We start from the raw sequence: 57,671 nt of genomic DNA, 5'->3' as shown, positions 1-57,671 counted from the left end.
TCGGGTGATGGTCCGATCCTGAGTGATGCGGCAAGTCGTACGACAGGCGCGAGGCCCTCGCCGCCGGTAGCATGGGCTGCCTGCGATGCAATCGCGAGAGAAAGCCAGGCACGAGCACCAGATCGCGCGAGCTCATGCCCATCGCTCGGTACGCGATCCTCGCCATCACTTCTCGAATGTCGGATCTTGGCCGGGCGCATCGTCTCATTCCGGAAGCACTGAGGACCTCGATCGTTTTACACGATATCAAGGGCCGATCATATCGGAGTGTCGAACCGCAATGGTGTCGCGCCTGGCGCGTGCCCTAGTGGGCGCCCGGTCCGGTCGCCGCATGCAGGGGCCTCAAGACTGCAAGACATCGGCTTCGACCTCTAAGCTGACGTAAGGTCAGAAAGTCAATGACTCGAGTGCACCGCTCCAATAAACTGGTCATTGATGGTCGGCAGGGAGTTAGCCACGCAACCCTAAAAATCCAACCCAGCGCGGTGCGAAGAATGATACTCAGGGAGGGCATCAATGAGTTCATACGATTCCGACAAGGTTGCCAAACTTCATCGGGAATTGCACAGCCATCTTCCGCCTGAACCGGCGCTTCGCCTGAGAGCACTGGAGACGGTTCTGGTCGAGAAAGGCTTTCTGGCGGCCGACGCCGTGGACAAGTGGCTCGACGACTACTCGGAAAACGTAGGTCCGATGAATGGAGCCAAGGTCATCGCGCGGGCGTGGACTGATCCCAAGTTCGCCGAACGCCTGGCGAAACATGCGGCTGAGGCGTTTTCGGAAATCGTCCCAAGCGTCAGGAAGGATTACCCCCTTGTCGCAGTGTTCAACACGCCGGAGATCCACAACGTTGTCGTCTGTACCTTGTGTTCCTGCTATCCAGTTGGAATCTTGGGAATGTCTCCATCTTGGTACAAGTCGACCGAGTACCGGGCGCGAGTGGTCCGCGATCCGCGTGGCGTTCTCGCCGAATTCGGAACCGACCTGCCGGACAAGGTTCAGGTCACGGTGTGGGACTCGACTTCAGACCGGCGGTACATGGTGGTCCCGGAGCGCCCAGAAGGGACGGACGGCTGGACCGAAGAGGACCTCGCCGACCTCGTGACGCGCAATGCAATGATCGGGACGATGAGGGATCTGTCGCCAAAGCAGGAGGAGGGGTGATGGATACGGTTCACGACCTCGGCGGCAGACAAGGGTTCAGACCGATCCCGAACGTCGCAGAAGATGACTCGCCTCTGTTTTCCGATGAATGGAAGGCGCGCACATGGGCGATCGCCATGATGTCGATGAAAAAGTTGACGACGGATCGCACGGGCTGGACGCTCGATTGGTATCGCCACGTCTTGGAAAGGCTTCCCCCGGACGCCTACCTCGGCCTCGACTATTTCGAGAAGTGGATTCTGGCCATGATGGTCACGTCTGTGGATGAAGGCGTCGCGGGCGTTCAGGAGTTCTTCGATGGCATGGCCTCAAGTCGAACCTTCGAATACGAGTCGCCCAGGCCTGCGGTCGAGGTCCCGCCCACAGAGGCAAGGTTCAAGGCTGGCGACAAGATTGTGGCACGGCGCGACGTCGCCACAATGCACACGCGGCTGGCTGGGTATGTCCGCGGCCGGCCCGGGGTTGTCGACAGCGTGAACGGACCACAGCCTTTGCCCGACGAGAAAGCTGTCGGCACGATACGGCGCGAGCAGACATACGTCGTGCGGTTTCGCATGTCGGATCTTTGGCCTGAAGCCGGCGACAGCGCAGACAGCCTGCAGATCGACATGTGGGACAGCTATCTTGAGCCGGCCTGAGATTGCCCGTCGCGCACGGCGCCATCGCGATGGCGAACCTGTCTTCTCCGAGCAATGGCACGCTCAGGTCATTGCGCTGGTCGACCTGCTCATCGCCGACGGAAAGATCGAAGCCGAGGATTGGTCTCAGACCCTGGGCGCCGAGCTCGATCTACGGGCGGCCGATACTGCCATTGACCCCGACGCGATCTATTACGGGGCCTTTCTCAGCGCTCTGGAGCAGATATTGGACAAGAGCCAGTTCGCACCACGGGCCGAGGTGGACAGACGCCAACAGGATTGGCGAAACGCCTACCTGAATACACCGCATGGCAAGCCAGTGGCCCTGGGTCCGCAAGCAGATTCAATTTGACTGTAGGCAGCGGTGCGTGTTGCTGCCCACCCTTTGCAACGCGGCCACCCAATCGCCTATCGCTACCGGCCCGGCACCTGAGCGATCCCGTTGCAATCGACCGTGCGGTCTGAACGCACGGTGTAGCTGGCGTGGATCACCTGACCCATGTTCATGGAGATTTCACGCACCAGCTTTCGACGAACTGCAGTCGCGAACATAGCGGCCTCGGTGACGCCGATTGTAAATGCGTCTGGCCCGCCAATGACACAGCGCTCGAAATAGGATTGGAGGTTGGAACGGTCGTACATCGCAAACCCGTCGGCCTCGCCAATGCGGGGCATTGCGATAGGCAGCCCGTTGGTCGTCACGCCTTCCGCAAGAAGAACCTGCCGGATGGGGTCAAGGAGTGCTCCGGCATTGTTGGGTCCGTCGCCGGATACGTCAATAACCCTGCGCGGGCTGCGCAAGCCACTCTTCGCGAACTGATCATTCGCGGCCGACAATGCGCCGGAAATCGACGTTCCGCGGCCTTCAGTCAGCGGCAGCGCCGCAAGCCTGTCTGCCAAAGTCAGAACATCGTCGAGGCTTTCGACAATTGTCCACGGCACAATGACTGTTTGCTGACGTGGGCCGGCCCACTCCAGATAAAGCACTGCGATCCTGCCCCGCTCTCCCGACTTGATTGCCCTGGCGATGTCCGTGTGGCGGAAAGCATCGACGTAGCCGTCGCGTTGCACTCTTTGCTCAACCTTGCTCATCGAGGGCGAGACGTCCACGGCAAGGATCAATTGCAGATCGACTTCGGTCAGGTCGTCTGCGCGACGGTCGGTCGAGTGAGCCTGTGACGCCATCGCGAAGAACAGACTGAGCAGGCAGAGGCCCGTGAGCCGTGGCACCGGTCTTGCTCCGGCAGATCGAGCAATCCGCACCAAGTAGTCCATGGCGAGCCTCCCGCTGACAATGCAATTGTCGGTCCGAGGCGTCTCTTTGGTCACGAACGGCTTCCGATCATTTGCCGAAATCTGCGCTCCCCGCCGGTCTGGATGGCGATGACTCTTCGCAGCGCGAACCGTGCTAAGATCGAAGAATTGGACTGCGGCTTCGTGCGTGAGGGAACCGGCTTGAATAGCTCGCCGCCCACGACGTTCGTACTCAACGGCATTACCGCCGATCTGAGCAGCGAGACCTTGCGCGACAAGTCCAACAGGACAATCGCACTTCGCCACCAGACCTTCGCGGTGCTTCGTCACCTTCTGGAGAACGCTGATCGCGTCATCACCAAGGACGACCTGATGAAGGCAGTCTGGAACGGCATAGCCGTGACCGACGACAGCCTGGTGCAATGCATTCACGAGATCCGTGCGGCGCTCAACGACAATCGGCAGGCCGTCGTGCAGACGGTTCCGAGGCGCGGATACAGGCTGGTCCTTCCCTCAAATGCCGCACCGAGAATGGCCACCATCCTGGCCGCCGAAGTGGCCGCCGGGGGCCGGCTGACAGGCATGGATGAGCCGATCTCCGCTGCAACTTTCCGGGCATACAAGCAGATCATCGATCGGCTGCTGGTTCAACATGCAGGCGGTGTGTTCTGGAGCGCCGAAGAGAGCGTGGTCGCGGAGTTTGCCGGCCCTGTCGAGGCGATGCGGTGTGCGGGCGAGATCCAGCATGAGGTCGATAGGCGGAACCGCGAAGTTCCCGAGGCAAAGCGCCTGCGCTTCCGCATCGGCGTTCACCTGGGTTATGTCGTCGCCGAGGGCGACCACCTCGCGGGCGAGGCCGTCGAGATCGCCGCTCATCTGCAAACGTTGTCACGACCGGGCGGGATTTGCGTCACGGAAGCGGTCCAGGCCCAGGCTCAAGACCGGCTCTCGCTGGAATTCATCGATCTCGGCGAGCACAAGCTGAAGGACGTCGCACGTGCCTTGCGCATCTTCCGCGTACCCCTTGCTGCGGAGGAACCGGTCAGGTCACCATTTCGTGGTCTCGATGCCTTCGAATTCGAAGATGCCGATCTCTTCTTCGGCCGAGCGCGGGCGATTGCCGCCTGCATTGCAAGACTGGAGCGGCAGGCAGCTAGCGGCACGGCATTCCTTCTCATTTACGGAATGAGCGGTTGCGGCAAGTCTTCGCTCCTGCGCGCTGGCCTGCTGCCGTCATTGACACAGCCTGGAGCCGTAGCAGGCATATCCTTGTGGCGCCGCTGCCTGATCCGCCTCTCCGAAGGACCGGATGCATTCGCTGTGCTGGCTGCGGCACTGCTTCGCGAAACTGCTGTGCCGGAGCTGGCCTCCGAAGTAACAGCCGCGGAGTTTGCTCGGCTCTGCAGGAGCACGCCGGATCGGGCACTGGCGATGGTCCGACAGGCACTTGGCAAGGCCGCCGGGCCGGCCCGCTCGCAGATCAGATTGCTTGTCGCCATCGATCAGCTGGAGGAGCTGTTCACGACCGAGAGGCAGCCGGCGACGCGCGAGGCCCTTGTGCGTTTCATGGCGGTGCTGGCCGCGAGCGGACTGGTCTGGGTGATAGCGGCGATCCGTTCGGACTTTTTTCACCGCTGCGGAGAGGTCCAGGGTTTCTCAGCGCTCAAGGACGGCCTCTCCAGCTACGAACTCCTGCCGCCGACTGGCCCAGAGATCGGGCAGATCATCCGCGAACCGGCGGGCGTCGCCGGACTCCGCTTTGAGGAGAGTGCCGAGTTGGGGCGGCTCGATGATGTCCTGCAGGAGGCAGCAGCTGCCGATCCCGGATCATTGCCGCTTCTCGAGTTTGTGCTCGACGCATTGTACCAGGCGGGCCGCGAGCGCCGAGTTCTCACCTTTGCGCATTATCGCGCGCTCGGCGGGCTCGAAGGCGCAATCGCGCGCCGCGCCGATGAAGTCGTGGACTTGCTGGCGCCCAACATCCAGGAGGCCTTACCCGCGGTGCTGCGCGCTCTCACCACGGCAAGTCCTGGCGATGAAACGGTCACGGCACGTCCGGCCCTATTCACCGAAATTGCAGGCACTCCCGCGCGATCGGCCCTCGTCACGGCCCTGATCGACGCACGGCTCCTCGTCAGCGACGAGGACGCCGGAGGGCATGTCTTCGTCCGCGTTGCACATGAAGCACTGTTGAGCCGTTGGCCGCGCGCCAGTGACATTGTGAATGCAAACCGGAACTTCCTCGAGACGCGCGACCGCCTCAGGGCCGACGCTCACCGTTGGCACCTGGAGAACAGGAATCGAGAGCTTCTCCTTCCGTCCGGCAAACGTCTCGCAGAGGGTGAAGAGCTGATGCTGTCAAGACGGGAGGAGGTCGACGATGACGTCCTTGAATACATCGAGGCGTCTTTGCGCGCCCATCAGCAGAGAGAGGAGAAGGACCGGCAGGCAGAGCTGGCACTGATCGAGGCCGCCCAAGAGGCAAAACGCGAACGCCTGGAGCGCGAGGCCGAGCGCCGGAGCCTCGCGGCTGCCGCGGCAAACCGGCTAGCCGGACGTACGCGCAATGCCGCGATTGTGGCGATAATGCTCGCTCTCATGGCAGGCGCAGGCGCACTGGTCGCCTTCAGGGCGCAGGAGGAGGCAAGGTGGCAACGAGACCAGGCGCTGCGCAACCAGTCTCTTTCGCTCTCGTTCCTTTCGGAGCAGTCCACGGCAAGAGGCAACACCGAGGCTGCGATCCTGTTGGCGCTTGAAGCACTGCCCTCGAAAGACCAGTCCGAGCGGCCATATCTCTTCGAGGCGGAGGCAGCCCTCTACAAGGCTCTGCTGGCGCACCAACAGATCAAAATCTTCCGGCATGGCGCCGGCGTGACGTATGCGGCATTCAATCCGACCGGCGATCGCATCGTCACCGCGTCCTACGACAAAACCGCAGGCGTCTGGGACATCTCCAGCGGTGCCGAAACTGAAGTTCTGAAAGGTCATGAAGAGGCCTTGGAGAGGGCTGAATTCAGCCCGGACGGAAGCCGTATCCTGACGGCCGCGAGGGACGGCACTGCACGCCTCTGGAACGCCGTCTCGGGAGAACAGCTCTTCATCCTGCGGCCGGTAGGCAATTATCCGACGGCAATCTTCAGCCCGGATGGCACCCGGGTGCTGACGGCGGGGGAGAACAGCGATGCAACGCTCTGGGATGCTCGGACCGGAAAGAAAGTGCTAGGTGTAAGAAGCGACGCATATACGCGTGCTGCTTTCAGTTCAGACGGCCGCAGCTTCGCGACGGCAGGCAAGCATTTTGTTTCGATCTGGAATGCCGCAGACGGCGCGCTGACGCAGTCAATCCGAGTGACCTCCTGGCCCTACAGCCTGGCGTTCAGCCCGGACGGAAGCCGCATACTGGCCGGCCCGTGGGGTTGGCATTCACACCGCGACACGTCCAGCCTTTTCGATTTGTCGAAAGGAACGGAGATCGCAAAGTTGGCCGGCAGCAAGAGCGACACGCAATTGAACGGCGTGATTTTCAGTCACGGGGGTCAGCGAATCGCCACGGTATCCCTCGATGGCACTGCCCGGATTTGGGATGGAGCGTTGGGAACGCTGGATGACCTGCTCGGCCAGGAGGTTTCGGGGTTGAAGCCAGACATCGACACAGATGAACGCGATGTGGAGATGAACGGTGCTTTCACCCCGGACGACCGCTTCCTGGCGACCGCCTCGATCAATGGGCCGATCCGCATCTGGGACGCTGAACGCGCCTCGTTGGTGACGACCATCGCCGGTCATGAATCTTTGGTCGAGCATCTGGAATTCAGCCCGGTTGACAGCAACATTCTTCTCACTGCTTCACACGATGGCACCGCTCGGCTGTGGGATGTCGACGGCGCCCTGACGACCGCGCTCTCACATGAATACAGGCCGACTTTCGCGGTCTTCAGTCCCGACAATGTCCATCTGCTGACCGGTGGCGGCGACAGCGCGGCGCATCTTTGGGATGTTATAAGCGGGCGCGAGATAATCCGGCTCGATACCCATGAGATCGTTCAACGCGCGACGTTCAGTCCCGATGGAAGGCGCGTCGCTATGGCATCTCTTGGGGGCCAGGTCCGAATCTGGGATGTGGCCGGGGGATTCGAGACCGCCCAGTTCCGATCCCATGGCGGACTGATCCAGATCCAGTTTGGTCGCGATGGCAAATCGCTTGTTTCCGCATCGATCGACGGTACGGCACAACTGTGGGACGCGGCGACCGGCACCGAGCAGGCCGTCATCAATACAAGCAGTAATCTGCCGCAGGCCATTCTTAGCCCCGACGGACGTCTGGTCCTCTCGGCCAGGGAAGACAATGCGGGCCACCTCCTGACGACTAGTGGGACCGAGCTCAGGGCCCTTGTGGGGCATCAGGATCGCATCACGGCAGCGGTCTTCAGCCCGGACGGTCAACTGGTCGCCACAGGCTCGCTCGACCACACGGCTCGCATTTGGTCGACCTCGGACGGAGCAAACGTCAGAACGCTAGTGGGACATACCGGCGAGGTGACGGTGGTCTCCTTCAGTCCCGACGGTCAGTCGCTGCTGACCGGCTCGCGTGATGGAACCGTCCGAATCTGGAGCGTCTCTGGCGGACAGGAAAGGGCCGTTCTTAGGGGCCACAGCGGCGCGGTGGACAGCGCCCAGTTCAGTCCCAGCGGTTTGTATGTCGTAACCGCGTCCTCGAAAGATCGCACGGTCCGGCTATGGGAGACGCAATCGGGGCGCGAGATTGCCGTCCTTGCCAGCCACGACGAAGCAACCGTTCTACTGGGCTTTACACGCGCAACTTTCAGTTCCGACGGCACCCATGTCGCAATTGTTTCCGGCGAAGAAAGGGTCCGCATCGTTCGCGCCTTCCAGACACCCAAGGACCTCATTGACTTTGCACGGCGCACCGTGCCTCGCGAACTCACCCCTTGCGAGCGGCGAAGCTTCTTCCTTCCTGAAGACCCTGCAATTGGTACTTGTCCGGGCTGAGGTCGACAATGGAGTCAGATTTTGCCGCCTGAGCCGGCTGCTGGAACGGGCAACTTAACGCCGCATCTCGACCGTAGAGGCCAGCTTTGCCGCTTCCTGAAAGCTGACGTCGCAGGCGACCACGCTGGCGGTCGTGGTGGCGTCGGCGCGAAAGGTCGACGCTCAACCGAGTACATGTTGCGCCTTGCCGGACGAGGCAAATGGAAATTTCAGCACCTGCGTCCTTCTATTAAACGCGAGAGCGAGCCATGATGCCTCTCGTATTCATCCCGAGACAATTCATCCCAAAGGGAAGCGAAACGGGCGTATGCGCAGCTGGGTGACAAGGTTCTGGCGCTCGCTTTCCGCCGGCGGCCTCGTTTTGGGCACGCTGTTCTTCGTCGCCTCGCTTACTCCGACGCTCATTCCCCGCACCTACCTGACCCAAGGCGTGCTGTCCGGGGCATGTTTCGCCGTCGGATACGGCATCGGAGTCGCCTGGCGCTGGCTATGGACCTATATGGAACTGCCGGAACCGCGCGAGCGGCTTCTGCTCTCTCTCAAGATTGCTGTCGCGGCCGCTTGCGCCGTCATCACCATACTGTTTCTGTGGTGGGCGGCAGAATGGCAGAACTCGATCCGTCGACTGATGCAGCTCGAACCCGTGACGAGCGCGCATCCGGTTGAGGTCTGTTTCATCGCGATCGCTACGTTCCTGGTGGTCATCGCGCTTGCCAGGCTCTTCAAAGGCATCTCCCGTTGGATTTCAGAAAGGTCGGGCCGCTTCGTCCCAAGCAGGGTTTCGAAGGTGATCGGTTTCGCAGTCGCGATACTGTTGTTCTGGACGATGGCAAACGGCGTGCTCTTCCGCTACGTGCTGCACTTGGCCGATTCGTCCTTCGCGGCGGTTGACGCCCTCATCGAGCCGGACCGGCCGCAACCTGAATCTCCGCTCAAGACCGGCAGCTCGGCTTCCCTCGTCCGCTGGAAAGAACTTGGAAGGGCAGGACGCGAATTCATCGCGACAGGACCCACCGCCGCCGAGATACGCGCGTTCACGCACGCCGATGCGCTCGAACCTATCCGGGTCTATGTCGGGCTCGGTGCCGCCGACACGGCGGAGGAAAGGGCGCAAATCGCCCTCGATGAATTGAAACGCGTCGGCGCCTTCGAACGCTCCGTACTCGTCGTCATCACCCCCACCGGCACCGGCTGGGTCGATCCCTCTGCGATGGATACGGTCGAGTATCTCCACCACGGCGACGTGGCGAGCGTGGCCCAGCAGTACTCCTACCTGTCGAGCCCGCTATCGCTGCTGCTCGAGCCGGAATACGGCTCGGAGGCTGCAAAGGCTTTGTTTGCTGCAGTCTATGGATACTGGACGACGCTCCCGCACGAGAGTCGGCCGAAACTCTATCTGCATGGCCTGAGCTTGGGAGCGATGAATTCCGAGAGTTCGATGGAGCTTTTCGGGATGCTTGGTGACCCTGTCCAGGGGGCTCTGTGGAGCGGTCCGCCGTTCAAGAGCAGAATCTGGCGCAGCGTGACGGAGCATCGCAATGCCGGGTCACCGGCCTGGCTGCCGCAATTCCGAGACGGGTCCTTCGTCCGTTTCATGAACCAGAACGGCGACCCCGGTCCGAGCGACGCGCCCTGGGGTCCGCTGCGCATCGTCTACCTCCAGTATGCGAGCGATCCACTGACGTTCTTCGCCTATAGCGATTTCTATCGCCGTCCGGACTGGATGAATGCGCCGCGCGGCCCGGACGTCTCGCCGGAGCTGCGGTGGTACCCGATCGTATCGATGCTGCAGCTCGCCCTCGACATGGCCGTGTCGACCAACTCGCCGATGGGCTACGGACATGTCTTTGCGCCCGAACACTACGTCAATGCGTGGCTCGCCGTGACTGACCCACAGGGGTGGTCGGCCGACCAGATAGCGCAACTGAAGCAACATCTTGCCGCGCGCGCCAGGAAGTGACCGCTGCTTGCGACGGGCGCCTCATGCGATTGTTTCGCCGGTCCGAACGGCCGGCCGCGGCAGCCGGATCCGTGACGAGGTCACCGCCTGATGCGGTGCATATCTACGACACGGCCATTGCGCGCGTTCAACCCGATTTCAAACAGACCGTTGGCGCGGCGCGCCCGATAGGTGAAAAGGCGCCCGCGGCAATCCACTCGCCGGACGTTCCAAAAACCACGGCTGCGCAGCAGTCTCTCGCCCTCTCGGCATGTGATCGCTCGGCCGTGGTTGAGGCTGGTGCCGATATTGATGTTGATCGTGACGGCATGGGCGGGCGCCGGCAGAGCCAGGGGCACGACAAGACTGAAAACGAGACCCAGGCAAGCAAACAAGGGACGAGGCATGGAACTCTCCGTGACGTTGCTTTGGTTTCCCTAGAATCAACTCCCCCGAAAAGCGTATTGTCAAGGGACTAACTTCGAGCGCGACGGTCGGGCCGCCCGAGGCCGAGCCTGTGAGCGCAGGCGAGGATGTTGGCCGCGATGGCCAGCGAGACCAAGGGCCGGCCCTTGATCCCAAGCACCCAATTGCACACGATCTCGAAAGCCGCGACCGCCGCAACCACCGCGCCGGAGCCGACAAGGCTGGCCACGCTGAAGATTGGCAGCACCGAAGCGTTGGCACCGGCCCGGACTACTCCTGTTCCTACCGCACAGAAATCATGCAAGCTTGCTTGTTGGGCGGCATACCAGTATTTTGAAGTCGCGGGGGATTTTCTGCAAAAAGGCCCCATCATGTCGGACAAATCTGTAAAGGGCATTGATCGCCGCGACCTTATAATGGCATCCATTGCAACGGTCGGCGCCGCGGCCGCCTTGGCGGCCAACGCCGGCGCCGCGAACGCCGAGGACTCGGCGACTTCCTCGTCCGCTCCGGCAGCGGGTGCGCAATCGGCGACGATTTATGTCGGCGATGTGATCCAGGGGAAGAAAGTCGTCAGCACGCTCGACGTCAACGACTTGGAGCCCGGCAAGAAGCACCTTCTGTATTTCCAGGGCGTGGAGAGTCCCACTGGACAGCACTGGTATGTGTCCGTGGCCGTCGCCAAGGGGGCGAAGTCGGGCAAGCGCGGCATCCTGACCAGCGGTGTGCATGGCGACGAGATGAGTTCCATACATACGGTCCAGACCGTGATGAACCAGCTCGACCCCGCTGAGATGTCGGGCACGGTGATGGCGGTCACCGACATCTCCCGCCCGGCCCTGGAAAGCATGCAGCGCAGATGGCCCAACGCGGGCAGAGGCCTCGACCTGATCGACATGAACCGGGTGTGGCCCGGCAACGAGAACGACATCACCGCGGCCAGCCGACACGCCGGGCTGGTGTTCAACCGGCTGCTGCGGCCCAACGCCGACTTCGCGATCGACTTCCATACCGGAACGACCGGATTCGAGGTCACCGCATTCAATATTGCCGAGATGGACGTGCCCGAGATCAAGGCGATGGCGGAGCTCTATCCGATCGGCCAGATCTTCGACAATCCAACATATCCCAATGTCCTCCATAACGCGTTTAACGCCGCGGGCATCCCGTCATTTTGCCCCGAGATCGGGGCTGCCCGCCACCTGGACCTCGAGATGATCGGGCTATTCGTGGAAGGCACGATGAACGTGCTCAAGCATCACGGCATCGTCGCCGGGCCGATGGGACGCACGGGCAAGGACGTGCACGTCTTTGTCGGCAACAGTGCGTTCCCGATCCTGGCAACCGAGGGCGGGTTGGTCGAGTATCTGGTCAAGCTCAACGACAAGGTCGAGGCCGGACAGAAGGTGGCCATCCAGCGCAATAGCTTCGGCGAAGTGGTTGCGGAGTACGCAAGCGGCGTGGCTGGAGAGATATCGGGCCTGCGCAGCGATGCAATGTCCGAGCCCGGCAATCCCTTGGCATTTATCCTTTTCAACAAGCCGGGGCCGGAGGACGTTGGGGGCTACCCCGAGTGAGTTCACCCATGCGAGCGAACCCTTCGGATCATCGCTTGAGAACGACCGCTGCGCGCAGTTGATCCTCAAACGAGCGTGCAGCGGCGATGTTCAACGCTGTAACCTTGAGATCCCCGATGAACGGCACGATGTGCAGATCAAGGTGCGAGCGATAGCTGTCTACCGTGGTGCGCTTCCGACCGGCTACCTCGATGCTGCCTATCCAGAACAAGGTGTGGATCGAGGAGATCACGCCGAAGGTGAAGAAGGGGCGCTGACCGTCAACAAATGCAGCGCGCCCCGGCCATGTCCCTACATCGTGATCGAGACATACGACAACAGGTAAAGGATCGCCATGGTCGCCGTCGCGAGTATGACCCACAAGCCCAAGCTGCTCATGCTTCCTCACTTCCCCTAGGTGAGGATTGCGCCGGTCGAGGGCAATCGCAACCGCCCTGGGTGCGTTGTCCACTCCTTTCTTTTGGAGCACTGGCTCTAGCGGCGCGGCTCCGCCCAGCGGAGCACAAATTAGCTTGTGCTTTTCTGAAATGCCGGTGCTGCTGCCGAAGGGATAGCGAAACGCGGGGCCGCTTCCGACCGCATTGCCAAGCGCGCCGAAGCTGGACCTAGACTAAGGGTTAGTTGCAATCCGCCGCGAGCATCCCGACCTTAGAAGGCGGACCTACCCGTCCGAGAGAATTTGCTGGAGCTTTGGGTAGAGATCATGAGAATCATAGCTCGCACCGCCACCGTGATTGCATCGATAGCTGTGGCTATCGTTCTGACCTTTATGGCAGCTAAAGGATTTGAGCTATCGACGCCAGATCCGATCGTGGCTCATACCTTCGAGAGGAACATCTGAGGGGCACGAGGCGCTATGCTAGGGCGCTCTCTGCGATGAACTCGACGCCGGCCGTTTCCAGAGCGTGCGGCGGGGTTGCTGGAACTGGCAGAGTGCTTCGTCAATCGTCTTTGAGACAGGACCACAGCCGCCATCAGAGCGCTAAGGAATAGGTCCGGCTTCACCAGATTACCGACCGGTCGATCTCGCCGATCCGCGCCCGGCCGGTAAGCGCCATTGCGACCTCGAAGTCCCGGCGAAGCAGGTTGACACAATGGGCTACGCCCTCGGCACCATCCGTTGCCAGTGCGTAGACATAAGGGCGGCCAATCATGACCGCGCTTGCCCCCAGGGCAATTGCCTTCAAAACGTCGGTGCCACGCCTCACGCCGCCGTCGAGGATGATGGGAATCCGCCCGGCCACCCGATCCGCGATGGCGGGCAGGGCGTCGATGGTCGCCGGCAGGGTGTCGAGGTTACGCGAACCGTGGTTCGAGACGACGATGGCATCGGCACCGGTTCCGATCGCCTGCTCGGCATCGTCAGGATCGAGGATGCCCTTCAGGATAAGCGGCAGGGTTGTCAGAGAACGCAGCCAGGCAATATCCGCCCAGGTCGGCATGGCGCGCCGCTGCGCAGTGCCAACTTTGAGGACGCCGGTGTTCCGGTCCTTGAAGTATGGCGTTGCGAGGCTGTCGGGAATTTTGAATCCTGCCCGGAACTGCCTGCGGCGATCGCCTGGTGTTGGCATGTCGACCGTCACACTGATCGCCTTTGCGCCCAGTGCGGCCATGCGCGATACGAGTTCGCCATTGAAACTGCTATCGCTTTGCCAATAGAGAAGGAACCAGACTGGAGACTGGGTCACCGCCATGCAATCCTCGATCGCCGCCGTCGCCGTCGTGCCCAGAGTGAACACCGCTTCCGCCACTCCGGCGCCGCGCGCCGCGGCCACCTCGCCTTCCGGATGCGCCAGCCGCTGATATGCTATTGGGGCTAGGATGATCGGATGCGGCAGACTTTGCCCGAAGAGCGTGATCCCGGTATCAAGTCTTGTCACATCGCGAAGCACGCGCGGCCTTAACTTGATGCGGTCGAATGCGGCTTCATTGTCACGCTTGGTGATTTCTTCGCCAGCACCGGCGGCAATGAACTCATAAACCGCGTGCGGCAATAGCTCCCGCGCCGCGGGTTCAAAATCCGCCAGGCAGAGAAACCGAGTTTCGATATCAAGTGGCATGGACCAATCCGATCAGTATCTCAAAAAAGTCGGCTGCTGACCCCACGCCGGCTCCCCAAAAGGGGGGTAGCGCTTGAGGATTTGGCGTCGCCGCGCCTTTTCCCACTACTGAAGCAGCAGCCATTCCGGCGCACGTCTCACCAATGATCTGATCAGCCTCATGGCTTGCTCAACCTCACCCCGGCGCCGCCGCCGTTTTTGGGGATGTCGCACGGACTTGCCGATAGTCGCAGGAAACCCTTGGAAATCAACGGTAGCCAGTTGCAACATAGGTGTGACATGAAGCGGGCAAGGACGCCCCTACCCCATGCGACAAACCACTGAATTTATTGGTACCGCTGGCTGGGATCAACATCTTCTACAAGATATTGTTTTTATTGTCTTTTTTCTGCCTCTGGTCTCGATTTGTATCACAATAGGTGTCACAATAGGTAGCACTTTCACGGGGCGTTGGGCGAAGGAGCCGCACAGAGCAACATCCTCACGCACGTCGGCTCACCTTGATGTTCTGCTCCTTTGCCACCCAGGCTGATACTCTTTATCTCGAAAAGGTATTGGTGGGCCCGGAGGACGTATCAAGAACGTTGATTTTATTTAATTTTTCGTGGGCCAAAATCAGAAATCTTCCCGCATCGTTTCGTATGGTTCCGCGACGCTTCACTATCGAAACTCGGCTAATTCTATGACCCCTATTGATCCACGCCCCCTTAAGCAATTTGGAAGGCTATGCCACTTCCAGTTTGGCCTGCTGCGTTTGGTCCAGCATGGTTGCAAAAAAAGCCGTCTCGCCTCGATGTCGGTTCTCCCAGCTAGCGCCGCGATTGTGCCGGCGTGAACCGCCGCGCCGGCACGCGCCCTGGACTAAACTACCCGAGAGTTTGACTGGCGAGGCCATAGGTCACTGGCGCAGATGCACCGCCGACTGCAAAATCGGCGAGGCGTTTGCCCATCGACATGGTGAGAACCGTGTCGAAAACCGGCATTCCGCTGTGCGACAGAAAGGCGGCGAACTCGCCTTTGTCCATGTGGGTGTCTATGCGCAGGAAGGCCCCCGAATGGTCGGCCACGTGCGGCCGCACGATCGCCACGGCATCCGCGTCGCTTTCCGCCACAACCGGCCCCACGACATGGCCCCGCCCGAACGGCCGACAGAGTGCGAATGCGTTCAGCCTGCCATTCTTGAAAAGACCATAGCCCGCCGAGTGGGCGAAAAGCTGTTCGACGAGCGCCGTCCGCCTCACGCCAAATCCTGCCGCGTCGAGCGCGATCGCAGCGGGAATATCCCTTGCGTCCAAAGTCCGGACATCGCCTCGAATATTTGCGGGTCTACCCGTCGTGGGCATGCGGGCGATGCCCTGGCATTGATAAACGGTCTTCTCCGGCTGGAAGTCGAGCGAGAGATAGAGCCGCCTTGCCGCGCGCGTTGCATTGAGGCGCAGATCACGGCCGACGACCTTGTCGAAGACCCGCTTCATCAGCCATTGCCCCGCCCCCAGGGTTTGGAGCCGCGGCGAGGTGATGACCATGCCCACGGTTGCGAAATCGACACCATGCGCGAACCACATGGCCGAGCCGAGGACCCGGCCGATCTCATCGAGCGCCACGAACCCCTGTCCCGATCCGCGCAGGAATTGCCAGTCCTCGGCGCGATGCGGCCATCCCACGGAGAGCGAGAGTGCGTGCAAGCGATCCAGTTCGACGCTTTCGATGTCGCCGACGCGCATCGAGAACGTATCGATTTTCAAGCTTCCGGACGGCTTCAATTCCATGCCCCTGCAAGATTATCGTACCAGAGGGCGACGCACCGACGGCCACCCTCTGCCCCTACCAACGCTAAACAAGCAGACCGGTACGATTTGCTCGAAAGCCGCGCACCAACGCTAGATTCAACTGAAACATTTCCGCTTTCGGCACGCAATCGCGAAAGAACGCGCACATCCTCTCCGGAAATCTAGCAGCGTATGGTCGACGGTATCGATCCCGGTGGACCCGAAATGCTTTGAGGGCTGGAATGGACGTCTTCGACATCCTCGACCGTCTCGTCGCCTTTCCATCGGTCGCCGGCAAGCCGAACGGTGATATCGCCGGCTGGATAGAGGCCCATCTCGTAGAGCACGGGGCGCAGGTCACGGTGCTCCCGGGGCCAGAAGGCGACCGTTCCAATCTGTTCGCGACGATCGGCCCCGGCGATGTCCCTGGCTACATCCTGTCCGGCCACATGGACGTCGTTCCTGCCGGCGAGCCGCAATGGAGTTCGGCTCCTTTCGCGCTGCGCCGAGAGGGCACGCGACTCTACGGACGCGGCACAACTGACATGAAGGGGTTTCTGGCCGCGGCGCTCGCGGCGGTGCCAGCGCTGACGGGACTGGGCCTTGCCAGGCCAATTCATCTTGCCTTCTCCTATGACGAGGAGGTCGGATGCCGCGGCGTGCCGCATTTGATCGCTCGCCTCCCCGAGCTTTGCGCGAAGCCGCTCGGTGTCATCGTCGGCGAGCCGAGCGGCATGCGCGCCGTGCGCGGCCACAAGGGCAAGGCGGCCGGCCGCGTGACGATCAACGGGCGCTCAGGCCATTCCTCGCGGCCCGATCTCGGCCTCAACGCCATCCACGCCATGGCCGGTGCGCTGAGCACGGCCGTGAGCGAAGCCGAGCGGCTAGCGAACGGTCCGTTCGACCCTGCCTTCGAGCCGCCCTACTCCTCGCTGCAAGCGGGCGTGGTGGCGGGCGGACAGTCGGTCAACATCATTCCCGGCACCTGCACGCTGGACCTGGAGGCGCGCGCCATTCCAGGCGTCGACCCGGCCAGCCTGCTCACGTCGGTCAAGGCGCGAGCCGAGGCCCTTGCGGCCGAAGGCTTTCGGGTCGAGTGGACGCCGATGAGCGCCTATCCGGCGCTGTCGCTGCCGCAGGACGCGGCACTGGCGGCACTGTTAGCCGATCTGACCGGCGAAGCGCCGCTTGCCGCCGTCAGCTACGGCACGGAGGCCGGACTTTACCAAGCTGCCGGGGTCGATGCGATCATCTGCGGCCCCGGCGACATCGATCGCGCCCACAAGCCGGATGAGTACATTCTCACCAGCGAACTCGCCGCCTGCCAGCGATTGATCGAGGCGCTCGGCGCCCGCTGCGCGGCTTGAAGGGGAACCGGAATGACATTCCTGTTCAATTCCGATGCGCGGCGCGGAGCGATCTTCGCCGATGCCTTCGCCGAGGAACTACCGGACGTCCCCTTCACTATGGATGCCGCAACAGTCGATCCTGACTCCGTACGCTATCTCATTACCTGGACCGCGCCAGAAGACCTCGCGCGCTACAGGAACCTGGAGATCCTGTTCTCCATTGGCGCCGGCGTAGACCAGTTCCGCCTCGATACCTTACCGGAACAGGTGAAGATCGTGCGCACGGTCGAGGAAGGCATAGTGCGCATGATGCAGGAGTATGTGACGCTGGCCGTGCTCGCCCTGCATCGCAACCTGCCCGCCTATCTGGCACAGCAACGCGCCGGCGAATGGCACGATATCCTGCAGATGCAGGCCGGATCGCGCCGGCTCGGCGTGCTCGGCCTCGGGCAACTCGGCCAGGCCATCCTCGACCGCCTTAAGGCATTCGGCTTTCCACTCGCTGGCTGGAGCCGCTCGCCGCGGCAGATCGAAGGCGTGACCTGTCATCATGGCGAACTTGGGCTGGGGGAGGTGCTCGTGGCCAGCGACATACTGGTCTGCCTGCTGCCGCTGACCGAAGACACGCGCGGTTTCCTCGATGCCGACCTGTTCGCGAAACTGCCCAAGGGCGCGGCGCTCGTCCACACCGGCCGGGGGCCGCAGCTCGACCACGAAGCGCTTCTCGCCGCGCTCGACCGCGGCCACCTTTCTGCGGCGATGATCGACGTCACCGATCCCGAACCGCTGCCCGCAGGCCATCCGTTCTGGTCGCATCCGAACATCATACTGACCCCGCATGTCGCCAGCGTCACCCAGCCCGCGAGCGCCGCACGCGCCGTCATCGAAAACATCCGACGCCACCGCGCCGGGGTCGATCCCATCGGGCTCGTCGACAGGTCGCGCGGCTATTGAAATCCAACCTGAAAGGCCATCATTTGTCCCTGCTCAAGACCGTCGACACCGCCCCATCTTTCCCGCCACGCCAGTCCAAGGCGTTGCCCGAACGGCTGATAGCCGGCGACCCCGCCTTCAAGACCTGGGCGCAGGACGTCGCCAAGGGCGATCTCGTCCACACTGGCGTCTGGGAAGCGACGCCAGGCGAGACGCGCTCGATCAAGGGCGAGACCTTCGAGTTCTGCCACATCCTCTCCGGCGCGATCGAGATCACGCCCGACGCCGGCGAGGCGGTGACCTACCGCGCCGGCGACAGCTTCGTGATGAAGCCCGGCTTCACCGGTGTCTGGAAGACCATCGAAACGGTGCGCAAGATCTACGTCACGGTAGGGTAGTGGGTCTGCGCGAGCCGGCGCCGCCGCAACAGATTTTGCCGTCCCTCATCGCCAGCACGCAACAATCATCCGCGACCGATCTTCGAACGGTGCATGCTGCGCTGTTGCGCGGGCTAGGCTCCTCCAGAACAGCTGAGAGTGGGCGCCCATGGGCCTGAGCTTCGACCCGGATACCGTCTCCCTTCCCGTCGGCCATTTTATCGACGGGGGGCTGATCGCGGCCGAGGGTGCGATCGAGATGCGCCGCCCGTCGGATGGCAAGGCATACGCCGTCAGCCCCGTGGCCGGCGTCGAAATGGTCGACCGGGCGGTAGCGGGCGCCAAGGCGGCGCTGAAGACCAGCAACTGGGGCGGCGTTCGGCCGCGCGAGCGCACCAGGGCGCTCCAGGCCTGGGCCGACCTGATCGACGCGGAAGCCGAAACGCTGGCAAAAATCGAGGCGCTGTGCTCGACGCGGCCCGTCGGCCAGCTCGTCGCCGGCGACATTGCCATAACCGCCGAGCAGATCCGCTTCTTTGCCGAATTCGCCGACAAGGAAGGCAGCGAGCTGGTGCCGACCGACGACGCCAGTCTCGGCATGATCATGAGCGAGCCCTATGGCGTGGTCGGCGCGATCACGCCGTGGAACTTCCCCATCTCGATGGCTGGCTGGAAGCTTGGTCCGGCACTGGCCGCGGGCAATGCGGTCGTGCTGAAGCCGTCGGAAATGACGCCCTTTTCCGCAGTCTACATGGCACAACTCGCCGTGAGGGCAGGCTTACCGGCAGGGCTCATAAACGTAGTCCTGGGAGACGGCCCGACGACTGGAACGGCGCTGACCGGCCATCCCGAGATCGCCAAGGTCAGCTTCACGGGCTCGACCCGCGCCGGTTCGGCCATCATGGAAAACGTCGCTCGCACCGGGGTCAAGCCGATGACGCTGGAACTCGGCGGCAAGAGCCCGCAGATCGTCTTTGCCGATGCCGATCTGGAGAAGGCAGCGACGGCGATCGCCGGCAGCGTCACCTTCAATGCCGGCCAGGCCTGTGTGGCCGGCACGCGCCTGATCGTCGAGAAGAGCTTGGCCGACAGGCTGACGGCCACGATCCTGGAGAAGATTAAGGCGGTGCGGCCCGGCCCGACCTGGGACCAGGCGACGCAGTATTCACCTGTTATCTCGGAACGGCAGCGGGCGCGTATCGACGGCATCGTGCGGGCCGCGGTCGAAGCCGGCGGCCAATGCCTGACCGGCGGCGCCGCGATGGACAGCCTCGGCTATTTCTACGAGCCGACGCTGATCACAGATGTCGACCAGGCCAATCCAGCAATCGTCGAGGAGATCTTCGGTCCGGTCCTGACCGTCCAGACCTTTGAGACCGAGGAAGAGGCGCTGGCACTGTCCAGCCATCCGACCTACGGGCTGGCATCCGGCCTGTTCACCTCCGACCTGTCCCGCACCATCCGCTTCGCGCGCAAGCTCGAAGCGGGCACCGTCTGGGTCAACCGCTACAGCCGCTCGCGCGACCATATCCTGCCAACCGGGGGCTACAAGCGGTCCGGCATCGGCAAGGATCTTGGCCGCGAGGCCTATCTCGCCAACCGCAGGACCAAGAGTGTCCTGATCAGCCTTTGAAGTGATGCCGATGACGACCTACTCGATCGCCCTGATCCCTGGTGACGGCATCGGCCGCGATGTGACCGCCGCCGCTTGGACAGTGCTGGAAACGGCGGCCAGGAACTTTGGCTTTGCCGTAGCGGGAACCGAGTTGCCTTGGTCGTGCCGCTTCTTCAAGCAGACGGGCTGCATGATGCCCGAGGACGGCATCGAGACCTTGCGCGGCTTCGACGCCATCCTTCTCGGCGCGGTCGGCTGGCCGGCGGAGGTGCCGGATTCCGTTTCGCTGCACGGCCTGCTGCTGCCGATCCGCAAGGCATTCGTGCAGTACGCCAACATCCGGCCGCACCGCCTGCTGCCGGGCGTCACCGGACCGCTGCGGGCGGAAAACTTCGACATCCTGTGCATCCGCGAGAACACCGAAGGCGAATATTCGGGCGCCGGCGGGCGCGTGCATCAAGGCACGCTGGACGAGGTCGCCGTGGAGACCTCGATCTTCACCCGTGCCGGCGTCGAGCGCATCCTGCGCTTCGGCTTCGAGCAGGCGCGGGCGCGGCGCGGCAAGCTCGCCTCCGTCACCAAATCCAACGCGCAGAAATATTCGATGGTGTTCTGGGACGAGATTACCCGCAAGCTGGCCGCCGAGTACTCCGACGTCGAGGTGACCAGCTATCATGTAGACGCGCTCGCCGCGCGCATGATCATGACGCCGGAGAGCCTCGACGTGGTCGTCGCCTCCAACCTCTTCGGCGACATCCTGACCGATATCGGCGCAGCGATCCAGGGCGGGCTCGGCTACGCGGCCTCCGCAAACATCAACCCCGATCGCTCGGCGCCATCCATGTTCGAGCCGGTGCACGGCTCCGCGCCTGACATCGCCCATCTCGGCATCGCCAATCCGATCGCCACCATCTGGTCCGGCGCAATGATGCTCGACCATCTGGGCGAAAAGGCCGCGGCCAGCCGCGTGATGAAGGCGATCGAGGCGACGACCGCGCGCGGTGTTGGAACAACTGCCGGCAAGGACACCACGGAAACCATCACGGCCGCCATCGTCGCGGCATTCCCCTGATTGCAAGGTCGTTTTCGATGAAAAATCTGAAAGACAAAAGTCTCTTCCGTGATGCCGGCCTGATCGGCGGTAAGTGGGTCGCTGCAGGCTCCGGGAGGACGGTCGAAGTCGTCGACCCGGCAACGCAGGCAGCGATCGGCACGGTGCCCGACATGGCCGGTCCGGAGACCCGCGCGGCCGTGGAGGCCGCGGCTACCGCATATGGGAACTGGAAGAAGAAGACCAACGCCGAGCGCGCTTCCCTGCTGGAAGCCTGGCATGGCCTGATGCTCGCGCATCTGGACGATCTCGCGCGATCCTGACGACGGAACAGGGCAAGCCGCTGGACGAGGCCAAGGGCGAGATCCGCTACGGCGCGTCCTTCGTCAAATGGTTCGCCGAGGAAGCCCGCCGCATCAACGGCCACACCATCCCCTCGCCGACGCCAGACAGGCGCATCATCGTGCTGAAGGAGCCGGTCGGTGTGTGCGGCATCATCACGCCGTGGAACTTCCCCAACGCGATGATCACCCGCAAGGTCGCGCCGGCGCTGGCTGCCGGCTGCACGGTGGTGATCAAGCCATCCGAATTCACCCCCTTTTCGGCGCTGGCACTCGGCGTGCTGGCCGAACGCGCGGGCATCCCCGCCGGCGTCATCAACATCGTCACCGGCATGCCGGCCGAAATCGGCAACGAGATCATGGCGAACGAGACCGTTCGCAAGATCTCCTTCACCGGCTCGACGCGGGTCGGTTCGCTGCTGATGCGTGGCGCGGCGGACAGCGTTAAGCGGCTCAGTCTCGAACTCGGCGGCAACGCGCCTCTCATCGTCTTCGACGACGCCGATCTCGATCTCGCCGTCGAGGGCGCGCTTGTCTCGAAGTTCCGCAACGGCGGCCAGACCTGCGTCTGCGCCAACCGCATTCTCGTCCAGGCCACTGTCTACGAAACCTTCGCCGCAAAGCTTTCCGCCCGCGTCAACGCCATGACGGTGGGGCCCGGCACGCAGCCTGGCGTCACCATCGGGCCGATGATCAACATGGCGGCGGTCGAGAAGATCAACCGCCATGTCGACGACGCGATCGCCAAAGGTGCTGTGATCATCAGCGAGAAGCCGGCGCTGCCGGAGGGCCCTCAATATGTCGCGCCGCTGGTGCTGACCGGCGCCACGAAAGACATGCAGCTCGCCGGCGAGGAAACGTTCGGCCCGGTCGCGCCGCTTTTCCGGTTCGAGACGGAAGAGGAAGCGATCGCGCTCGCCAACGGCACGCCCTACGGGCTTGCTTCCTACTTTTACACAGAAAACCTGAAACGCGCCTGGCGCGTCGGCGAGGCGCTAGAGTTCGGCATGGTGGGACTCAACACCGGCTCGGTCTCGATGGAAGTGGCCCCCTTCGGCGGCGTCAAGCAGTCAGGCCTCGRCCGCGAGGGGGCGCAGGCCGGTATCGAGGAATATCTCGAGATGAAGAGCTTCCACATGGGCGGGCTCAGCTGAGGCAATTGGCTGAAGCCCGACCGGGCCGGATCGACGATCACTGAATCCGGTCGAGCGCCTTGTAGTAGAGGCCGACCATCGGCAGGAACCAGGGCTTGCCGGAATAGCCGGGAATGGAAGGCCACTCGAGCCCCTTCATCGGATTGCGGTCTTCGCGGCCGAGCATGGCATCGGCCAGGATCATGCCGAGATGGGTGGAAAGCTGCGCGCCGTGGCCCGAATAGCCCATCGCGTACCAGACACCGTCATGGTAGCCGGCCCGCGGAAAACGGTCCTTGGTCATGTCGACCAGCCCGCCCCAGCAATAGTCGATCTCGACCTTGGCCAGTTGCGGGAAGATCGCCGCAAGGCCTGCCTGCAATATCTGTCCGCTCCTGGCATCGGAGCGCTGGTCCGATGTCGCCGAGAAGCGTGCGCGACCGCCGAAGATCAGGCGCCTGTCCGGCGAAAGCCGGAAGTAGTTGCCTATGTTCATCGATGTCACGCAAGTCCGGTTGCCGGGCATGGTCGCAGCGATCTCGGCGTCGCTCAACGGCCTTGTAGCGATGATGAAGCTGCCGACGGAGATGATCCTGCGGCGGAAATAGCCGAAATTCGGCGTCGTGTAAGCGCCGGTCGCCACCAGCACATTATCTGCGCTGATCCGCCCGCGGGAGGTTATCAGCTCATGCCTGCCGCCGGCCTGCTTGCGTTCGCTCACCGCCGCGTTCTCGTGGATCACCGCACCGTGGCGGGCGGCGGCCGTGGCCAAGCCTGCCACATAGCGGCCCATATGCATCATGGCGCTCTTCTTCGACAGCATCGCGCCGTGGAAGGGCGAGCCAATCTCGGACTTGAGATCGGCCGTCGACAGCAGCTCCGTATCCGGATCGACTTCGGCATGGAGGGCTTCGAAGTTGCGGACGATCGCTTCGAAATGCAGCGGCTTGGAGGCGAGCTTCAGCTTGCCGGCGCGGCGGAAATTGCAGTCGATGCCCTCTTCGGCGACCAGCGCCTCAATGGTATCGACAGAGTCGTCGAGTGCCCGATAGAGCGCAATTGCGCGTTCCTTGCCGAGCTCCGCCTTGGCCGAGAGATAGCTGTGGGCGAGGCCGTTGTTCAAGTGCCCGCCATTGCGACCGGATGCGCCCCAGCCCACCCGCTCCGCCTCCAGCACGGCCACCTTGGCGCCGGCCTTCGCCAGTTGGCGCGCCGCGGCGAGACCGGTGAAGCCGCCGCCGATGATGGCGGCATCGTAGTGCCCCTCGACCGGGCCCTGCGCCCCGCCGGAAAAGACAGGGGCCGTGTCGTGCCAGTAGGAGACGAACTTCATCGGCAACCCGCCTGTTTCAGAGACCGACCACGCCTGGAAGACCGGAAATGTCTGATATCTCGACATAGCCATAGTACGGGTTGGCTGGCTCGTGGCCCCGGTTGACCCAGACCTTGTTCTTTATGCCAAGATCGTGCGCCGACATCAGGTCGTAACGGAACGAAGACGAGCAGTGAAGGATGTCCTCCGTGCCGCAGCCCAGCATGTCGAGCATGTATTCGAAGGCTTGGAAGCGAGGCTTGTAGGCCTGCGCCTGCTCGGCCGTGTAGACGGCATGAAACGGCGCGCCTAGCTTTTCGACATTGGACATGATCTGCGCGTTCATGGCGTTGGACAGGATGACCAGCGGAATCTCCTTGGCCACCTTCGCCAGGCCGGCCGGGACGTCCGCGTGCGGTCCCCAGGTCGGGACACGCTCATAGACCATCCTGGCGTCGTCGGCGCTGAAGGCGACGCCATTGCGCTTGCAGGAGCGCTCGAGCGCGTTGTGAACGACGTCGGCATAGGGCTTCCAGTCGCCCATGATCTCGTCGAGCCGATACGCCGCGAAGTTCTTGATGAACTCCTGCATGCGCGGTTCGTCGAGCCGGCTGCCGTAGAGGTCTCGCGCCGCTTCCGCCATCTGGAAATGGGTCAACGTGCCGTAGCAGTCGAAGGTGATGTATTTGGGCCTGAAGGAAGCCATGTCCGTCGATCTCCGGTGGAAGCACATCCGCGCTGGGATGTATTTCATCATAGGACGTCTGGTGGCGACCCACCTGACCGAAATCGCCCTCCCGAAAGCAGAAAGTTCCGTATCCACCATCCGGTTTGGCACGCTGTAGCATCTGCCGTGCCGAAGCGGCGCCGTGCGAGATGTGAAGCAAGTCCGCCGTGGAGGGTGCCAGCACAAGATGCGGCGCACGCCTCGCGCTACGGCGAAAGATACTGTCGAAGCCAAAGCCTTCAGATGATCTGCGGCGCGCCGATGACCGAGACTTGGGCAGCAGACGATAGGGATGCCTCATGCCGCAGGGCGAGATCGAAATCCAGGACTTCGGGCCGGACCATATCGAGGGAGCGGTGGCGCTTTCTCGCCAGGAGAAGTGGCCGCATCGCCCCCAGGACTGGCAGATGGCGCTGCAGCTCTCAAGCGGCGCGGTCGCGCTCGACGACGAGGGCCGTGTCACCGGAACCATCCTGGTAACGCCCTACGGCGCGGATTGCGCCATGATCAACATGGTGATCGTCGACAGGAACGTGCGTGGCAAGGGGCTCGGGCGCCGGCTTATGGATCAGGCTCTCGCCCTCGCCGGCGACCGTCCGCTGCGGCTCGTCGCGACGACTGACGGCATGCCTCTTTATCAGAAACTGGGCTTTGTGCCCTCCGGCACGATCCTGCAGCATCAGGGCACGGTTGCACAGCTCGTCGCGCCCGACGGCGTGGAAGCCGCACGCATCGACGATCTGTCGGACATCAAGGCGCTGGACCGCGACGCCTATGGCGCCGACCGCGAAGCCCTGATCGATGCGCTGGCCGAGCACGGCCAACTCGCGGTTATCCGCCGCAACGGCGCCATCGAAGCCTATGCCGCGATTCGCCCGTTTGGACGCGGCGAGGTGATTGGTCCGGTCATCGCGGGAAGTGCCGCGCACGCCAGGGCCCTGATCAGCTTCTTCGCTGCGCCGCGCCCCGGCGCCTTTCTGCGTGTGGATACCGACAGCCGGACCGGCATTGCCGGCTGGCTCGAAGACATCGGCCTCACCCATGCCGGCGGCGGCGTGGCCATGGACCGTCCGCCCAAGACGGGCGCGGAACAGACCAGGCCAAAAGTTTACGCCCTCGCCAACCAGGCGCTCGGCTAGCGCGGAGGACAACAATGCTCGCCAATTCCCTGATCGATCTCGACCGCGCCCATCTCATCCATCCGGTCTCCTCATACCGCGGCCATGAGGCGCTCGGCGTGCGCGTCTTGAAATCGGCGAAGGGTGCGACCGTGACCGATGCGTCCGGCAAGCAACTCGTCGACGGCTTCGCTGGGCTGTGGTGCGTCAATGCCGGCTACGGCCACGACAGCATCGTCGAGGCGGCAGCTAGGCAGATGCGCGAGCTTCCCTACGCCACCGCCTATTTCGACCTCGGTTCGGAGCCGGCCATCCGGCTCGCCTCGGAACTGGCCGAACGCGCGCCAGGCGACCTCAATCACGTCTATTTCACGCTCGGCGGGTCTGACGCGGTCGACAGCACGATCCGTTTCGTTCGCTACTATTGGAATGCCAGGGGCGAGCCGAAACGCGACCAGTTTATTTCCATCGAGCAAGGCTATCACGGATCGTCGGTGGTCGGCGCGGGCCTGACCGCCCTGCCCGCCTTTCACGCCGGTTTCGGCATTCCCTTCGAATGGCAACACAAGATCCCCTCGCCCTACCCCTATCGCAACCCGGTAGGCGAGGACGCGAACGCGATCATCGCCGCATCGCTCGCCGCGCTGAAGGCCAAGATCGAGGATCTCGGACCGGAGCGGGTCGCTGCCTTCTATGCCGAGCCGATCCAGGGGTCGGGTGGTGTGATCGTCCCGCCGAAGGGCTGGATTAAGGCGATGCGCGAACTCTGCCGGGAGTACGGCATCCTGTTCATCGCCGACGAGGTGATCACCGGCTTCGGCCGCACGGGCCCTCTCTTCGCCTGCACGGACGAGGACATCGTTCCCGACTTGATGACGACCGCGAAGGGGCTGACCTCGGGCTATGTTCCGATGGGCGCCGTATTCATGGCCGATCATGTCTACAACGTCATCGCCGATGGCGCGGGCGCTTCTGCGGTCGGCCACGGCTATACCTATTCCGCCCATCCCGTCAGCGCCGCCGTCGCGCTCGAGGTGTTGAAGCTCTACGAAGACGGCCTGCTGGAGAACGGCATCAAGGCCGGCGCTCGCCTGATGGCGGCGCTGGAGGGCCTGAGAGACCACCCGCTGGTGGGCGACGTGCGTGGTCGCGGCATGCTTGCCGCGATCGAACTGGTGGTCGACAAAAGGGGGAAGACACCGCTTCCCGCATCGGCCATGCCGGCGCGGCGTGTCTTCGACAGGGCGTGGGACAACGGTCTCATCATCCGTGCCTTTGCGAATGGGGTTATCGGCTACGCTCCCCCGCTCTGCTGCACCGACGAAGACATCGATGCTATCATCGAGCGCACGCGCCGGACGCTCGACCAAACATTGGACGATGCTGATGTCCGCCAGGCCCTGGCATGACGGGCGACGAATACCCCGTGTTTCGAAATAGCGCCGGGGCAGACGATTTCGCAATTTTGTGCCGCCCCCTCACGCCTTTTCGGCGAATCCAGCGCGGGGGAAGTGCCAGACTGTCCTTAAGACAAGGCCAGAAGGCCCGAATTTCCGAGCTTTTGAAAAGGCCGACGCTCCGGGCAGCACGGAATTTTGTTCTGTTCAACACCATGCAATTCGGCCGCGCGCAGAGGAGAGCCAGTCTTGGCCAGGGGCTTTAGCGAATTCAAATACATGACCTTCGACGTCGTCGGCACGCTGATCGACTTCGAAGGCGGCATTACCACCTGCCTGGCCGGGATTGCCGGTGACGCTGGCGTTTCCATCGATGGCGAAGCTGCGCTGGCCCTGTACCGGCAGGCCCGCTACATGCCCGATGCAGGGCTGTTCCCTGACGATCTCGTGCGTGTCTACATGGTCATCGCGCCGCGGCTCGGCCTGCCGGCCGAGGAGAAATACGGCGTCCGCCTGCGGGACTCCGCCAGCACCTGGCAAGGCTTTCCCGACAGCGCGGCGGCGTTGGCCGAGCTTGCGAAGTCACACAAGCTGATTGCCATGACCAATGCCCGGCGCTGGGCGCTCAATCATTTCGAGAAGCAGTTGGGATGGCCCTTCTTCGCCACCTTTACCCCCGACGATACCAGAACGGAGAAACCGGATCCGGCGTTCTTCCAGAAGGTCTTTGATTTCGTCGCCTCCCGGGGTGACCGCAAGGACGACATCCTGCACGTCGCGCAAAGCCAGTATCACGACATCGGCATATCCCGGACACTTGGCCTGACCAACTGCTGGATCGAACGCCGGCACGCCCAGAAGGGCTATGGCGGCACGATCGAGCCGGAGCGCTTCACCGCCCCGGACTACCACTTCACCTCAATGGCCGCATTGGCGTCGGCCGTGCGGGAAAGCCTGAAGGAACGAACCTGAGCCCAAGCCCGGAAAGCCGCAACAAGACGAGCATCCCGACCAAACAAACAGAAAGGGGAATAACATGACCGACAAGATCACGAACTGGACCAGCGCAGACGATGCCATGGTCGAAAACGCCATTCGGCGGGGCGCGAACCGCCGCGAACTTCTCAAGATGCTGTTGGCCGGCGGCGCCGCGGTTGCCGCGGGCAGCCTGGTGCTCGGCCGCGCCACCAATGCCGTCGCCGCTGAGCCGGTTTCCGGCGGAAACTTCAAAGCCGCCGGCTGGTCGTCATCGACCGCCGACACGCTTGATCCTGCAAAGGCGTCGCTCTCCACCGACTATGTCCGCTGCTGCTCGCTCTACAACCGCCTGACTTTCCTCGACAAGGATGGCGTCACGCAGATGGAGCTGGCCGAGAGCTTCGACAGCAAGGACGCCAAGACCTGGACGGTGAAGCTGCGCAAGGGCGTCACCTTCCACGACGGCAAGGACCTTACCGCCGACGACGTCGTCTACTCGCTGAAGCGCCATCTCGACAAAGCGGTCGGCTCCAAGGTCGCCAAGATCGCCGCGCAGATGACCGGCTTCAAGGCGGTAGACAAGTCGACCGTCGAAATCACGCTCGCCGACCCGAATGCCGACCTCCCGACCATCCTGGCGCTGCATCACTTCATGATCGTCCAGGACGGCACCACCGACTTCTCCAAGGGCAATGGCACCGGAGCCTTCGTGCTCGAGGCTTTCGAACCGGGCGTGCGGTCGGTGGTCACCAAGAACAAGAACTACTGGAAGTCGGGCAAGCCCTATCTCGACTCTTTCGAATTCATCGCTATCAGCGACGACAGTGCCCGCGTCAACGCCCTGCTTTCCGGCGACATCAATTTTGCGGCTTCGATCAATCCGCGCGCGATGAAGCTCATCGGCGGCCAGCAGGGCTTCGAGTTGTCGAAGACGACCTCGGGTAACTATACCGACCTCAACATCCGGCTCGACATGGATCCGGGCAGCAAGGCCGATTTCGTGGCCGGCATGAAGTATCTCGTCAACCGCGAGCAGATCGTCAAATCGGCATTGCGCGGCCTTGGCGAAATCGGCAACGACCAGCCTGTCTCGCCGGCAAACATCTTCCACAATCCCGACATCAAGCCGAAGGCTTTCGACCCGGACAAGGCGAAGTTCCACTTCCAGAAGTCAGGCCTGCTCGGCCAGTCCATCCCGGTGATCGCTTCCGACGCCGCGACCTCGTCGATCGACATGGCGGTGATCATCCAGGCCGCCGGCGCGGATATCGGCATGAAACTCGACGTCCAGCGCGTCCCGGCCGACGGCTATTGGGACAATTACTGGCTCAAGGCGCCGATCCATTTCGGCAACATCAATCCGCGCCCGACGCCGGACATCCTGTTCTCGCTCCTCTACGCTTCCAACGCGCCGTGGAACGAAAGCCAGTACAAGTCCGAGAGTTTCGACAAGATGCTCATCGAGGCGCGCGGCTCGCTCGACCAGGCCAAGCGCAAGGAGATCTACGGCCAGATGCAGGCTATGGTCTCCGAGGAGGCCGGCACCATCATCCCGGCCTACATTTCCAACGTGGATGCCCTCTCCAGTAAGGTGAAGGGTTTGGAGGCGAACCCGCTCGGTGGCATGATGGGCTACGCAATGGCGGAATATCTCTGGCTTGAAGCCTGAGAGACGCCTGCCGGGGGCCGGTCAGCCAGCCCCCGGCAGTTCACTGCGCAAGATTGCTTGGCCGAACAACCGCAGGGAGCGCTTCCATGACATCTGGGGTTCTCAACCTCGTGCTGAAGCGGCTGGGGATCGCGGCCGTCACACTTTTGATCGTGCTGTTCGCCGTGTTCTTCGCCACCAGCATGCTACCCGGCGACACCGCGTCGATCCTACTCGGCCAGGCGGCGACTCCTGAAGCGGTCGCCGGCCTGCGTGAGGCTATGCATCTTAATGATCCGGCGATCCTGCGCTTCCTGCTCTGGCTTCTCGGCCTGCTCCATGGTGACCTCGGCACCTCCTATGCCAACGAGATGCCTGTTGCGGCGCTAATCGGCGGGCGCCTGGTCAACACCATGAAGCTCGCCGGCATCACCACGCTGCTCTCGGTGCCACTGGCGCTGACGCTCGGCATCACCGCCGCCATGTTGCGCGGCTCCGTCTACGACCGCACGGTCACCATCCTGTCGATCGGCGTCATCTCCGTGCCAGAATTCATGGTCGCGACCCTCGCGGTCCTGCTCTTCGCCGTTTATCTCAAATGGCTGCCGGCGCTGTCCTCGGTCAACGAGGCGCATTCGCTGACCGATCTCGTGCGCATCTATGCAATGCCGGTGATCACGCTCACCTTCGTCATCTCCGCCCAGATGATCCGCATGACCCGCGCCGCGGTGATCGAGACGCTCTCCACGCCTTATGTCGAGATGGCGCTTCTGAAAGGCGCCTCGCGCAGCCGCATGGTCCTGAGGCACGCGCTCCCTAATGCGCTTGGGCCGATCGTCAACGCGGTAGCGCTTTCGCTTTCCTATCTGGTCGGCGGCGTCATCATCGTCGAGACGATCTTCAACTATCCCGGCATCGCCAAGCTGATGGTCGATGCGGTCGCCACCCGCGACCTGCCGCTGATCCAGAGCTGCGCGATGATCTTCTGCCTCGGCTATCTCTTTCTCATCACCGCCGCCGACGTCGTCGCCATCATGTCCAACCCGAGGCTCAGATGACGACAGCGCGCGTGACAACCTCTCGGCGGTCCTTCCTGGGCCACAGCTACAGCCTCGTGGGCGTCGTGGCCGCGCTGGTCATCCTGGCTTGGACGCTCGTCGCGATCCTTGCGCCCTACGTGATTCCCCATTCGATCGGCGACATAGTCGACGACGACTATTTCGGCCCGATGCGCCAGGGACTGTGGCTCGGCTCGGACTATCTTGGGCGCGATATGCTCTCGCGAGTTCTGATGGGCGCCCGCTACACCGTCGGCATATCGCTCGCCGCCGTCTCCATCGCCTGTTTTTCGGGCGTCGTGCTGGGGATGATTGCGGCGGTCACCGGTGGCTGGCTCGACACCTGCCTCAGCCGCTTCCTGGACGCCATGAACTCCATCCCCAGCAAGCTGTTCGGCCTTGTGGTCGTCGCCGCGGTCGGCTCGTCGATCCCGGTGCTGATCGTGACGCTCGCCGTCATCTATATCCCCGGCGCCTACCGCTTCGCGCGCGCGCTCGCCGTCAACATCAACACCATGGACTTCATCACCGTCGCCCGTGTCCGCGGCGAGAGCACCCTCTACCTCATCGGGTCCGAAATCCTGCCCAACATCATCCGCCCGGTGCTGGCCGACTTCGGCCTGCGCTTCGTCTTCATCGTGCTTTTGCTCTCCGGCCTGTCCTTCCTGGGACTCGGTCTCCAGCCGCCGCTCGCCGACTGGGGCGCGCTGGTGCGCGAGAACATCGGCGGCCTGCCTTTCGCGGCCCCCGCCGTCATCGTGCCGTCGCTGGCAATCGCCAGCCTCACCATCAGCGTCAACCTGCTGATCGACAACCTGCCGCAGAAGATCAGGGACCGGGACGCATGAGCAATCTCGTCGAGGTCAGGAACCTGCGGATCGAGGCGAAAACCGACTCCGGACGACTTGTCGAAATCATCAAGGGCGTCAGCCTCGACATCGCCTACGGCGAGATCGTCGCCCTGATCGGAGAAAGCGGCTCCGGCAAGACCACGGTGGCGCTCTCGCTGATGGGCTATGCGCGGCCCGGCTGCCGGATCACCAGCGGCGAGATCAATGTTGGCGGCAAGAACATGGCTACCCTTTCCGAAAAGGAACGCGCCAGGCTGCGCGGCACCGACATTGCCTATGTCCCGCAAAGTGCCGCCGCCTCGTTCAACCCTTCCTCCACGATCATGGAGCAGGTCATCGAGGTCACGCGGATCCACAAGCTGATGCCGCCCGAACAGGCGCGGCAGCGCGCGGTGGAGCTGTTCAGGGCGTTGTCGCTGCCCGACCCGGAAGGGATCGGCACCCGTTATCCGCACCAGGTTTCGGGCGGGCAGTTGCAGCGGCTGTCGGCGGCCATGGCGCTCATTAGCGATCCCAAGCTGGTCATCTTCGACGAGCCGACGACGGCACTCGACGTGACGACGCAGATCGACGTGCTGAAGGCATTCAAGTCGGTCATGCGGGCGGGCGGCGTGGCGGGTGTCTATGTTTCCCATGACCTCGCGGTCGTGGCCCAGATCGCCGACCGCATCGTGGTGCTGAAGGGCGGCGAAGTGCAGGAGACCGGCACTACTGCGGCAATCCTTTCGGCTGCCCAGCATCCCTATACGCGCGAACTGCTGGCCGCCTTCGAACCGAAGCCGCGGCAAGCACATGCGGACGCAGATGCCGGGACCAAGCAGCTGCTGCGTATCGACAATGTCACGGCCGGCTACGGCCCGGTTCGGGATGACGGACTGCCACTCATCCGCGCGGTCGATTCCGTCAGCCTGGTCGTCGAGAAGGGGCGCAATCTCGGCGTCATCGGCGAATCCGGCTGTGGAAAATCGACGCTGGCGCGCGTTATCGCAGGCATCCATCCTGCTGCGACCGGCGACATCGTCTTCGACGGCAAGGACCTGCAGCGCGCCGCCAGGAAACGCAGTCAGGACCAGCTGCGCGAGATGCAGATCGTGTTCCAATATGCCGATACTGCGCTCAATCCGGCCAAGCCGGTGGAGGACATCATCTCCCGTCCGCTGGCCTTCTATCACCGGCTCGACAGGCAGGCGCGCGCGAAGCGCGTGGACGAGCTGCTCGACATGGTGCGCTTGCCAAGGGGCCTGCGCTACCGTCACCCATCGGAGCTCTCTGGCGGCCAGAAGCAGCGCGTGAATTTCGCACGCGCGCTGGCGGCCAACCCCAAGCTGATCATCTGCGACGAAATCACCTCGGCCCTCGACACGGTGGTGGCGTCCGCCGTGATCGAGCTGCTCAAGGAGCTGCAGCGCGAGCTGGGACTTTCCTACATCTTCATCAGCCACGACCTCTCCGTCGTCGAGGCCATCTGCGACGAGATCATGGTCATGTACAACGGGCAGCGGGTGGAACAGATCACGCCCGACAAGGTGACGGCGCCCACCCACCCCTATTCCAAGCTTCTGTTCTCCTCGGTGCCGAAGCTTGACCCGACCTGGCTGGACGGCCTCGTCCGCGACCCCGAACTCGTCAGCCAGTACGGCCACCGCTGACTACATCGACAAAAGGGCCACCGTTTCAGGAAGCAGCCGCCTCACCTCGGAAACAGGCTGGGCAGCGGCATGTGCGCCTTGACGATGGGAGACTTCAGCACCACGAAGCTGAAATACTTGTCGATGCCGATATCCATGTCGGTCAGCCGTTCCATGATCGTCTGGTACTCGCCGATACCGGCGGTCACGAATTTCATCAAATAGTCGTAGCCGCCCGACACGAGGTGGCATTCGATGACCTGGTCGATCTTCTCGACGACGGCGAGAAAGCGGGCGAAGTCCACCTGGCGATGGTTCTTCAAGGTGATTTCGGTGAACACGGTCAGCGTCTGGCCGAGCTTGCCGATATTGACCTGTGCGGAATAGCCCTCGATGTAGCCTTCCGACTGGAGTTTCTTCACCCGCATCAGGCACGGGCTTGGCGACAGATGCACCAGATCGGCCAATTCCACATTGGTGATGCGGCCGTTCTTCTGCAACTCGTAGAGGATCTTGATATCGATCCGATCCAGTTTCACGGCCGTCTCCGCAGAACGCGCGCCACAGCACAAAATGCTGCCTTGCTAGTAGCCATTGACACTACCACAGCCCGCTGGCCTGTCCATCCAAGCGATGCCGCATTGAAACGCAGTGACTCCCGATTTCAACCGGGCTGCCGGAATAAAATTCTGCTTCGGCCTCAACTGCGGCAGCGGCTGCCTGCGCAACGCGTTAGGATTGGCGCTTCAAAGGTAGAGGGACCATGCGCGCGCCGCTGCAGCAAATCGAAACATCTGGCGAACTGCCACAGTCCGCGGACGCGGTGGTGATCGGCGGCGGCATTGTCGGCGTCTTCGCGGCCTACTACCTGGCCAGACGCGGCATGAAGGTCGCTCTTGTCGAAAAGGGGCGCATCGGCGCCGAGCAGTCCTCCAGGAACTGGGGATGGTGCCGCCAGCAGAACCGCGACGGCCGCGAACTGCCGATGGCGACCCGCAGCCTCGATCTGTGGGACAGCTTCGCGACGGAAACCGGGGAGGACACCGGCTTTCGCCGTTGCGGCCTGCTCTATCTCAGCAATGACGAGGCGGAACTGGCCGGCTGGGCGCGCTGGCGTGACTTCGCCAGGACGGCCGGCGTCACCACGCTGATGCTCGACGGCGCTGAGGCCAGCGAGCGGGGTCGCGCCACGGGCCGGACCTGGAAGGGCGGTGTCTTCTCGCCGACCGACGGCACAGCCGACCCGTCGCGCGCCGCGCCCTCGGTCGCTCGTGCCATTTTCAAACTGGGGGGCTCCGTGCACCAGAGCTGCGCCGCGCGCGGTATCGAGACCGAGGGCGGTCGCCTGAGCGGCGTGGTCACCGAAAGCGGAGCGATCCGGACGAAGCTGGCCGTCCTGGCCGGCGGTGCCTGGGCCTCCTCTTTTTGCCGGCAGTTCGGCTTCCGCTTTCCGCAGACGTCGATCCGTTCCTCCATCCTGTCCGTCTCGCCGGGTGCTGAAGGTCTGCCGGATGCGCTGCACACGGCAAGGATCTCGGCCACGCGTCGCGGCGACGGCGGCTACACACTCGCCATAAGCGGCCGCGGCCGGGTGGACGTGACGCCGCAGCAGTTGCGCTTCTCGCCGCATTTCCTGCCCATGTTCTTGAAGCGCTGGCGCAGCCTCGCACCCGGCGGTCTGCAGGGCATGCGCTCGGGCCACGAAACGCTCGGTTGCTGGCGGCTCGACCAACCGACACCGATGGAGCGGATGCGCATCCTCGATCCGGCCCCGGATCAGGCGACCATCCGCCTGACCCATGCCCGGGCGCTCGAACTCCTGCCCGACCTCAGAAAGACCAGGATCAGTGCGGCCTGGGCCGGTTACATCGACAGCACGCCGGACGGCGTGCCCGCCATCGGCGAGATCGATACCATTCCTGGTTTCTTCCTGGCTGCCGGGTTTTCGGGACACGGCTTCGGCATCGGCCCGGGCGCCGGTCACCTCGTCGCCGATCTGGTGACCGGGTCGGAGCCGATCGTCGATCCGAATTCCTATGATCCCCGGCGCTTCGACGCTTCAGCCTGGGGGAAGGTCGCCGATTTCTGAGACGTGATCCATGTCTTCCTGTGTGGACTCCGGAATTGCATCAGCCGTCCCGGAGGAAGGCACCGACAGGCGCCGGCCGGACAGGCGCCTGTCCGCGAAACCGGCCGACAGCGTCGGCCGCACAGCCGGCCTGGGCCGCCACGAGTTCGACGGCAGCCAACTGGCAGTAGCGCCCCTGGCATCGCCCCATGCCGACGCGCGATAGCGATTTCGCCCTGTTGGCCTCGCCGCCGCCGAAATCCACGCTCTGGCGTACGGCTCCGGCTGTCACGTTCTCGCAGCGACAGACGACCGCCTCATCGGGAAGTGCCCGCGCCATCGCTGCCGGCCAGGGAAAGGCGTAAGCCAGGCCGCGAGCAAAGCGCTCGAGCCGTGCCAGCTTGCGCAAATCGACGCCGGTGGCGGACGCAGGAATTCCGAGATCGGCAAGGCATGCCGCAGCCGCGAGACGCCCAGCGATCTCCGCGCCATCCGCTCCCAGAAGACGAACCCCATCGCCCGCCAGGTAGACTCCGTTGCCGGCACGACCCATCTGGTCGGTCCTTGGCAGCCATTGCCGCCATTGCTCGTCATAGGTGAAGGTGCATCCCACAAGGTCGGCCAGATGCGTCTCTGCCCGCAGGTGCCAGCCCATGCCGATCATGTCGCAAGGGGTGCGGTGCTCCCGGCCGCCGGCGTCGCGCCAGCGCATCGCCGCGACACCTTGCTTGTCGGCCTCGATCCGTTCGAGCGTCACACCCGCATGGTAGCGGCCGCCGAGCCTTGCTCGCAGGGCCATGCCGCGCAGCGCAACCAATGGCCGGGCAGCAAGTCCCCAGACCGCCCCTCGCATCTGCTGGCGCCAGGGCGAGGTGTCCAACACCGCCGCCACATCCGCTCCGGCCTTGACAAGCTGGGCGCCGACCAGCGTCAGCAGTGGCCCTGATCCCGTCAGCACGATCCGCCGCCCAAGCGCCACGCCCTGCGCCTTGAGCGCGATCTGCGCCGCGCCGAGGCTGTAGACGCCGGCGCTCTGCCAGCCCGGCACCGGAGCGACACGGTCGGATGCGCCGGTGGCAAGGATCAGGCGGTCATAGAAGACCACCTGCACACCACCCTCCCCCAGCACGTGCAGCCGACCCTCATGCACTGCGATGACCGAGCTCGCCGCACAATGGGTGAGCCGCCCCTCTGCGGCCAGCCGGTCGAAGAGCGAATGCAGCGCTCGCGCCTTCGCCGCCTCCGACCCGTAGAGTTGCTCCGGTGTGCGGGTGGAGCCGGCGGGCGGGCGGCGATAGATCTGTCCGCCAGCGCGCTGCCCTTCGTCGATCACCACCGGGTGGAGCCCGGCCTCCACAAGCGTCGCGGCGCCCCTTATGCCAGCCGGACCGGCGCCCACGATCACGATCCGCGGCGGCGGGGTCTCGCTCACGGCCAGCGCTCCGGTGGCATCGTGCGCAACCGCATGCCTTCGCTGAGAAGTGTCGAGCAAGCCCGCAGGCGCGGTCCCTCGTCCTGCCATACCCAGCAATCCTGGCAGGCTCCCATCAGGCAGAAGCCGGCCCGCGGCTCTGGTCCGAACTCGGACTTTCGCAACGCGTGCCCTGACGCCAGCATGGCGGTCAGCACGGTGTCGCCCGCCAGTGCACTGCGCATCTGCCCGTCGAGAAAGAAATGCAACTGCGCCCGGCCGCGCTCGGCCAGCCGGACGATGCGGCCGGCGGTGATCATTCTGCTGCTTCTCGCACGGGGCGAGGACGTGGCAGTTCGGGGAACCGCTCGCAGGCCGCATCGAACGCCGCCTGGACGCCCTCCGGCCCCGAACGTCCCTTCATGCGGCGGAAGATCTCCGTCTTGGCGAAGAACCGCCAATGGATCGGCAAGTCCCTCAGTATGGCGGTAAGCCGGTCATAGGCCGCTGGGGTCCACTGCGCTTCGTAACCGTCGCGCTCCGGACCGAAATGGAAATGGCCGGCGGCTGGCCCCTGGCGTGCGCGCAGCCTTTCCGTCGCCTGCTCGTCGACCTCGCCGTCGCGGATGACGACGCCATAGTCGCGCTCGGCAGCCGTTGGCGAGACATAGCCTCGCCGCACATCCTGTGCGACGCGCCAGGGCTCGCGCCCATGCGGATCGCCGCGCCCGCCGCCTCCGGCGGAACGGATATCGAGCACGTCGCCGGGCTGCAGCACCGCCGTGTCGATGTTGCCCAGCCGCCGCTCATGCTCGGTCCCCGGATTGACGACCATATCCGACAGGCCGGCCGCCTTGCCGCCCAGCACGCCCCAGGGACGAAAGAAGCTGCGATCCCGGTTGCGCGCCGTGATCCTTGAGTCGGGGGCGAAGACACGGAAGGCCATCTCGGTCGCCAGGCCGCCGCGCCAACGGCCCGCACCGCCGCTGTCCCTGGCGAGCCCGTATTTCACGAATTCGACCGGGGTCTCGGTCTCGGTGATCTCGATCGGCGTGTTCTTGAGATAGGCGGCATCGGCGCCCGACCCATTGGTCCCGTCGCGATGCGGCATCGCGCCACCGCCGCCCACCACCGGGTTCACCGCCGCGATGACGGTCCGGCTGGTACGTTCGTCCGTGGTCATGACGTTAACGATGCAGTTGTTGCCGGCGGGTGCCGCTGGCAGGCGGTCCGGCACCGCTTGCGAGAAGGCGCCGAAGATGACCGACCGCAGCCGGGCGCAGGTGAGCGAGCGCATGCCCACGGCGGCGGGGTATACCGGGTTCAACACCGAACCCGTAGGTGCGATGCAGGTGAACGGCCGGGTGAGGCCCGTATTGAGCAGGAGCTTCGGGTTGAGTGTGTAGAGGACGTAGTAGACACCCACCAGCAGCATAGTGTGGCGCGGGTCGCCACCTGAAGGCACGTTGAGCGAAGAGCCGAGCTGCGGATCGGAGCCGGTGAAGTCGAGCACCGCCTCGTCGCCCCTGATCGTCAGCGTCAGCTTCAGCCGGCAGGGATTGGCCTCGACCGAATCCTCATCGGCATAATCGGCGAACTCCCATGTGCCGTCGGGCATGGCGCGCAGCACGTCGCGCGCCTGCGCCTCGGCATGGTCGAGAAGCGCGGAAACACCTTCGATGAAGCCGGCCTTGCCGAACTTCCTCACCATTGCCTGGATCTTGCGCTCGCCGGTGTTGAGCGCCCCGACCAACGCCTTGATGTCGCCGATGTTGAGGTCGGGCTTGCGCACATTGGTGCTCATGATCCGCAGGATCGTCTCGTCGAAGACGCCCTCATTCACAAGCTTCATCGGGGGAAAGCGGATGCCTTCCTGATGGATTTCGGTCAGCGCCCGGCTGAGCGAAGCCGGCACCGCCCCGCCCATGTCGGTGTTGTGGATATGCCCCCCGGTCCAGGCGACGATCTCGCCATCGACGAAGACCGGCTTCCACAGATGCGTGTCGGGCGCGTGCGTGGCGACGTAGCCGGAATAGGGATCGTTGGTGAACGCAACGTCTCCCGGCCGGTAGTTGTCGACCATCGCGATAGCGCGGTGATACGAAAGCCCCGGATACCAGGTGGCGCCGAGGTCCATCGGCACGGCGAAGGTCGCGCCTGAACGGTCCATCAGCATCACCGTAAAGTCCTGCGTCTCCTTGACGAAGGCGGAGTGCGCGGTGCGGTGCAGTGTGTGGGCCATGTTCTCGGCCGCCGCGCGGGCATGGTTCGCCAGAACCTGCAGGTTTGTCCGGTCAAACATGGCTTACTCCGGGAAGGTCAGCAGAAGATTGAGGTGACGGTCGACCCGTGCCTGCGCTCCCGCGGGAATGGCAAAGGTGGTGTCTTCCTGAACGACCACGGCAGGCCCATGGAACGTGCTGCCCGGCACGAGGGCCTGCCGGTCGTGGAGGTCGACGGTCTCTACGCTCGCGCCCGTGTAGACCGGGAGACGGCGCGCCGGAATGGCCGGGGCGTCGATCACGTCGACCACCGGGAAGTGGAGTTTCGGCCCCGCGCCCACTGCGGACAGCCGGACGTTCACAAGTTCGATTTCGCCATCCGGGTCGTGGAAATCGTAGAGCCGCTCATGGGTGCGATGGAAGGCCTCCTCGATGGCACCCGCGTTGCCACCCGTCAGCCACTCCTGCAGAACGACGACCTCGATCTCATAACTCTGCCCAACATAGCGCATATCGCAGGAGAGACTGAGTTCCGCCGCCCCATCGTGCCCCTGCGCCGCGAGCCAGTCGCGACCCTCTTGCGCGAGGGCCTCGAAGGCATCGCGAATTCCCGCAAGCGACATGCCCGACAGCAGGCTGAAGATGGTGCGAATGAAGTCCCCGCGCACGTCCGCCACGAGCCCGCCCAGCGCCGACACCACGCCGGGGCGGCGCGGGGCCATGACACGCTTCATCCCGAGTTCGCGGGCAAGGAAGGCGCCGAGCATGGGGCCGCCGCCGCCGAAAGGCATCAGCGTGAAATCGCGCAAGTCCACACCGGCGCGCGAGGCGAGCTTCTCGACCTCGACGAACATCTCCGACACCGCGATGTCGAGGATCGCCTGCGCGGTCTGCTCGACTGGACGGCCGAGGCGGGCGGCAAGTTCGCCGATTGCGCGATGCGCCAGTTGGATATCGATCCTGAGCTGGCCATAGGCCATCTCGCTGTGACCAAGCCATCCACACACCACCATGGCGTCCGTCACCGTCGGCCGCTCGCCGCCACGGCCATAGCATGCCGGTCCTGGCGTCGAACCGGCCGACTCCGGCCCGACCCGCAGCACCCCCTGTGCGTCGACACTGGCGATCGACCCGCCGCCGACGCCGATCGAGCTCACCGACACGGAGGGGATATGGAGCGGAAACTCGCCGATCAATTCGCCTGTCCCGAACTGCGCCTCGCCGCCGATGATAAGCGCGAAGTCGGCCGAGGTCCCGCCAATGTCGAGGGTAAGGACCTTGTCCTCTCCGGCCTGACGCGCCAGCCACGAGGCGCCGATGACGCCGGAGGCCGTCCCCGAGAGCAGCATGTTCACGCAAGCGCGCTTGCCTTCAGCAGCGTTCATCAACCCTCCGTTCGACTTCGTCAGCATCGGGCGGGCCGGCACGCCGCGGTCCTTCAGTCTCTCTTCCAGCGCCGTCAGATAGGACGAGACGCGCGGATGGACATAGCCATTAAGGATGGCGGTCGAGCTGCGCTCGTATTCGCGGATGACCGGCCACACCTCGGCCGAGGAGAAGACGAAGAGGTCGGGCGCAAGAAGCGCGATCGCCGCCTTCACCGAGGTTTCCTGCGCGGCGTTGCGCCACGAATGGAGGAAGGACACGATGATCCCTTGCGCCCCGTTCGCTTTCGCCAGTGCCACCGCGTTGGCCACCGCCGCCATGTCCGGTGCCTGGGATTCGCTTCCATCGGCACGCATGCGGACCGGAATGCCGAACACCATGTCGCGCGAGATCAGCGGGTCCGGCCGCGCGCAGAACAGCGAATACATGTCCGGCATTCGCAGCCGTGCGAGTTCGATGACGTCCTCGAAGCCGGCATTGGTGAACAGCGCCAGCGGCGCGCCCTTGCGCTGGATGATCGTGTTGATGCCGACCGTCGTGCCGTGCACGAAGCGCGTCATGCGCCCAGGATCAAAGCCTTCGCGTTCGGCCAGAAGGGTGAGGCCCGTCATCAGCTCGGCGCCCGGATCTTCCGGCGTCGTCAGCACTTTCAGCGAGGCGACCCGACCGGAACGGGCTTCGAGCGCGCAGAAATCGATGAATGTCCCGCCGATATCGACGCCGACCTTCCAGTCGGCCTCTTTCCGCGCCCCATTTGCCGCGATGGCACCGTCCATGATGCGTCCCTTCCTGTCTGCCGACCAAAACTGGCACGAGCGGACGGTCAGGGTCCAAGATGGATGAGAGGCAAGGATATAAGTCTTGCTTATGCTTTGGCGCGATGTTCGCCGAGGACCACCGAACAGGCAGCACGGATTTGCTCGCGCATCATCTCATCGGCCCGCGAAAGTGGCCGAGTGCGCGAGGTCAGCAGCGCGATCGGAAATTCCGGCCCCGCAGCGAGCGGCCTGACGGCAAGCCCGGCAAACTGGTGCCAGGGCAGCAGCGCGTCGACGAGGCCGATACCCAGACCGGCCTGGACGAAGCCGACCGCGGAGATGGACACGTCGATCTCGAGCGACGGCGAAAGCGCCACACCCTGCGCGCGGGCCGCATGGGCCAGTTCGTCGGCAGGACGGGTGTTTCCGCGATAGGATATCAATTCCTCGCCGGCGAGATCGGCGAGCCGCAGATCGGTTTTCCTGGCCAACGCATGCCCTATGGGCAAAAGGCATGCGAATCCGACGCTGCCGATCACTTCCGCCTCGATATCGGGAGGCAGACGATCGTCCATGGCCACGCCGAGGCTGGCATCGCCGGCGCGCAGCATGTCGATGATCGCGGCGATCGGCGCCATATGGGAACGTAGCAAAATATCGGGATGCTGCGCCCGGAATCCGGTGAACGCGAGCGGCAATATCGCCATGGCCGGCGGTGGCGAAGCCGCGACCCGGACTAGCCCAGTTCGGCCCAGACGCAGGTCGGTGGTCTTGCGGCGCAAGCCCTCGAGCCCTGCCGACAGCCTCTCGGCATCGACGAAGATCTCCAGCGCCTCAGGGGTCGGCCGTAGCCGGCCCTTCACCCGCTCGAACAGCGTGAAGCCGAGTTCGTCCTCGGTGTGGAGCAGGATCTGGCTGAGCGCAGGCTGGGAGATGTTCAGCATCCGCGCCGCGGCGGTCACGGTGCCCGCGCGCATGACGGCGATGAACACTTCGAGCTGCCGGGCCCGCATTGCCACTCCATAGGTAAAGCTTATGGCTCTTGTCCAAACGCATCTTTGACGCAACGCCGTGGCGCGGACAAGATCGGCGTCTTCAAAGGATCATCTGCTCAAGGAATAACTATGGATGTGATCGTGCTGGGCGGCGGACTGATGGGGACGGCTTCGGCCTATTTCCTCGCCAGGCGCGGGGCACGCGTGAAGCTGGTCGAGCGCAATCGGATCGGCACCGGTGCAACCGTCGCCTCCTTCGGCAACATCCGGCGGACCGGGCGCCATCTCTCCCAGCTTCCATTGGCCCACCGTTCGCTCAGGCTGTGGGGCGAGGCCGAAAGAATGCTTGGCCGCGACGTGGAATTCCGCGCCACCGGTCATATCCGGCTGATCTTCGATGAAGGCGGGCTCGCTGACATGCGGACCTATGCCGAGGCGGCGCGCCCCTGGGGCCTTGAGCTAGAGGAACTCGGCCCGCGCGAGATCCATGCCCGCTTTCCCGGCCTCGGTCTCGAAGCGATCGCGGCGTCGTTCTCTCCGCAAGATGGCAGCGGCAATCCGCGGCTGATCGCACCTGCCTTTGCCGAGGCTGCCCGCAAGCTGGGCGCGGAAATCGTCGAGGGAGCCGAAGTCGGGAAGATCACCAGCACGGGCTCCGGTTTCCTTGTAGCCAGTTCAAAAGGTACATTCGCCGCCGGCTGCGTGCTCAACACCGCCGGAGCTTGGGGCGCGCGCATCGCCGCGCAGTTCGGCGAAGAGGTCCCGCTCGACGCCCGCGGCCCGCAGATGGGCGTTACCGAGCCCGTGCCACATCAGATTCTACCGGTGGTGGGCATCTGGACGCGCGATAAGCACCATGGCGCCTATCTGCGTCAGGTCGAGCGGGGCAACATCGTCTTCGGTGGCGCCGCCGAAAGGGTGGCGGTTAACCTGGATCCGGGCCATGCGAACGCCGACCCCATGCGCCTGCCGATGCAGTTGCGCGCCGTCGCGCGGCTGCTGCCGGCAATCGCGCAAGTCGCGATCATCCGTACATGGTCCGGCTGCGAGGGCTATGTGCGGGACATGCTGCCGGTCATGGGACGCTCGGCGACGACGCCAGGCCTGTTCCACGCCTTCGGCTTCTGCGGACACGGCTTCCAGCTCGGCCCGGGCGTGGGCGACGCCATGGCCGAACTCATCACCACCGACCATTGCGAAACGCCGCTCGACGACTTCAGGGTCGATCGCTTCGCCCGCGCAGCCTTAAGAGCAGCAGCAGCCTAAAGAGCACAGACGGGCTCGCACCGCGTTGTGATCAGACTTGTCCTTTGCGATCGTGCTGCCACTTTCCCGCGCGAGCGCCGGCCCCCTGCTGATGCTTTTGGCTGCTAACTGTACCTCTTTTTGGATGTTGCCGCTTAATCAGGAAATGGCGATGCCGCAAGGGCTAAAGGGGAACGCAGCGCGGCCAGAATAGTCGTCACAACTACCATTGTAAGACTGAAGTCCTTGGTCTGCCGGCTCTAAAGGCCCGCTTCGTCTATCGTCCGAAAGTCGGTTTCCAGTCGCGGTTGCGCTGTGCCTGAATCCCCTCGTAGTCAGGCAACGGGACCTGAAGGAGGTTCGACAGCGGCGGGTCGCGGCTCCACAGGAGCCGATTGGCACGCGGCCAGGGCAAGTGCCGCGAAGCCCAGCATCGTGTTCCGCATCAAATTCTTTCCATCGGGAGCTATTGGTTGGCAGCAGGCAGCCGAATTGCACACTATCCTGCTCGTGCAGCTATTCGATATGGCTTGTCGGTTTCCAGATGTGTGTCGATATGATGTCGCGCAGCTCGGTGCGAACCGTGCGGAAGAGCGGGCGAAAGTTCGAGGACATCGGTCGCTGCGAGGAGGTCGCGAGGATCAGCTGTCGGGTAATCGGCGGGTCGAATGGCCAGACCTCGATGCGGCCAGCCTCCACAAGGAGGTGGACGGAAGCGTAGGGCAGAACCGTATAGCCAGTTCCCTCCTCGACCAGAAGCAAGGTTGAAGGCATTGCCTCCAGCTCCATCTCTACACGCGGATAGATGCCATGCTCCGCCAAGGTGTTATCGATAAGCCGCCGCAGTCCGTGCGGGCGGCTGGGCAGGATCATCGGCAGCTCGGCGAAGATGTTGAGGCCGACCGGCCCGCGCGGCAGCGCGCGCTCGGACAAGACCGGCCCGATCAGAAACAGCTCGTCATCGGCCAGCGGTTCGGTCAGCACGGAAGGATGGTTCGGCGAATTGTAGAGCACGGCGGCATCGATGCGACCGGCGATCAGCCATTCCAGGATATGGCCGCTGAAGCCTTCGATCACCTGCAGCGCGACATTGGGAAACTCGTTCTTGATCTTCTTGACCAAGGGCACGGTCAGCACGGTGCCAACCGAGGGCGGCACGGCCAGCACCAACCTCCCCTTCGGCGAGGATTTGAGGTTCGATACTGCATTCTGCGCCAGCCGCATCCGCTCGACGATCTCGTCGGCATGGGCCTTCAGAAGCACGCCCGCCTCGGTCAGCACGACGCCGCGGCCGTTGCGATAGAACAGCTCGACGCCGAGTTCCTCCTCAAGCCCGCGAATATGGCGCGTGACCATCGGCTGGGTGACGTTGAGGTCGAGCGCGGCCTTCGAGAAGCTGCCAGCCGCACCGACGGCGATGAATACCTGTAGCTGTTTCGTGTCCAACTTTCGCCCTAACCATCCACTGCTACAGAGCTTCCAGGCTGACTCAGTGGTGTCCGTGTCACGTGCCGAACGGGTACTGCTGGCCCCGGACATTTAGGAAAACGGCATAGACCGACGTTGTCGCTGTGATGAACAGCCTATTGTTGCGCGGTCCACCAAAGGTCAGGTTCGCAACCATTTCCGGCACCTGAATTTTCCCGATGAGCTCACCTTGGGGCGTATGGCACTGTACGCCATCCCACGCGCTGATCCAGAGATTGCCCGCAACGTCAACGCGAAAGCCATCCGGAATGCCAGGCGATATGTCGGCGAAGACGCGGGAATTTACCAACTTGTCACCGTCAACGTCAAACTGCCTGACGTGATGCGGGGCGGTGCGGTCTGTGAGGAAGCCGGAGTCCGAAATGTAAAGGTGCTTCTCGTCGGGCGAGAAGGCTAGCCCGTTCGGCATAGAGAAATCATCGGCAACAACGGTGACTACTCCCGAGCTGGGATCGATCCTGTAGACGCGGCAGCCCGGTTGCTCCTGCAGGCCCTTGCGCCCGACATAATCCGAAATGATCCCGTAATTGGGATCGGTGAACCAGATGCTGCCGTCGGACTTCACGACCACATCGTTCGGCGAGTTCAACGGCTTGCCATCGAAAGAATCGGCCAGAAGGGTGATCGTGCCGTTCCATTCCGTGCGCACGACGCGACGCTCCCCCTGCATGCAGGTGATCAGCCTTCCGTTTCGGTCGCGTGTATTGCCGTTCGGGTTGGAGACATGGCCGCGGAAAAGCGAAACCGCTCCCGTCTCCTCGTCCCATCGCAGCATGCGGTCGTTGGGAATATCGCTCCAGATCAGCGAGCGAAGGTCGGCGAAATAGACCGGTCCCTCCGCCCAGCGATTTCCCGTATGGACGGTTTCGAGGAATGCGACCGGATCGATCAGCTCCCCAAACCGTGTGTCGATCGTCTCGTAGCAGGACATTGACCGCCTCGCCTATGGCAACCGGATCGCGACGGTTTTGGTCTCGGTGTAGAGCTGCAGCGCCTGTTCGCCAAGTTCGCGCCCCCACCCCGATTGCTTGAAACCACCGAACGGCATGGTGACGTCGTTGAAGTTGTGGCAGTTGACCCAGACCGTGCCGGATTTGATTTTCGCGGCCAGCCGATGCGCGGCGCCCAGATTGTTGGTCCAGATCGATGCAGCCAGGCCATACTCGGTGTCGTTGGCATCCCTGGCAAGTTGGTCCAGATCCTCGTCGTCGAACGGCATCGCGCAGGCCACCGGCCCGAATATCTCCTCGCGGATCACCGACATGTCCGGCCGCGTCCTGGAGATGACCGTCGGCTCGACGAAATAGCCGACGTCGCCGGCACGCGCGCCACCGGTGACGATTTCGGCACCGTCGCTCCTGCCTTCCGAGATCAACCTGGTGATGCGTTCCATCTGCTGCTGAGAGACGACGGGGCCGAGCTCGGTTGAGGGATCAAGCCCGGCGCCGAGCTTCAGCTTTTCGGCACGCTCGGCAATGCCGGACATGACCTTGTCGTAGATCTTCTTGTGGACGAAGAACCGCGTTCCCGCGCCGCAGCTCTGGCCGGCATTGAAGAATGCCGCGCTCGAGGCGCCCGCCACCGCCATGTCGATGTCGGCGTCCCCGAGCACGATGGTTGGCGCCTTGCCGCCAAGCTCCAGGCTGACCTTCTTGAGGTTGCCGGTCGCGGCGCGTGCGATCAGCCGGCCGACTTCGGTCGAGCCAGTGAAAGCAACCTTGTCGATGTCGGGATGGGCCGACATAGCCGCACCCACCGTTTCGCCAAAGCCGGTCAGAATGTTGACCACGCCTTCCGGAAAACCGGCGTCCTGGACCAGCTTACCGAAGTAGAGCGCACCGAGCGGCGTCTGCTCGGCCGGCTTGAGCACGATGGTGCAGCCGGCCGCCAGTGCCGGCGCCACCTTCCAGGCGAGCATGCTGAGTGGGAAGTTCCACGGGATGATCTGGCCGACGACGCCGACCGGCTCGCGGCGGGTGTAGGCATGCCAGTCACCCGGCGCGTTGATGGTCATCGTCTCGCCGTTGATCTTGGTGGCCCATCCCGCATAGTAGCGGAACGTCTCGGCCGTGAACGGCACCTCGCCATTGCGGGAATCGCCGATTGGCTTGCCGCTCTCATAAGAATTGAGCGTTGCCAGCATATCGACATTGGCGTCAATCAGATCAGCAAGTTTCCAGATCAGCCTGGCGCGCTCGGCCGGCACCATTTTTGACCAGGGACCGTCGATCGCCGTCCGCGCGGCCTTGACCGCCAGATCGACATCGGCGTCATCGCCGGCTGGCACCCTCGCGATGGCCCGGCCGTTCGAGGGATCGATGACGTCGAGCGACTGCCCGGAGGCCGCAGAAAGCCATGCGCTGCCGATCAGCATCGCGTGCCTGCCGCCGACGAACGCCGCCACCTTCGGAGCGAGCGGCGGCACGGCATCGAAACGTATGTTCATGATTCCTCCGAAGGGTCTCTTCGATCAGCGCTGGACGAACGGCGCGGGAATGGAGTTCCCGGCATCAATCCAGATGCTCTTTTCCTGAAGATATTCGTAGATAGCGGTCTGGCCGTTCTCCCGACCGATGCCCGACTGCTTGTAGCCGCCAAAAGGCGAGAGATAGCTGGTGGCGCGGTACATGTTGACCCAGACGCTACCGGCTTCGAGCCGCTCGGGCAGGCGGATTGCGCGGCCGAGGTCCTGCGTCCAAAGACCGGCCGCAAGTCCGTAGATGGTGTCATTGGCGATGGCCACCGCCTCGTCCTCGTCGTCGAACGGAATGACCGACAGAACAGGTCCGAAGACCTCTTCCTGGGCGATGCGCATGGACTGCTTCACGTTACCGAAGATCGTCGGCTCCACGAACCAGCCGTCGGCAATCGATTTGTCCTCGGGTATCTTGCCGCCGAGCAATTGCGCGGCGCCTTCACCGTTGGCGATGCCAATGTAGTCGAGCACTTTCGCGCGCTGCGGCAGGGTGGTGATCGGACCGACCTGGGTCTCGGGATCGAGCGGATCGCCAATCCTCGCGGTCTTTGCGAAGGCGACCAGCTTCTCCGTCACCTGGTCGTAGACGGAGCGCTGCACAAGCGCGCGCGAGCCGGCGATGCAGGTCTGCCCCGTCGCGGCGAAGATACCGGAAACGAGGCCAGGGATGGCGGCATCCATCTTGGCGTCGGCGAAAACGATGTTGGCGGATTTACCGCCGAGTTCGAGCGTCACCTTCTTAAGCCCGCCAGCGGCAGCCTGATAGACGCGGCGGCCGGTTGCATCGCCACCGGTGAACGCCACTTTCGCGACATCGGCATGCGTGACGAGGCGGTCGCCGATTTCATGGCCGAAGCCGGTGACGATGTTGACGACGCCGTTGGGAAAGCCCGCCTTCTCGAAAAGCCGGCCGAAGAACAATGCCGACACCGAGGAAAATTCCGACGGCTTCCAGACGATCGTGTTGCCGGCAGCGAGCGCCGGGGCAAGCTTCCACGTCGCCAGCATCAAGGGCGAGTTCCACGGCGTAATCGCGGCCACAACCCCGAGCGGCTCGCGGCGCGTGTAATTGAACACCCCCGGCTTGTCGATCGGGATCACACGCCCTTCGATCTTGTCGGCAAGGCCGCCAAAGAAGCGGAACCATTGCGGAATGTATTTGCACTGCATCCGCATTTCATTGATCAGCTTGCCGTTGTCGCGGGTTTCGAGAACGGCCAGGTTTTCGGCCTCCTCCGCCACGAGGTCGGCAAAGCGCGTCATGATCTGCCCACGCGCGGTTGGGGTCATCGTCCGCCACTCGCCGCGGAACGCGGCGGCGGCTGCCTGAACGGCCGCATCGACATCGGCTACGCCGGCGCGCGGAACGAGAGCCCAGGCCTTGCCGGTGAAGGGATCGAAGGATTCGAAATAGTCACCCGACTGCGCGGCGGCCGAGCGGCCGCCGATCAGCATCGAGAGCTTTTCCGTGGCCAGCGGCGGACGGGTTGTCATGCTCCGACTTCCTGCATGGCTTCGCGCGCCACCCGGAAAGAATCGACGCCCGCGGGCACGCCCGCATAGATCACGACCTGTAGAAGGACTTCGCGGATTTCGTCTTTGGTCACACCGTTGGTCAGCGCGCCTTTCACATGCATCTTCAGTTCGTGCGGACGATTGAGCGCGGAAAGCATGGCGAGGTTCAGCATGCTGCGGGTCTTCTTGTCGAGCGTGTCACGGCCCCAGACGGCGCCCCAGCAATATTCCGTCACGAGTTCCTGCAGCGGGCGATTGAAATCGTCGGCGCTGGCGAAGGATTTCTCGACGAATTCGGCACCCAGAACCGATTTGCGGATTTCAAAACCCTTGTCGAACACGTCTTTGCCCATTGGATGGTCCTTTCCAGTTGCTTGGGAGATCAAAGGCCGGGGGTCGGCCGATATTTGCGGCCGCGCGCGACCACCTGGCCGAGCGAGCCGTCGGTCAGATAGATCTGCGTCGCCTTGGAATCGTAGGGGACGTTCTCCTGGCCGGGATAGCCGATCAGCTCGCGCACGCGCGGGCTCATATAGTAGGTGGCGATGGCAATGGTTGTGATCGCCGAGAAGGCTTCGCCATCCTCCTTGTTGAGGCTTTCCAGACGAGCTTCGGCGCCGGAGGCCGGATCGACCGCGACGCCGCGCGCAAAGCCCGGCTTCAGATCAATCCGAAAATCCAGGGACTTCTCGACATCGGCGTAACCGCAGACGTCGCTGAACTTCGGCATCTTGCCGTGCGTGGGGATCAGGAAGTCCGCGAGTGCAAGGAAGGCGTTCTCATTCGACATGTCAGGCCACCTTCTGGTTGCGGCGCTCGGCGATCATGCGGCGCGTGTTGCGCAGCGCCACGGCCATGATGGTCGCTGTCGGATTGGTGGCGCCCGAGGTCGGGAAGGTCGAGGCGTCCATGACGTAGAGGTTCGGCGCGTCGTGGCAGGCGCCCCACTGGTCGACGACCGAGCGCTTGGGGTCGCCGCCCATGACGGTGGTGCCGATGAGATGCCAACCGGATTCACGCACCGGCGTCGAAACCAGCGTCTCGATGGCGCCGGCGGCGCGCACCGATTCCAGGCAGCGGTCGATGTTGAACTTGAGCAGCCGGTTGGAGTTCTCGTTGACCTTGTAGACGATCTGCGGCGCCGGCAAGCCATCGGAATCCACCAGATCCTTCGACAGCACCACCTGGTTGCTTTCCTCCGGAAGATCTTCGCCGACGATGCCCCAGATCAGCGAGTGGCCGAAGCGGCGGGCTACATTTTCATGGAGGTTGGCGCCCCAGAAATCCTGGAACCGGCCGCTTTCGGCGACATAGACCTTGGAACCGGTCGCCCCGGATACGCCGACCGGTCCGCCCGACGGCATGCAGTTCCATTTCGAGCCGCGTACGAAGCCGCGGCTTTCGTCGCTCTCGTAGAATTCCAGCGAATAGACCTGTTGGCCGAAGGGACCGCGCCAGGAATCCAGCGGATCCTGGTAGGAGGCGAGTACGCTTGCAAAGGGATGCATCATCAGCCGCTTGCCGACCATGCCCGAAGAGTTGGCAAGGCCGTCCGGGTTCCCGGCCCCTCCCGACATCAGCAGCAGCCGGGGCGTGCCGACGCCGTTGGCGCACAGGATCACCACCTTGGCGCGCTGGCGCCGGTCGCGCCCGTTCGCGTCGACATAGACGACGCCGGTCGCCAGTCCCTGGTCGTTGGTCTCGATCTCCTTGACACGGGCACGGGTGACGAGCCGCGCGCCGGCCTTCAGGGCCAGTGGCCAATGCGACCGGTCGGTCGTCGATTTCGCGCCCTCCGGACAGCCCGTCAGACAGGTTCCGCGGCGCACGCAGGGATTGAGTTCGCCGAACTTCTCCGACGGGATGGCGTTGCTGCCGGGCCACCAGTGCCAGCCCATCTTCTCCATACCCAGCGCACCGCGCTGGCCGACGGAGCCCATGGGGAGCGCCGGAAAGGGATAGGCGCCGCGCGGCGGATAGGCCGGATCGCCGGCAAGGCCAGACACGCCCACTTCGCGCTCGATCTCGAGCTGGTAGGGCAACAGGTCTTCATAGGTGAACGGCCAGTCCTCGGCCACGCCATCCATCGAGCGCACGCGGAAGTCGGACGGCAGGAAATGCATCCATTGCGCGCCGTAGAGCGTCGCGCTGCCACCGACGCCGGCATACATCAGCGGGTTGATGTCCGTCGTCGAGGTGTCGACGGGATAGTCGTTGGGATTGTCGCGGACGTTGGGATTGGGATGCCAGAGCTTGGTGCTGACAAGCTCGTGCTCCGGACGGGCACCCGTATAGTCGGCATAGTCCGGCCATTCGCCCTGCTCGAGCACGACGACGGAAATGCCGGCGCGCGCCAGATGGAGGGCTGCGACCGAGCCGGATGGACCGGCGCCGACAATCGCGACATCGACTTCCTCGTCGCGCCTTGCCCGTGCACTGCGATCCGCCAGAACTTCAACGGTCATTTTCTTCCTCCCTTGCGGTCCAATGGCAACATCGTGTCAGACGAGGCGCGTCCGGTAAAACGCCGCCGCGCCGATGATGATGATGCCCTTGATGATGAGCTGCATCTCGATCGGAAATCCTAGCAGCAGCACGAGATTGTTGATCACCATCAGCACGGCCACGCCAAGCAGCGCCGCAAAGATGTTGCCGCGCCCCCCGGTCAGCGCGACACCGCCCATGACGGCGGCGACGATGGAGTCCAGTTCGTAGCCCTGGCCGACCCAGTTTGAAACGGTGCCGACATAGCCGAGCAGGAACAGCCCGCCTATTCCCGCGCAGACCGAACAGATCACGTAGCACAGGATGATCACGCGATCAGGCGCGACGCCGTTGAGGAACGCGGCCTTGGGGTTGGTTCCGACCATGAATATCTCGCGTCCGAGGCGCGAGCGATGCAGCACGATGCCAAAAGCAATCGCCAGCACCGCCAGCGTCATCAGGTTGACGGGAACGCCAAGAATGCGCCCGGAGGCCAGAAAGCCCATGCCAGGCGGCAAGGTGCTGATCGGCGCACCGCCGGTGTAGGCGAAGCGGATACCCTGCAGGATGATCATCATCGCCAGCGTCGCCAGGAACGGACTGACGTTGCGCCTGGCCACCAGCCATCCGTTCAGGAAGCCGACAATGGCCGAGAAGACGATCGCCGCGAGGAAGATCAGCGGAATGGCGTCGTTGGTGGTGGCCTTGAAGGCGGTCGCCAGCACCGCGACCGTGGCCATCAGGGACGCCACCGACAGGTCCAGCCCGCGCACCAGGATCACGAATGTCTGGCCGATCACGACCATGCCGAGCGGTGCCGCGATGGTCAGCACATTGACCAGGTTGGCCGGCCGCAGGAAGGTCGGCGACGCCGCCGCAGCGACCGCCATCAGCACCGCCAGGAAGATCACCAGCCCATAGCGTTCGAAGATGGTCGCGAGCGACAGGCCTCGTGAGCGCGGCATCGGAGTGTCGAGAGGCGCCATCGTTATCTCCGCCTCGAAGTGTGGATGCCGACCGCGATGATGATGATGAGACCCTGGATGACCCACTGATAGTAGGACGAGACGTTCACGAAATTCAGCAGATTGTTGAGCATGGTGACCAGCAGTACGCCGAGGAACGTGCCAAGCACGCCGCCCCTGCCGCCGGCCAGTATGGTGCCGCCGACCACGACAGGCGTCACCGATTGAAGTGTCAGCGCAGCACCGATGCGCGGATCGCCAACACCGGTGCGGGCGGTGAGGAAAATCGCCGCGATGCCGGCGCACAGGCCGGACAGCGCGTAAGCAAGCACGACGATGCGGTCGACGGGCAGGCCGTTCAGCCTTGCCGCTTCCCGATCACCGCCGACGAAATAGATGCTGCGGCCCGAACGGGTCCGCTGTAGCCAGAGGCCGGCCAGGGCGAAAATGGCTACGAGGATGATGGCGCTGACCGGAATGCCGGCGACCTTGGCATAGGCGACGTCGGCGAAGGCGCGCGGCACCGAACCGCCGGGCTCCTTGCGATACATCAGCGTGCCGCCGAAAATGACAGAAGACATGCCGAGCGTCACGATCAGCGAATGGACGCGCAGCACAACCGTCAGCAGCCCGTTGAGCGCCCCCACAGCGGTCGCGGCCACCAGGGCGAGCGGCAGCGCCAGCCAGACCAGGTCCGGCCGCCATTCGAGGAAGTTCGCCAGGAAGACCGTCAGCGCGCTCACCAGCGAGCCGATCGCCAGGTCGATGCCGCCCATCAGCACGACGAAGGTCTGGCCGAGGCTGACCATGCCCAGCACGATAAGCTGCTGGAACAGATTGCCGACATTGCGCCAAGTGAGGAAGCGGTCGGACAGGAAACCGCCGGCAACAGCCAGCACGACCAGCAGCACCGCAACGATCAGGTACGACATCATCAGCCGGTTGCGGCGAATATCCATGGCGATGGCGCTCATGCGATCTCCTCCGCTGGCGCCTTGTGACGCTCGATCGATCTTACCGCGAGATCCATGATTACCTCCTCGCCGAGAGCGTCGCCTTCGACTTCGCCCACGACGCGGCCCTGGGCCATCACGAAGACCCTGTCGGACAGACCAACGATTTCTGGCAGTTCGGAACTGATCATCAGGACGCCGACGCCCGAATCCGCCAGACGCCGGACGATGCGGTAGATCTCGACCTTGGCGCCGATATCGACGCCGCGTGTCGGCTCGTCGAGGATGAGCAGCCGATTGGCGATCCTGGACCAGCGACTGAACAGCACCTTCTGCTGGTTGCCGCCAGACAGATTGCCGACCTTCACATCAGGCGAAGGTGTTGCGACCGAGAAATCGTGGATCTGGCGCTCGGCCAGCGCACGCTCCCGCGAGCGGTCGATCAGGCCATATTTCGTGATGCCCTGGAGGTCCGGCGCCATGATGTTGGCGGAAATCGGAAGTCCAAGAAAGAGGCCCTCGTCCTTGCGGTTCTCGGTCAGAAAACCGAGGCCGCCGGCGATGGCATCCTTCGGCACTCTCTTTGGGAACGGCTTGCCGTCGAACTCGATCACCCCGCCTTCGACGGCGCGCGCGCCGAAAATGGCCTCCGCGACTTCCGTGCGCCCCGAGCCGACCATGCCGGCCACGCCGACGATCTCTCCGGCCTTCACGCTCAGGCTGACGTCGCGTACGCGCGGACCGGCCCGCAGGTTGCGAACGCTGAGGATGTCCGGCCCATCCGCCGGCGCCGCGCGCCGCGCCGGATAGATCTGGCCGAGGCTGCGGCCAACCATCTTGGTGATCATCTCTTCGCGGCTGATCTCGCCCACCGGGCTCATGCCGACGACCTGGCCGTCCTTCAGGATTGTTACCCGGTCGGCGATCTCGAAAATTTCCTCGAGCCGATGCGAGACATAGACGATGCCGACGCCCTCGTTGCGCAGCCTGCGCATGTTTTCGAACAAAAGGTCGACCTCATGGCCGGCAATGACAGCGGTCGGTTCGTCCAGGATGAGCAGCCTGGCCTTGCCGACCAGCGCTTTTGCAATCTCGACCATCTGCTGGTCGGCAAGCGGCAGTTCGTCGATCCTTGCGTGCGTGGGAATGCTAACCCCGAGCTGGGCGAGGATTTCCGCGGCGCGGGCGTGGCGGGCGCGATTGGAGATGAGCCCAAACCGGCCGCGAGGTTGTGCGTCGATCAGAATGTTTTCGGCCACCGACAGTTCGGGAAAAAGCGCAAGTTCCTGATGAATGACATGGATGCCGGCGGCGCGCGCGGCCTTTGGCGATTGCCAGGAGACCCGCTTGCCGAGATAGGTGATGGCGCCGGAATTCGGCTTCACGGCCCCGCCCATGACGCGGATAAGGGTCGACTTGCCAGCGCCATTCTCACCGAGAAGGGCGTGAATCTCGCCTGGCTGTACGGCGAAATCGACCTTGTCCAGGGGTTTTACGCCGGGATACTCCTTCTCGATCTGGCTGAGTTCGATAACAGAAATGGACATTATCCGACGCTCAAAACAATCAAATCACACCCGGGTGCGCGTCCGTGGACGCACACCCGGTTGAGCTGGGAGGCTCACTTCGGATAGTCGGGATTGAACGTGCTGGGGTTGTATCCCGCCGGCAGTCCGTTGCTTGGCGACAGGTCACCCGGGTCACTCATGCTGACATGGTCGAGCAGATGCCGGTCGCCCTTGACGGACACCGTATCGGCGCCAGGCGACGTCACCACCTGGAAGCTGACCTCGACCTTGTCGGGAACCGAAATGCCCTTGAGCACATCGAGCGCCGTTTCGATGCCGGTGATGCCCATCGACGTCGGATAGTCGATACCGACCATCTTGATGTTGTGCTGGTTAGCCAGCTGATACATCCGCGCAACGTCGCCGCCGGTGATCGGCGGAAATTCGCCGTCCTTGTAGCCGGCGTCGAGGAACGCCTCGATCGCGCCATAGCCCTGCAGCGCACTGTCGGACAGCACGCCGTCGATGGCCTTGCCGTGCTTCTGGATCAGCGCGGCCATTACCGATTTGCCGGTGGCCGGATTCCAGTCGCAATACTGCTTTTCCAGCACCTTGATGCCGGGGAACTTGGAGAACACTTCCTCGTTCGCCTTGATGCGGATTTCCGCGACGCTGGATCCGGCGATGCCTGGCAGCATGACGATGTTGCCCTTGCCGCCCAGCGTCTCGCACAGCCACTGTGCCTCGAGACGGCCCAGCGCCCAATCGGATGCCGTGACGTAGGTGATGTAGTTTGCCGGCGTCTTCACCTTGCGATCGACCATGACGACGGGAATGCCCTGTTCCGTGGCGCGGCCGACGACGGAATCGAGCGCGTCCTCGGTAGAGGCCGCAATGAGGAGAATATCGACGCCCTGGCTGATCAGATCCTGGATGTCGGCAATCTGCTTGGAGGGATCGTCGTTGGCGTCGGTGACGAGAAGATGGGCAATCTCGTCGCGATGCTGGCCGGCCGACCAGAGGACGCCATGCTGGAAGGCGACGCGCCAGGCATTGGAAATCGACGCATTGGAAAAGCCGATCGTATAGGGACCCGCCTTCTTCCACTTCGACGTGTCGACCATGCTGTTGGCATTGGGGTTCCACATCCAGGTGCGTGGCGCACCATAGTAGCCGGGCTTGGCTTCGGCTTCAGCCGCGGCGACCGGGGTGGCCTGTGCAAGCTGGAGCCCCGGCACGGCGGCGATCGCCGCGGCGGCGGCCGGCATACCCCTGATGAAGCTTTTGCGTGATATCTTGTGGTCTAGGATGCTCTTTATTGACATTGGTTCCTCCTCCTGAACGCTCGACAGAGCGCCTGAAATTCTCCTCAGAAACTCTCACGCGCGGGACAGTATAAACAAAGAATAGATGTTTATATCCCGGGCAAATCGCACGGCCATCTTCCTGATACCCTCCAATTCAGGAAAATTCGATTGAAAGCGATTTGACGCAAATTAGCAGTCGATTACCCACGATCGTCAATCTGCCGTCTTGTAATAGCTGCTATTACCTTTTTCGCCATTGGGAGCGGTGAAGAATACGACTTATCTAGCTGCCGGTGCCGGGCGCTTGAGGTGCGTTCCGTCGGAGGAGAGGCCGTGAATATTCTTGTTGTCTTACGCATGATCCCGGATTCCGCGGGCGAGCTGCAACTCGCCGAGGACGGGCGCAGCATCGATCGGGAGTGGCTCGATTTCCAGCTCAACGATTTCGACGATCATGCCCTTGAGGAAGCAATCCTGCTCAAGGAAGCCAGCGGTGCGAAGGTGACAGCGGTGGCCGTTGGCGAAGGCGCCAACCGTGTCCTGCAGATGGCTGCCGCGCGCGGTGCCGACGAAGCCGTGGCGCTGCAGTCCGAGGAGGACGCCATGATCTCCTCACGCGAGATCGCGGCGTCCATCGCTGCGATGGCGCGAGCGAAGTCGGCCGACCTGGTTCTGTGCGGCGTTCAATCGAGCGAGGATGTCTTTGGCCAGCTCGCGCCCTATGTCGGCGCGCTGCTCGACTGGCCGCATGTGTCGGGAACCAACCGTATCGTTGCGAACGGCGCCGTGCTTCGGGTCACGCAAGAGCGCGGCGCGGGTGTCGCCGTCACCTATGAGTTGGCCACGCCGGCGGTGCTGGGCGTGCAGACGGCGTCGAAGGCGCCGCGCTACGTTTCCGGCAGCAAGCTTCGCGAGGCGTCCAAGACGCCGATCGGCCGCGCCACTCCAGAATCGTCAGGCTTCGAGCGTTCCGCCGAGATCATCACATTGCGCCTGCCGGTCCAGGGCGGCTCTGGCGAGAACCTGGGCGGCAATGCCGAGACAGTAGCGGATCGTCTGGTCACCATCCTGGCAGCCAAAGGCCTGGCAAGGAACTAAGTCATGAAATTGATTGCCTGTACGGAAGGCCACTCCAGCAAGATCGAAGCCTTCTCCCTCGAAATGATCGCGGCGGCGCGTTCGCTCGCCCAGGCCGGCGACGAGGTCGTCGCCTTTTTCGCCGGCGGTGACGTACAAGGCGCATCCGCTTCCTTCGGTGCCGCCGATCGCCTGATAGTGGCCCGGGCCACAAAATCGGATGTTATTCCCGCCGAGACCTACGCGCTGCTTCTGCGCGATGTCATCACCGCCGAGAGCCCTGGCCTGGTCCTGGTTCCCTATTCGGCAAACGGACTGGACGTGGCAGCCGACATCGCGGCGCGAACCGGCTGGCCGCTCATCTCCTATGTCAATGAAATCAAGCGGGACGGCGAAAGCCTGACGGTCGTCGCGCACATGTATGGCGGCAAGATCCTCGCTGAATGCGCGGTGCGGCTGC

The 57,671-nt window shown here is 63.5% G+C and carries 47 protein-coding genes and 2 pseudogenes (1 of these 49 only partly in view); 24 read left to right on the top strand and 25 right to left on the bottom strand.

Annotated features, from left to right (window positions below; genetic code table 11):
- The first annotated feature begins 516 nt into the window (after nucleotides 1-516).
- From nthA to AC1DZP_RS14235, 3 genes are read left to right on the top strand one after another with little or no spacing between them, the layout of a single operon-like run.
- Complete coding sequence (nthA, locus tag AC1DZP_RS14245; protein ID WP_477303170.1) at nucleotides 517-1,164, top strand: nitrile hydratase subunit alpha; 648 nt, start codon at nucleotides 517-519, stop codon at nucleotides 1,162-1,164.
- Nucleotides 1,164-1,802, top strand: a complete 639-nt coding sequence (locus tag AC1DZP_RS14240; protein ID WP_477303168.1) for an SH3-like domain-containing protein — start codon at nucleotides 1,164-1,166, stop codon at nucleotides 1,800-1,802. The genes nthA and AC1DZP_RS14240 overlap by 1 nt, the downstream gene beginning before the upstream one ends.
- Nucleotides 1,789-2,154, top strand: coding sequence for a hypothetical protein (locus tag AC1DZP_RS14235; RefSeq protein ID WP_477303166.1), 366 nt, complete (start codon nucleotides 1,789-1,791; stop codon nucleotides 2,152-2,154). The genes AC1DZP_RS14240 and AC1DZP_RS14235 overlap by 14 nt, the downstream gene beginning before the upstream one ends.
- Before the next feature lie 62 nt (nucleotides 2,155-2,216).
- Here the strand turns inward: AC1DZP_RS14235 and AC1DZP_RS14230 are convergent, their stop codons facing one another.
- Nucleotides 2,217-3,077: a DUF1194 domain-containing protein gene (locus tag AC1DZP_RS14230; RefSeq protein ID WP_477303164.1), complete on the bottom strand. Its 861-nt coding sequence runs from the start codon at nucleotides 3,075-3,077 to the stop codon at nucleotides 2,217-2,219.
- Between the two features lie 102 nt (nucleotides 3,078-3,179).
- Here AC1DZP_RS14230 and AC1DZP_RS14225 point away from each other — a divergent pair, with 102 nt between their 5' ends.
- Entirely contained in the window at nucleotides 3,180-8,066 is a 4,887-nt protein-coding gene (locus AC1DZP_RS14225) for an nSTAND1 domain-containing NTPase (RefSeq protein WP_477303162.1), read from the top strand.
- A 307-nt stretch (nucleotides 8,067-8,373) separates the two neighbouring features.
- Nucleotides 8,374-10,026, top strand: a complete 1,653-nt coding sequence (locus AC1DZP_RS14220; protein ID WP_477303532.1) for an alpha/beta hydrolase — start codon at nucleotides 8,374-8,376, stop codon at nucleotides 10,024-10,026.
- An 80-nt stretch (nucleotides 10,027-10,106) separates the two neighbouring features.
- Here the strand turns inward: AC1DZP_RS14220 and AC1DZP_RS14215 are convergent, their stop codons facing one another.
- Nucleotides 10,107-10,412 carry a hypothetical protein gene (locus tag AC1DZP_RS14215; protein ID WP_477303160.1) on the bottom strand — a complete coding sequence of 102 codons (306 nt, stop codon included), beginning with the start codon at nucleotides 10,410-10,412 and terminating at the stop codon, nucleotides 10,107-10,109.
- A gap of 73 nt (nucleotides 10,413-10,485) precedes the next feature.
- Nucleotides 10,486-10,696: pseudogene (locus AC1DZP_RS14210) on the bottom strand (GntP family permease); the annotation flags it as partial.
- 106 nt (nucleotides 10,697-10,802) lie between these two features.
- On the opposite strand from AC1DZP_RS14210, the gene AC1DZP_RS14205 reads away from it, so the two are divergent.
- The gene (locus AC1DZP_RS14205) at nucleotides 10,803-12,008 is read left to right on the top strand and encodes a M14 family metallopeptidase (RefSeq protein WP_477303530.1); all 1,206 of its coding nucleotides are present in this window, start codon (nucleotides 10,803-10,805) and stop codon (nucleotides 12,006-12,008) included.
- Between the two features lie 28 nt (nucleotides 12,009-12,036).
- Here the strand turns inward: AC1DZP_RS14205 and AC1DZP_RS14200 are convergent, their stop codons facing one another.
- The 3 genes from AC1DZP_RS14200 to AC1DZP_RS14190 all read right to left on the bottom strand — a co-directional run bounded on the left by AC1DZP_RS14200 (nucleotide 12,037) and on the right by AC1DZP_RS14190 (nucleotide 15,837).
- Entirely contained in the window at nucleotides 12,037-12,459 is a 423-nt protein-coding gene (locus AC1DZP_RS14200; protein ID WP_477303159.1) for a hypothetical protein, read from the bottom strand.
- A gap of 550 nt (nucleotides 12,460-13,009) precedes the next feature.
- Complete coding sequence (locus AC1DZP_RS14195; protein ID WP_477303157.1) at nucleotides 13,010-14,068, bottom strand: alpha-hydroxy acid oxidase; 1,059 nt, start codon at nucleotides 14,066-14,068, stop codon at nucleotides 13,010-13,012.
- Between the two features lie 866 nt (nucleotides 14,069-14,934).
- Nucleotides 14,935-15,837, bottom strand: coding sequence for a GNAT family N-acetyltransferase (locus AC1DZP_RS14190; protein WP_477303155.1), 903 nt, complete (start codon nucleotides 15,835-15,837; stop codon nucleotides 14,935-14,937).
- Nucleotides 15,838-16,079: 242 nt separating this feature from the next.
- Here AC1DZP_RS14190 and argE point away from each other — a divergent pair, with 242 nt between their 5' ends.
- The 6 genes and pseudogenes from argE to AC1DZP_RS14160 all read left to right on the top strand — a co-directional run bounded on the left by argE (nucleotide 16,080) and on the right by AC1DZP_RS14160 (nucleotide 22,657).
- Entirely contained in the window at nucleotides 16,080-17,204 is a 1,125-nt protein-coding gene (argE, locus tag AC1DZP_RS14185; RefSeq protein ID WP_477303153.1) for an acetylornithine deacetylase, read from the top strand.
- A 12-nt stretch (nucleotides 17,205-17,216) separates the two neighbouring features.
- Nucleotides 17,217-18,140 carry a 2-hydroxyacid dehydrogenase gene (locus tag AC1DZP_RS14180; protein WP_477303151.1) on the top strand — a complete coding sequence of 308 codons (924 nt, stop codon included), beginning with the start codon at nucleotides 17,217-17,219 and terminating at the stop codon, nucleotides 18,138-18,140.
- Between the two features lie 23 nt (nucleotides 18,141-18,163).
- Complete coding sequence (locus AC1DZP_RS14175) at nucleotides 18,164-18,517, top strand: cupin domain-containing protein (RefSeq protein ID WP_095091728.1); 354 nt, start codon at nucleotides 18,164-18,166, stop codon at nucleotides 18,515-18,517.
- A 148-nt stretch (nucleotides 18,518-18,665) separates the two neighbouring features.
- Nucleotides 18,666-20,129 (top strand): aldehyde dehydrogenase family protein, encoded by a 1,464-nt coding sequence (locus AC1DZP_RS14170; protein ID WP_477303149.1) that lies wholly within the window; start codon nucleotides 18,666-18,668, stop codon nucleotides 20,127-20,129.
- A 10-nt stretch (nucleotides 20,130-20,139) separates the two neighbouring features.
- Entirely contained in the window at nucleotides 20,140-21,183 is a 1,044-nt protein-coding gene (locus AC1DZP_RS14165) for a tartrate dehydrogenase (RefSeq protein ID WP_477303147.1), read from the top strand.
- Nucleotides 21,184-21,200: 17 nt separating this feature from the next.
- A pseudogene (locus AC1DZP_RS14160) lies at nucleotides 21,201-22,657 on the top strand (NAD-dependent succinate-semialdehyde dehydrogenase).
- 37 nt (nucleotides 22,658-22,694) lie between these two features.
- Here AC1DZP_RS14160 and AC1DZP_RS14155 read toward each other — a convergent pair.
- Entirely contained in the window at nucleotides 22,695-23,969 is a 1,275-nt protein-coding gene (locus AC1DZP_RS14155; protein WP_477303145.1) for an NAD(P)/FAD-dependent oxidoreductase, read from the bottom strand.
- 16 nt (nucleotides 23,970-23,985) lie between these two features.
- Complete coding sequence (locus AC1DZP_RS14150; RefSeq protein ID WP_095091726.1) at nucleotides 23,986-24,654, bottom strand: haloacid dehalogenase type II; 669 nt, start codon at nucleotides 24,652-24,654, stop codon at nucleotides 23,986-23,988.
- Between AC1DZP_RS14150 and AC1DZP_RS14145 the strand changes: the two genes are divergently transcribed.
- From AC1DZP_RS14145 to AC1DZP_RS14110, 8 genes are all read left to right on the top strand, one after another.
- A complete protein-coding gene (locus AC1DZP_RS14145; protein ID WP_457151150.1) occupies nucleotides 24,653-24,793 on the top strand; it encodes a hypothetical protein in 141 nt (46 codons plus the stop codon). The two genes, AC1DZP_RS14150 and AC1DZP_RS14145, sit on opposite strands and share 2 nt — an antisense overlap.
- A 181-nt stretch (nucleotides 24,794-24,974) precedes the next feature.
- Complete coding sequence (locus AC1DZP_RS14140) at nucleotides 24,975-25,814, top strand: GNAT family N-acetyltransferase (RefSeq protein ID WP_477303142.1); 840 nt, start codon at nucleotides 24,975-24,977, stop codon at nucleotides 25,812-25,814.
- Nucleotides 25,815-25,828: 14 nt separating this feature from the next.
- A complete protein-coding gene (locus tag AC1DZP_RS14135) occupies nucleotides 25,829-27,202 on the top strand; it encodes an aminotransferase class III-fold pyridoxal phosphate-dependent enzyme (protein ID WP_477303140.1) in 1,374 nt (457 codons plus the stop codon).
- Between the two features lie 267 nt (nucleotides 27,203-27,469).
- Complete coding sequence (locus AC1DZP_RS14130) at nucleotides 27,470-28,162, top strand: HAD-IA family hydrolase (RefSeq protein ID WP_477303138.1); 693 nt, start codon at nucleotides 27,470-27,472, stop codon at nucleotides 28,160-28,162.
- A 64-nt stretch (nucleotides 28,163-28,226) separates the two neighbouring features.
- Nucleotides 28,227-29,837: an ABC transporter substrate-binding protein gene (locus AC1DZP_RS14125; protein WP_477303136.1), complete on the top strand. Its 1,611-nt coding sequence runs from the start codon at nucleotides 28,227-28,229 to the stop codon at nucleotides 29,835-29,837.
- Between the two features lie 86 nt (nucleotides 29,838-29,923).
- Entirely contained in the window at nucleotides 29,924-30,874 is a 951-nt protein-coding gene (locus AC1DZP_RS14120; RefSeq protein ID WP_095091041.1) for an ABC transporter permease, read from the top strand.
- Nucleotides 30,871-31,722, top strand: coding sequence for an ABC transporter permease (locus tag AC1DZP_RS14115; protein ID WP_457151864.1), 852 nt, complete (start codon nucleotides 30,871-30,873; stop codon nucleotides 31,720-31,722). Before AC1DZP_RS14120 ends, AC1DZP_RS14115 begins: the two co-directional genes overlap by 4 nt.
- Complete coding sequence (locus tag AC1DZP_RS14110) at nucleotides 31,719-33,374, top strand: ABC transporter ATP-binding protein (RefSeq protein ID WP_477303134.1); 1,656 nt, start codon at nucleotides 31,719-31,721, stop codon at nucleotides 33,372-33,374. Before AC1DZP_RS14115 ends, AC1DZP_RS14110 begins: the two co-directional genes overlap by 4 nt.
- Nucleotides 33,375-33,415: 41 nt before the next feature.
- Here AC1DZP_RS14110 and AC1DZP_RS14105 read toward each other — a convergent pair whose 3' ends face one another.
- Nucleotides 33,416-33,892, bottom strand: a complete 477-nt coding sequence (locus AC1DZP_RS14105; RefSeq protein WP_095091725.1) for an Lrp/AsnC family transcriptional regulator — start codon at nucleotides 33,890-33,892, stop codon at nucleotides 33,416-33,418.
- A gap of 224 nt (nucleotides 33,893-34,116) precedes the next feature.
- Here AC1DZP_RS14105 and AC1DZP_RS14100 point away from each other — a divergent pair, with 224 nt between their 5' ends.
- Complete coding sequence (locus AC1DZP_RS14100) at nucleotides 34,117-35,442, top strand: NAD(P)/FAD-dependent oxidoreductase (RefSeq protein ID WP_477303132.1); 1,326 nt, start codon at nucleotides 34,117-34,119, stop codon at nucleotides 35,440-35,442.
- A gap of 40 nt (nucleotides 35,443-35,482) precedes the next feature.
- On the opposite strand, the gene AC1DZP_RS14095 is transcribed toward AC1DZP_RS14100, so the two are convergent.
- From AC1DZP_RS14095 to AC1DZP_RS14075, 5 genes are all read right to left on the bottom strand, one after another.
- Entirely contained in the window at nucleotides 35,483-36,853 is a 1,371-nt protein-coding gene (locus tag AC1DZP_RS14095) for an FAD/NAD(P)-dependent oxidoreductase (RefSeq protein ID WP_477303130.1), read from the bottom strand.
- Entirely contained in the window at nucleotides 36,850-37,152 is a 303-nt protein-coding gene (locus AC1DZP_RS14090) for a (2Fe-2S)-binding protein (RefSeq protein WP_477303128.1), read from the bottom strand. Before AC1DZP_RS14090 ends, AC1DZP_RS14095 begins: the two co-directional genes overlap by 4 nt.
- Entirely contained in the window at nucleotides 37,149-39,134 is a 1,986-nt protein-coding gene (locus AC1DZP_RS14085) for a hydantoinase B/oxoprolinase family protein (RefSeq protein ID WP_477303126.1), read from the bottom strand. Before AC1DZP_RS14085 ends, AC1DZP_RS14090 begins: the two co-directional genes overlap by 4 nt.
- A gap of 3 nt (nucleotides 39,135-39,137) precedes the next feature.
- Complete coding sequence (locus tag AC1DZP_RS14080) at nucleotides 39,138-41,216, bottom strand: hydantoinase/oxoprolinase family protein (protein ID WP_477303124.1); 2,079 nt, start codon at nucleotides 41,214-41,216, stop codon at nucleotides 39,138-39,140.
- A gap of 89 nt (nucleotides 41,217-41,305) precedes the next feature.
- Entirely contained in the window at nucleotides 41,306-42,211 is a 906-nt protein-coding gene (locus tag AC1DZP_RS14075; protein ID WP_477225457.1) for a LysR family transcriptional regulator, read from the bottom strand.
- A gap of 111 nt (nucleotides 42,212-42,322) precedes the next feature.
- Here AC1DZP_RS14075 and AC1DZP_RS14070 point away from each other — a divergent pair, with 111 nt between their 5' ends.
- Nucleotides 42,323-43,459 (top strand): NAD(P)/FAD-dependent oxidoreductase, encoded by a 1,137-nt coding sequence (locus AC1DZP_RS14070; protein WP_477303123.1) that lies wholly within the window; start codon nucleotides 42,323-42,325, stop codon nucleotides 43,457-43,459.
- 495 nt (nucleotides 43,460-43,954) lie between these two features.
- Here AC1DZP_RS14070 and AC1DZP_RS14065 read toward each other — a convergent pair whose 3' ends face one another.
- From AC1DZP_RS14065 to AC1DZP_RS14015, 11 genes are all read right to left on the bottom strand, one after another.
- Nucleotides 43,955-44,884: a LysR family transcriptional regulator gene (locus AC1DZP_RS14065; RefSeq protein ID WP_477225455.1), complete on the bottom strand. Its 930-nt coding sequence runs from the start codon at nucleotides 44,882-44,884 to the stop codon at nucleotides 43,955-43,957.
- Between the two features lie 58 nt (nucleotides 44,885-44,942).
- Nucleotides 44,943-45,857 (bottom strand): SMP-30/gluconolactonase/LRE family protein, encoded by a 915-nt coding sequence (locus AC1DZP_RS14060; RefSeq protein WP_477225454.1) that lies wholly within the window; start codon nucleotides 45,855-45,857, stop codon nucleotides 44,943-44,945.
- A 12-nt stretch (nucleotides 45,858-45,869) separates the two neighbouring features.
- Nucleotides 45,870-47,372, bottom strand: a complete 1,503-nt coding sequence (locus AC1DZP_RS14055) for an aldehyde dehydrogenase family protein (protein WP_477303121.1) — start codon at nucleotides 47,370-47,372, stop codon at nucleotides 45,870-45,872.
- Between the two features lie 24 nt (nucleotides 47,373-47,396).
- A complete protein-coding gene (locus tag AC1DZP_RS14050; RefSeq protein ID WP_477303119.1) occupies nucleotides 47,397-48,896 on the bottom strand; it encodes an aldehyde dehydrogenase in 1,500 nt (499 codons plus the stop codon).
- Nucleotides 48,893-49,270, bottom strand: a complete 378-nt coding sequence (locus AC1DZP_RS14045; protein WP_109661499.1) for a carboxymuconolactone decarboxylase family protein — start codon at nucleotides 49,268-49,270, stop codon at nucleotides 48,893-48,895. The genes AC1DZP_RS14050 and AC1DZP_RS14045 overlap by 4 nt, the downstream gene beginning before the upstream one ends.
- A gap of 29 nt (nucleotides 49,271-49,299) precedes the next feature.
- Nucleotides 49,300-49,707 (bottom strand): hypothetical protein, encoded by a 408-nt coding sequence (locus AC1DZP_RS14040; RefSeq protein WP_477303117.1) that lies wholly within the window; start codon nucleotides 49,705-49,707, stop codon nucleotides 49,300-49,302.
- A 1-nt stretch (nucleotide 49,708) separates the two neighbouring features.
- Nucleotides 49,709-51,382, bottom strand: a complete 1,674-nt coding sequence (locus tag AC1DZP_RS14035) for a GMC family oxidoreductase (protein ID WP_477303115.1) — start codon at nucleotides 51,380-51,382, stop codon at nucleotides 49,709-49,711.
- A 36-nt stretch (nucleotides 51,383-51,418) separates the two neighbouring features.
- Nucleotides 51,419-52,387, bottom strand: coding sequence for an ABC transporter permease (locus tag AC1DZP_RS14030; RefSeq protein ID WP_457152921.1), 969 nt, complete (start codon nucleotides 52,385-52,387; stop codon nucleotides 51,419-51,421).
- 2 nt (nucleotides 52,388-52,389) lie between these two features.
- Complete coding sequence (locus tag AC1DZP_RS14025; RefSeq protein ID WP_477303113.1) at nucleotides 52,390-53,340, bottom strand: ABC transporter permease; 951 nt, start codon at nucleotides 53,338-53,340, stop codon at nucleotides 52,390-52,392.
- Nucleotides 53,337-54,866, bottom strand: a complete 1,530-nt coding sequence (locus AC1DZP_RS14020; RefSeq protein ID WP_477303111.1) for a sugar ABC transporter ATP-binding protein — start codon at nucleotides 54,864-54,866, stop codon at nucleotides 53,337-53,339. Before AC1DZP_RS14020 ends, AC1DZP_RS14025 begins: the two co-directional genes overlap by 4 nt.
- A gap of 74 nt (nucleotides 54,867-54,940) precedes the next feature.
- On the bottom strand, nucleotides 54,941-56,152 hold the full coding sequence (locus tag AC1DZP_RS14015) for a substrate-binding domain-containing protein (RefSeq protein WP_477303109.1): 1,212 nt from the start codon (nucleotides 56,150-56,152) through the stop codon (nucleotides 54,941-54,943).
- 315 nt (nucleotides 56,153-56,467) lie between these two features.
- On the opposite strand from AC1DZP_RS14015, the gene AC1DZP_RS14010 reads away from it, so the two are divergent.
- A complete protein-coding gene (locus AC1DZP_RS14010; protein ID WP_477303107.1) occupies nucleotides 56,468-57,232 on the top strand; it encodes an electron transfer flavoprotein subunit beta/FixA family protein in 765 nt (254 codons plus the stop codon).
- 3 nt (nucleotides 57,233-57,235) lie between these two features.
- Nucleotides 57,236-57,671, top strand: partial view of an electron transfer flavoprotein subunit alpha/FixB family protein gene (locus AC1DZP_RS14005; RefSeq protein ID WP_477303105.1) — the start only. 533 nt of this gene lie beyond the right edge of the window; the window shows 436 of its 969 coding nt (coding positions 1-436); it begins with the start codon at nucleotides 57,236-57,238; its stop codon lies beyond the right edge, outside the window.

It is taken from the genome of Mesorhizobium sp. P2_F8 (genome assembly GCF_056403655.1).
This window is presented reverse-complemented; position numbering and strand designations above follow the sequence as displayed.

Excerpts from the sequence above, each read along its gene's own strand:
- AC1DZP_RS14145 (WP_457151150.1), top strand. The coding sequence starts at position 24,653 with ATGTCCGTCGATCTCCGGTGGAAGCACATCCGCGCTGGGATGTATTTC.
- AC1DZP_RS14040 (WP_477303117.1), bottom strand. The coding sequence starts at position 49,707 with ATGTCGAATGAGAACGCCTTCCTTGCACTCGCGGACTTCCTGATCCCC.
- AC1DZP_RS14130 (WP_477303138.1), top strand. The coding sequence starts at position 27,470 with ATGACCTTCGACGTCGTCGGCACGCTGATCGACTTCGAAGGCGGCATT.
- argE (WP_477303153.1), top strand. The coding sequence starts at position 16,080 with ATGGACGTCTTCGACATCCTCGACCGTCTCGTCGCCTTTCCATCGGTC.
- AC1DZP_RS14155 (WP_477303145.1), bottom strand. The coding sequence starts at position 23,969 with ATGAAGTTCGTCTCCTACTGGCACGACACGGCCCCTGTCTTTTCCGGC.
- nthA (WP_477303170.1), top strand. The coding sequence starts at position 517 with ATGAGTTCATACGATTCCGACAAGGTTGCCAAACTTCATCGGGAATTG.
- AC1DZP_RS14110 (WP_477303134.1), top strand. The coding sequence starts at position 31,719 with ATGAGCAATCTCGTCGAGGTCAGGAACCTGCGGATCGAGGCGAAAACC.
- AC1DZP_RS14050 (WP_477303119.1), bottom strand. The coding sequence starts at position 48,896 with ATGACAACCCGTCCGCCGCTGGCCACGGAAAAGCTCTCGATGCTGATC.
- AC1DZP_RS14025 (WP_477303113.1), bottom strand. The coding sequence starts at position 53,340 with ATGAGCGCCATCGCCATGGATATTCGCCGCAACCGGCTGATGATGTCG.
- AC1DZP_RS14055 (WP_477303121.1), bottom strand. The coding sequence starts at position 47,372 with ATGAACATACGTTTCGATGCCGTGCCGCCGCTCGCTCCGAAGGTGGCG.
- AC1DZP_RS14220 (WP_477303532.1), top strand. The coding sequence starts at position 8,374 with ATGCGCAGCTGGGTGACAAGGTTCTGGCGCTCGCTTTCCGCCGGCGGC.
- AC1DZP_RS14020 (WP_477303111.1), bottom strand. The coding sequence starts at position 54,866 with ATGTCCATTTCTGTTATCGAACTCAGCCAGATCGAGAAGGAGTATCCC.
- AC1DZP_RS14015 (WP_477303109.1), bottom strand. The coding sequence starts at position 56,152 with ATGTCAATAAAGAGCATCCTAGACCACAAGATATCACGCAAAAGCTTC.
- AC1DZP_RS14150 (WP_095091726.1), bottom strand. The coding sequence starts at position 24,654 with ATGGCTTCCTTCAGGCCCAAATACATCACCTTCGACTGCTACGGCACG.
- AC1DZP_RS14170 (WP_477303149.1), top strand. The coding sequence starts at position 18,666 with ATGGGCCTGAGCTTCGACCCGGATACCGTCTCCCTTCCCGTCGGCCAT.
- AC1DZP_RS14140 (WP_477303142.1), top strand. The coding sequence starts at position 24,975 with ATGCCGCAGGGCGAGATCGAAATCCAGGACTTCGGGCCGGACCATATC.
- AC1DZP_RS14115 (WP_457151864.1), top strand. The coding sequence starts at position 30,871 with ATGACGACAGCGCGCGTGACAACCTCTCGGCGGTCCTTCCTGGGCCAC.
- AC1DZP_RS14225 (WP_477303162.1), top strand. The coding sequence starts at position 3,180 with ATGGCGATGACTCTTCGCAGCGCGAACCGTGCTAAGATCGAAGAATTG.
- AC1DZP_RS14090 (WP_477303128.1), bottom strand. The coding sequence starts at position 37,152 with ATGATCACCGCCGGCCGCATCGTCCGGCTGGCCGAGCGCGGCCGGGCG.
- AC1DZP_RS14165 (WP_477303147.1), top strand. The coding sequence starts at position 20,140 with ATGACGACCTACTCGATCGCCCTGATCCCTGGTGACGGCATCGGCCGC.
- AC1DZP_RS14230 (WP_477303164.1), bottom strand. The coding sequence starts at position 3,077 with ATGGACTACTTGGTGCGGATTGCTCGATCTGCCGGAGCAAGACCGGTG.
- AC1DZP_RS14180 (WP_477303151.1), top strand. The coding sequence starts at position 17,217 with ATGACATTCCTGTTCAATTCCGATGCGCGGCGCGGAGCGATCTTCGCC.
- AC1DZP_RS14080 (WP_477303124.1), bottom strand. The coding sequence starts at position 41,216 with ATGGACGGTGCCATCGCGGCAAATGGGGCGCGGAAAGAGGCCGACTGG.
- AC1DZP_RS14190 (WP_477303155.1), bottom strand. The coding sequence starts at position 15,837 with ATGGAATTGAAGCCGTCCGGAAGCTTGAAAATCGATACGTTCTCGATG.
- AC1DZP_RS14195 (WP_477303157.1), bottom strand. The coding sequence starts at position 14,068 with ATGCCACTTGATATCGAAACTCGGTTTCTCTGCCTGGCGGATTTTGAA.
- AC1DZP_RS14125 (WP_477303136.1), top strand. The coding sequence starts at position 28,227 with ATGACCGACAAGATCACGAACTGGACCAGCGCAGACGATGCCATGGTC.
- AC1DZP_RS14060 (WP_477225454.1), bottom strand. The coding sequence starts at position 45,857 with ATGTCCTGCTACGAGACGATCGACACACGGTTTGGGGAGCTGATCGAT.
- AC1DZP_RS14240 (WP_477303168.1), top strand. The coding sequence starts at position 1,164 with ATGGATACGGTTCACGACCTCGGCGGCAGACAAGGGTTCAGACCGATC.
- AC1DZP_RS14205 (WP_477303530.1), top strand. The coding sequence starts at position 10,803 with ATGTCGGACAAATCTGTAAAGGGCATTGATCGCCGCGACCTTATAATG.
- AC1DZP_RS14215 (WP_477303160.1), bottom strand. The coding sequence starts at position 10,412 with ATGCCTCGTCCCTTGTTTGCTTGCCTGGGTCTCGTTTTCAGTCTTGTC.
- AC1DZP_RS14045 (WP_109661499.1), bottom strand. The coding sequence starts at position 49,270 with ATGGGCAAAGACGTGTTCGACAAGGGTTTTGAAATCCGCAAATCGGTT.
- AC1DZP_RS14120 (WP_095091041.1), top strand. The coding sequence starts at position 29,924 with ATGACATCTGGGGTTCTCAACCTCGTGCTGAAGCGGCTGGGGATCGCG.
- AC1DZP_RS14135 (WP_477303140.1), top strand. The coding sequence starts at position 25,829 with ATGCTCGCCAATTCCCTGATCGATCTCGACCGCGCCCATCTCATCCAT.
- AC1DZP_RS14070 (WP_477303123.1), top strand. The coding sequence starts at position 42,323 with ATGGATGTGATCGTGCTGGGCGGCGGACTGATGGGGACGGCTTCGGCC.
- AC1DZP_RS14035 (WP_477303115.1), bottom strand. The coding sequence starts at position 51,382 with ATGACCGTTGAAGTTCTGGCGGATCGCAGTGCACGGGCAAGGCGCGAC.
- AC1DZP_RS14030 (WP_457152921.1), bottom strand. The coding sequence starts at position 52,387 with ATGGCGCCTCTCGACACTCCGATGCCGCGCTCACGAGGCCTGTCGCTC.
- AC1DZP_RS14085 (WP_477303126.1), bottom strand. The coding sequence starts at position 39,134 with ATGTTTGACCGGACAAACCTGCAGGTTCTGGCGAACCATGCCCGCGCG.
- AC1DZP_RS14075 (WP_477225457.1), bottom strand. The coding sequence starts at position 42,211 with ATGCGGGCCCGGCAGCTCGAAGTGTTCATCGCCGTCATGCGCGCGGGC.
- AC1DZP_RS14100 (WP_477303132.1), top strand. The coding sequence starts at position 34,117 with ATGCGCGCGCCGCTGCAGCAAATCGAAACATCTGGCGAACTGCCACAG.